At 45.4% G+C, this 57,671-nt stretch carries 38 protein-coding genes, 3 pseudogenes and 1 other annotated feature (1 of these 42 running past the window's edge); of the genes and pseudogenes, 14 read left to right on the top strand and 27 right to left on the bottom strand.

What is annotated here, in order from left to right; all coding sequences use genetic code 11:
• Positions 1-359, top strand: the final stretch of a protein-coding gene (gene iclR / locus LGZ99_RS09370; RefSeq protein WP_021324849.1) for a glyoxylate bypass operon transcriptional repressor IclR. Its footprint begins 472 nt before the window's first position; only the last 359 of its 831 coding nucleotides appear in the window; its start codon lies off the left edge, out of view; its stop codon occupies positions 357-359.
• A gap of 253 nt (positions 360-612) precedes the next feature.
• On the opposite strand, the gene LGZ99_RS09365 is transcribed toward iclR, so the two are convergent.
• The 3 genes and pseudogenes from LGZ99_RS09365 to LGZ99_RS09355 form a co-directional block, all read right to left on the bottom strand.
• Positions 613-1,173: a hypothetical protein gene (locus tag LGZ99_RS09365; RefSeq protein WP_021324850.1), complete on the bottom strand. Its 561-nt coding sequence runs from the start codon at positions 1,171-1,173 to the stop codon at positions 613-615.
• A gap of 288 nt (positions 1,174-1,461) precedes the next feature.
• A pseudogene (locus LGZ99_RS09360) lies at positions 1,462-1,616 on the bottom strand (IS5/IS1182 family transposase); the annotation flags it as partial.
• A 429-nt stretch (positions 1,617-2,045) separates the two neighbouring features.
• The gene (locus LGZ99_RS09355; RefSeq protein ID WP_021324851.1) at positions 2,046-2,576 is read right to left on the bottom strand and encodes a single-stranded DNA-binding protein; all 531 of its coding nucleotides are present in this window, start codon (positions 2,574-2,576) and stop codon (positions 2,046-2,048) included.
• A 240-nt stretch (positions 2,577-2,816) separates the two neighbouring features.
• Between LGZ99_RS09355 and uvrA the strand changes: the two genes are divergently transcribed.
• Positions 2,817-5,651 (top strand): excinuclease ABC subunit UvrA, encoded by a 2,835-nt coding sequence (gene uvrA, locus LGZ99_RS09350; protein WP_262979060.1) that lies wholly within the window; start codon positions 2,817-2,819, stop codon positions 5,649-5,651.
• A gap of 62 nt (positions 5,652-5,713) precedes the next feature.
• Here uvrA and LGZ99_RS09345 read toward each other — a convergent pair whose 3' ends face one another.
• Together LGZ99_RS09345 and LGZ99_RS09340 are read right to left on the bottom strand one after the other, a co-directional pair.
• Entirely contained in the window at positions 5,714-6,652 is a 939-nt protein-coding gene (locus LGZ99_RS09345) for a pseudouridine-5'-phosphate glycosidase (RefSeq protein WP_262979059.1), read from the bottom strand.
• On the bottom strand, positions 6,649-7,740 hold the full coding sequence (locus LGZ99_RS09340) for a PfkB family carbohydrate kinase (RefSeq protein ID WP_262979058.1): 1,092 nt from the start codon (positions 7,738-7,740) through the stop codon (positions 6,649-6,651). Before LGZ99_RS09340 ends, LGZ99_RS09345 begins: the two co-directional genes overlap by 4 nt.
• A 563-nt stretch (positions 7,741-8,303) precedes the next feature.
• Between LGZ99_RS09340 and LGZ99_RS09335 the strand changes: the two genes are divergently transcribed.
• Together LGZ99_RS09335 and LGZ99_RS09330 are read left to right on the top strand one after the other, a co-directional pair.
• Positions 8,304-8,480, top strand: coding sequence for a type II toxin-antitoxin system HicA family toxin (locus LGZ99_RS09335; RefSeq protein ID WP_023044500.1), 177 nt, complete (start codon positions 8,304-8,306; stop codon positions 8,478-8,480).
• Positions 8,481-8,531: 51 nt separating this feature from the next.
• On the top strand, positions 8,532-8,939 hold the full coding sequence (locus LGZ99_RS09330; protein WP_262979057.1) for a type II toxin-antitoxin system HicB family antitoxin: 408 nt from the start codon (positions 8,532-8,534) through the stop codon (positions 8,937-8,939).
• A 146-nt stretch (positions 8,940-9,085) separates the two neighbouring features.
• Here the strand turns inward: LGZ99_RS09330 and LGZ99_RS09325 are convergent.
• The 4 genes and pseudogenes from LGZ99_RS09325 to dnaB all read right to left on the bottom strand — a co-directional run.
• Positions 9,086-9,160 (bottom strand): annotated as a pseudogene (locus tag LGZ99_RS09325) (colicin E3/pyocin S6 family cytotoxin); the annotation flags it as partial.
• A 597-nt stretch (positions 9,161-9,757) separates the two neighbouring features.
• Complete coding sequence (locus tag LGZ99_RS09320; RefSeq protein WP_262979056.1) at positions 9,758-10,954, bottom strand: amino acid aminotransferase; 1,197 nt, start codon at positions 10,952-10,954, stop codon at positions 9,758-9,760.
• A gap of 53 nt (positions 10,955-11,007) precedes the next feature.
• Entirely contained in the window at positions 11,008-12,087 is a 1,080-nt protein-coding gene (gene alr, locus LGZ99_RS09315) for an alanine racemase (protein ID WP_036838953.1), read from the bottom strand.
• A 38-nt stretch (positions 12,088-12,125) separates the two neighbouring features.
• Positions 12,126-13,535 (bottom strand): replicative DNA helicase, encoded by a 1,410-nt coding sequence (gene dnaB / locus LGZ99_RS09310; protein ID WP_262979055.1) that lies wholly within the window; start codon positions 13,533-13,535, stop codon positions 12,126-12,128.
• A 170-nt stretch (positions 13,536-13,705) separates the two neighbouring features.
• Between dnaB and LGZ99_RS09305 the strand changes: the two genes are divergently transcribed.
• Complete coding sequence (locus LGZ99_RS09305; RefSeq protein ID WP_036838959.1) at positions 13,706-14,689, top strand: quinone oxidoreductase; 984 nt, start codon at positions 13,706-13,708, stop codon at positions 14,687-14,689.
• Positions 14,690-14,707: 18 nt separating this feature from the next.
• Here LGZ99_RS09305 and dusA read toward each other — a convergent pair whose 3' ends face one another.
• The 5 genes from dusA to tal form a co-directional block, all read right to left on the bottom strand.
• Positions 14,708-15,745 carry a tRNA dihydrouridine(20/20a) synthase DusA gene (gene dusA, locus LGZ99_RS09300; protein ID WP_036838962.1) on the bottom strand — a complete coding sequence of 346 codons (1,038 nt, stop codon included), beginning with the start codon at positions 15,743-15,745 and terminating at the stop codon, positions 14,708-14,710.
• 335 nt (positions 15,746-16,080) lie between these two features.
• The gene (gene def, locus LGZ99_RS09295; protein WP_023044504.1) at positions 16,081-16,587 is read right to left on the bottom strand and encodes a peptide deformylase; all 507 of its coding nucleotides are present in this window, start codon (positions 16,585-16,587) and stop codon (positions 16,081-16,083) included.
• A 687-nt stretch (positions 16,588-17,274) separates the two neighbouring features.
• Entirely contained in the window at positions 17,275-17,838 is a 564-nt protein-coding gene (locus LGZ99_RS09290) for a chorismate mutase (protein WP_021324864.1), read from the bottom strand.
• A 138-nt stretch (positions 17,839-17,976) separates the two neighbouring features.
• Positions 17,977-18,552: a molybdopterin adenylyltransferase gene (gene mog / locus LGZ99_RS09285; RefSeq protein WP_023044505.1), complete on the bottom strand. Its 576-nt coding sequence runs from the start codon at positions 18,550-18,552 to the stop codon at positions 17,977-17,979.
• 90 nt (positions 18,553-18,642) lie between these two features.
• Positions 18,643-19,596 carry a transaldolase gene (gene tal / locus LGZ99_RS09280; RefSeq protein WP_021324866.1) on the bottom strand — a complete coding sequence of 318 codons (954 nt, stop codon included), beginning with the start codon at positions 19,594-19,596 and terminating at the stop codon, positions 18,643-18,645.
• Positions 19,597-19,974: 378 nt separating this feature from the next.
• On the opposite strand from tal, the gene yaaA reads away from it, so the two are divergent.
• Positions 19,975-20,751: a peroxide stress protein YaaA gene (yaaA, locus tag LGZ99_RS09275; protein ID WP_036838965.1), complete on the top strand. Its 777-nt coding sequence runs from the start codon at positions 19,975-19,977 to the stop codon at positions 20,749-20,751.
• Positions 20,752-20,806: 55 nt separating this feature from the next.
• Here yaaA and thrC read toward each other — a convergent pair whose 3' ends face one another.
• From thrC to thrA, 3 genes are read right to left on the bottom strand one after another with little or no spacing between them, the layout of a single operon-like run.
• On the bottom strand, positions 20,807-22,099 hold the full coding sequence (gene thrC, locus LGZ99_RS09270; protein WP_036838967.1) for a threonine synthase: 1,293 nt from the start codon (positions 22,097-22,099) through the stop codon (positions 20,807-20,809).
• An 8-nt stretch (positions 22,100-22,107) separates the two neighbouring features.
• On the bottom strand, positions 22,108-23,037 hold the full coding sequence (thrB, locus tag LGZ99_RS09265) for a homoserine kinase (RefSeq protein WP_023044508.1): 930 nt from the start codon (positions 23,035-23,037) through the stop codon (positions 22,108-22,110).
• A gap of 2 nt (positions 23,038-23,039) precedes the next feature.
• Complete coding sequence (gene thrA, locus LGZ99_RS09260) at positions 23,040-25,499, bottom strand: bifunctional aspartate kinase/homoserine dehydrogenase I (protein WP_031280728.1); 2,460 nt, start codon at positions 25,497-25,499, stop codon at positions 23,040-23,042.
• A 25-nt stretch (positions 25,500-25,524) separates the two neighbouring features.
• Positions 25,525-25,645, bottom strand: a sequence feature (Thr leader region).
• A 664-nt stretch (positions 25,646-26,309) separates the two neighbouring features.
• Here thrA and arcA point away from each other — a divergent pair.
• Positions 26,310-27,026 (top strand): two-component system response regulator ArcA, encoded by a 717-nt coding sequence (gene arcA / locus LGZ99_RS09255; protein ID WP_021324871.1) that lies wholly within the window; start codon positions 26,310-26,312, stop codon positions 27,024-27,026.
• Positions 27,027-27,174: 148 nt separating this feature from the next.
• Here the strand turns inward: arcA and creA are convergent, their stop codons facing one another.
• Positions 27,175-27,660, bottom strand: a complete 486-nt coding sequence (gene creA, locus LGZ99_RS09250) for a protein CreA (protein ID WP_021324872.1) — start codon at positions 27,658-27,660, stop codon at positions 27,175-27,177.
• 381 nt (positions 27,661-28,041) lie between these two features.
• Between creA and robA the strand changes: the two genes are divergently transcribed.
• Positions 28,042-28,917: an MDR efflux pump AcrAB transcriptional activator RobA gene (gene robA / locus LGZ99_RS09245; RefSeq protein WP_021324873.1), complete on the top strand. Its 876-nt coding sequence runs from the start codon at positions 28,042-28,044 to the stop codon at positions 28,915-28,917.
• On the opposite strand, the gene gpmB is transcribed toward robA, so the two are convergent.
• On the bottom strand, positions 28,914-29,561 hold the full coding sequence (gene gpmB, locus LGZ99_RS09240) for a 2,3-diphosphoglycerate-dependent phosphoglycerate mutase GpmB (protein ID WP_021324874.1): 648 nt from the start codon (positions 29,559-29,561) through the stop codon (positions 28,914-28,916). The genes robA and gpmB overlap by 4 nt on opposite strands.
• A gap of 54 nt (positions 29,562-29,615) precedes the next feature.
• Here gpmB and yjjX point away from each other — a divergent pair, with 54 nt between their 5' ends.
• Positions 29,616-30,146 carry an inosine/xanthosine triphosphatase gene (gene yjjX, locus LGZ99_RS09235; RefSeq protein WP_021326493.1) on the top strand — a complete coding sequence of 177 codons (531 nt, stop codon included), beginning with the start codon at positions 29,616-29,618 and terminating at the stop codon, positions 30,144-30,146.
• Positions 30,147-30,181: 35 nt separating this feature from the next.
• Here the strand turns inward: yjjX and trpR are convergent, their stop codons facing one another.
• Positions 30,182-30,502 carry a trp operon repressor gene (gene trpR / locus LGZ99_RS09230; RefSeq protein WP_023044510.1) on the bottom strand — a complete coding sequence of 107 codons (321 nt, stop codon included), beginning with the start codon at positions 30,500-30,502 and terminating at the stop codon, positions 30,182-30,184.
• A 59-nt stretch (positions 30,503-30,561) separates the two neighbouring features.
• Entirely contained in the window at positions 30,562-32,478 is a 1,917-nt protein-coding gene (gene sltY / locus LGZ99_RS09225; RefSeq protein WP_036838969.1) for a murein transglycosylase, read from the bottom strand.
• A gap of 379 nt (positions 32,479-32,857) precedes the next feature.
• Here sltY and ettA point away from each other — a divergent pair, with 379 nt between their 5' ends.
• On the top strand, positions 32,858-34,525 hold the full coding sequence (gene ettA / locus LGZ99_RS09220) for an energy-dependent translational throttle protein EttA (protein WP_036834060.1): 1,668 nt from the start codon (positions 32,858-32,860) through the stop codon (positions 34,523-34,525).
• A 38-nt stretch (positions 34,526-34,563) separates the two neighbouring features.
• Here ettA and LGZ99_RS09215 read toward each other — a convergent pair whose 3' ends face one another.
• The 4 genes from LGZ99_RS09215 to serB form a co-directional block, all read right to left on the bottom strand.
• Positions 34,564-35,343: an ABC transporter ATP-binding protein gene (locus LGZ99_RS09215; RefSeq protein ID WP_235184753.1), complete on the bottom strand. Its 780-nt coding sequence runs from the start codon at positions 35,341-35,343 to the stop codon at positions 34,564-34,566.
• Between the two features lie 633 nt (positions 35,344-35,976).
• Positions 35,977-37,224: a multifunctional transcriptional regulator/nicotinamide-nucleotide adenylyltransferase/ribosylnicotinamide kinase NadR gene (nadR, locus tag LGZ99_RS09210; protein WP_023045882.1), complete on the bottom strand. Its 1,248-nt coding sequence runs from the start codon at positions 37,222-37,224 to the stop codon at positions 35,977-35,979.
• Between the two features lie 12 nt (positions 37,225-37,236).
• The gene (radA, locus tag LGZ99_RS09205) at positions 37,237-38,619 is read right to left on the bottom strand and encodes a DNA repair protein RadA (RefSeq protein WP_021326498.1); all 1,383 of its coding nucleotides are present in this window, start codon (positions 38,617-38,619) and stop codon (positions 37,237-37,239) included.
• A 25-nt stretch (positions 38,620-38,644) separates the two neighbouring features.
• Entirely contained in the window at positions 38,645-39,622 is a 978-nt protein-coding gene (gene serB / locus LGZ99_RS09200) for a phosphoserine phosphatase (protein WP_021326499.1), read from the bottom strand.
• Between the two features lie 116 nt (positions 39,623-39,738).
• Here serB and LGZ99_RS09195 point away from each other — a divergent pair, with 116 nt between their 5' ends.
• From LGZ99_RS09195 to LGZ99_RS09175, 4 genes and pseudogenes are all read left to right on the top strand, one after another.
• A complete protein-coding gene (locus LGZ99_RS09195; protein ID WP_021326500.1) occupies positions 39,739-40,383 on the top strand; it encodes a YtjB family periplasmic protein in 645 nt (214 codons plus the stop codon).
• A 436-nt stretch (positions 40,384-40,819) separates the two neighbouring features.
• Positions 40,820-42,483 (top strand): annotated as a pseudogene (locus LGZ99_RS09190) (ShlB/FhaC/HecB family hemolysin secretion/activation protein).
• A gap of 60 nt (positions 42,484-42,543) precedes the next feature.
• Positions 42,544-56,373: a hemagglutinin repeat-containing protein gene (locus LGZ99_RS24675; RefSeq protein ID WP_315903482.1), complete on the top strand. Its 13,830-nt coding sequence runs from the start codon at positions 42,544-42,546 to the stop codon at positions 56,371-56,373.
• Between the two features lie 8 nt (positions 56,374-56,381).
• The gene (locus tag LGZ99_RS09175; RefSeq protein ID WP_011144929.1) at positions 56,382-56,801 is read left to right on the top strand and encodes an SMI1/KNR4 family protein; all 420 of its coding nucleotides are present in this window, start codon (positions 56,382-56,384) and stop codon (positions 56,799-56,801) included.
• 45 nt (positions 56,802-56,846) lie between these two features.
• Here LGZ99_RS09175 and LGZ99_RS09170 read toward each other — a convergent pair whose 3' ends face one another.
• Positions 56,847-57,089, bottom strand: a complete 243-nt coding sequence (locus LGZ99_RS09170; protein ID WP_228903077.1) for a SymE family type I addiction module toxin — start codon at positions 57,087-57,089, stop codon at positions 56,847-56,849.
• Positions 57,090-57,163: 74 nt separating this feature from the next.
• The gene (locus LGZ99_RS09165) at positions 57,164-57,562 is read right to left on the bottom strand and encodes a helix-turn-helix domain-containing protein (protein ID WP_036838980.1); all 399 of its coding nucleotides are present in this window, start codon (positions 57,560-57,562) and stop codon (positions 57,164-57,166) included.
• Between the last annotated feature and the right edge of the window lie 109 nt (positions 57,563-57,671).

Below are 57,671 nucleotides of genomic sequence, written 5' to 3'. Positions count from 1 at the left end.
TGCATGCTTCCGGGGCAGGAAAAGCATTCCTTTCAACACTATCAGATAACCAACTGGTTCAGTTACTGCATAAAAAGGGGCTTCATGCTTACACGCAACATACCAAGACAACCCCTTCAGGTTTAAAAGAAAATCTGGAACAAGCACGCAAACAAGGGTATTCATTCGATGATGAAGAACATGCTTTGGGTTTGCGCTGTATTGCCGCTTGTATTTATGATGAGCATCACGAAGCTTTCGCTGCTATTTCTATTTCCGGCCCTGTATCTCGGATCACCGATGATCGCGTCACTGAACTTGGCGCTTTGGTTATCCGTGCAGCAAAAGAGATCAGTAAAGAATATGGTGGAATTCGTTAACTCTTTTTCCTGATAATCATCACTTTCACAGGGCATTGGTTTTGTTGTGCCCTGTCTTTTCAGGTCAATAAATTCAACTTAATTTATAATATTCCTGAAAATATTATCGCTAATATAACAGAATAATAAAGAAATGATTTAGCAAAGCTGGAAACAGTATTACAGAGAAATTATGTCAAGAATCCGAAAATAATAACATTTCCGGATTCTTATATATAAAATATTTGGTTAATAGAGCATTAACCGATTAAAATCATGCTTTTGATAAATTCCAAGTACCTGTTCCATTACCCCGGTTAGAAAGAAGTGAGGTATATACCTTATATAATGAACCAGGAGCATTGGCAGTAAAACAAGTATCGAGGAATCCCCCATGTACGTTATTATAACCATTAAGAAAACGGATTACATCGCCTTCACGAATTTTACCGTCATACCCGCTTGTTGTATCTGAAAAAACATACCAAGTCAGTGTATCGACTGGACGTGCTACTTTATCTGCTGTGTAAACATTATAGAGTTCAGGCGACGGTGCATGACCATTAGTGCCAAGATATCCCCCATTATTCAGGTAAAGATTCATGAGAAACACAGCATCACCACTATAAACCTCTGTTCCTATGTTCTTTCCGCTCGCAGATAAGACTTGCCATGTACCTGTACCCGGACCACGTGCCGGCGAAGTAGCCGTGAGTACGTTATATTTTGCTCCTGGCACATTTGCATAACCATTAGTATCCAAATAGCCACCATTTCCATTATTATAGTTATTTTTGATATAAATTTTATCACCATATAAAATTACGCTAGCCATTATTAGCTCCTTAAATGTTTTTATGAAGTTATATATGCATTGTATGAAAATTTTAATCTATTTAATTAAGAGTCAAAAATATTCATTATTTTTCTAGTCATTATTCATGATAAAAAAATATGTTATCGAGACTCAATAAAATTATAGAACGCCAAAAAATAAACAGTTCTATTTTTATTTATTAAATCAATTACCCAATATATGGTTTTAATTTACATTCCAATTATGCATTTTTAATGAAAAATATATGGTGGGTTCACATAATAAGTGCAAACTTAGATAATATCGTCATAAAATGCTTAACCAAAGAGCGAGACAGCGGATCTGAACGGCAGCAAGAAATGAGGCACTATTTTTGGCATAACGGGTCGCTATACCACGCCAGTGTTTAAGATGGAAAAAGCATTTTCGACTCAGTGCCTGAGCCGATAGAGGTCCCGGTCACATGGTTAAGTAATCCATTCGTGTACCATTCACCCTTCTCTTGCCAGATTACTGGCAGAAACCAACCAGCTATCCATTGATGAATTGGATTTATTGCTGGTTCGCCACAGCTTAGATGACAGGTAGGAACGGGCTTACTATGTGTGTATGCGCTGAGAGAAGAGGCCAGCCTCAATACACGGGTTATAGTGGTCTACTACAGATTCAACCAATTAGGCTTAATCATATGGGGCTTGCAATGGCTGGCGCAAAGTAGGTTATTTCCCCGCAACCAGCCTTTTCCTGACATGCTACACTCCCTTCCTCTTTCAAGGTTTAAATCCATTACTGGATAAGGATAAGTCAGGCTTGCAATAGGTACTTCAACAGCCTATGGTTATCACAAAGCAACATGATAAGTGATTGTTTTAAAAAGAAAAACTTTGCATTTAAAACGGAATGTCATCATCAAAATCCATCGGTGGCTCATTGCCTTGTGGAGCAACGGACTGAGCCGGACGAGAAGGCGCACCGCCGCCGCTGAACTGCTGAGATTGTTGTGGTTGTGATTGTGGCTGCTGTGGTTGTCCCCAGCTACCCCCTTGCGATTGGTTATCCTGGAAGCCGCTCGCACGCCCACCCAGCATTTGCATGGTACCACCCATGTTTACTACCACTTCAGTGGTGTAACGATCCTGGCCGTTCTGATCCTGCCATTTACGGGTTTGCAGAGCGCCTTCAATATAAACCTGTGAACCTTTACGCAGGTATTCACCCGCGACTTCCGCCAGTTTGCCGAATAAAACAACCCGGTGCCATTCTGTCTTCTCTTTCATCTCACCGGTTTGTTTATCGCGCCAGCTTTCAGAAGTCGCCAGAGTAATGTTGGTAACTGCGCCACCGTTTGGCATATAGCGGACTTCTGGGTCCTGCCCCAGGTTGCCGATTAAAATAACTTTGTTTACGCCTCTGCTGGCCATTGGGAATACTCCTGATGAAGATGAAATGAATTTCTACAATTATAAGCAATGCAGTTTAACATGCGACGCTAAAAATGAAACGCAGCCACATTAGAACGGACTTTGCGAAGCTTACCGTACTTTATACTGTACTTATTACATTATTTCACTTAAATACTGTATATCTAATCAGTCAACTCTGTGTAATAATAACGCACTTATTATTAGTTATGCACGTACGAATAATCTGGGAAATGGTTCATGGATAACATCGAAGTTCGGGGCGCACGCACCCATAATCTCAAAAATATCAATCTGATAATTCCCCGAGACAAGCTGATAGTTATCACGGGTTTGTCCGGCTCAGGTAAGTCTTCTCTAGCATTCGATACTCTGTATGCAGAAGGGCAGCGTCGCTATGTTGAATCGCTTTCAGCTTATGCGCGCCAGTTTCTGTCACTGATGGAGAAACCAGATGTTGATCATATCGAAGGGCTATCTCCGGCTATTTCCATTGAACAAAAATCCACTTCCCATAACCCACGTTCAACCGTGGGAACAATTACTGAAATTCATGATTATCTGCGTTTGCTGTTTGCCCGTGTAGGTGAACCACGTTGTCCTGATCACGATGTTCCGCTCGCAGCACAGACTGTCAGCCAGATGGTAGATAATGTTCTGGCACTGCCGGAAGGGAATCGCCTGATGTTGTTGGCACCAATTGTCAAAGAGCGCAAAGGGGAACACACTAAGCTACTGGATAATCTGGCAGCTCAAGGGTATATCCGCGCACGCATTGATGGTGAAGTCTGTGATCTGTCCGATCCCCCCAAACTGGAATTACAGAAGAAACATACCATTGAGGTGGTCATTGATCGCTTTAAAGTTCGCACCGATCTGGCCCAACGTCTGGCTGAATCTTTTGAAACAGCGCTGGAGCTTTCAGGTGGCACAGCCATTGTCGCCGATCTGGATGACAATAAAGCTGAAGAACTGATTTTCTCCGCTAACTTTGCATGTCCTGCATGTGGCTATAGCATGAGTGAGCTGGAACCTCGCCTGTTCTCTTTTAACAACCCAGCTGGTGCCTGCCCAACTTGTGATGGTTTAGGCATTCAGCAATTTTTTGATCCTGACAGAGTCATCCAGAATAGTGATATCTCTCTGGCTGGGGGGGCAATTCGGGGCTGGGATCGCCGTAATTTCTACTATTTCCAGATGCTGTGTTCATTGGCAAACCATTATAAATTTGATATTGAAGCACCTTTCAATTCCCTGAGTGCCAGTATTCAGAAAGTGGTGCTATACGGTTCCGGTAAACAATCCATTGAATTTAAATACACCAATGACCGTGGCGATACCACGGTGCGCAACCACCCGTTTGAGGGGGTACTGCATAATATGGAACGCCGCTATAAAGAGACAGAATCTGCTGCCGTTCGTGAGGAACTGGCGAAATATATCAGCAACCGCTCATGTATTTCCTGTCACGGAACCCGTTTACGCAAAGAAGCCCGTTATGTATTTATTGAGAATACAACTTTACCGGAAATCTCGGATTTCAGTATCGGCCATGCAATGGATTTCTTCCAAAATATCAAGCTCAGTGGACAGCGCGCACAAATTGCCGAAAAAGTATTGAAAGAGATCCGTGACCGCTTGAAATTTTTGGTTAATGTTGGCCTGAATTATTTAACGCTCTCCCGTTCTGCCGAAACCCTGTCCGGTGGCGAAGCTCAGCGTATCCGTCTTGCCAGCCAGATTGGTGCAGGTTTGGTGGGAGTAATGTATGTACTTGATGAACCGTCTATTGGGTTACATCAGCGGGATAATGAACGTCTGCTGGAAACGTTGATCCACTTGCGAAAGCTGGGGAATACTGTGATTGTGGTTGAGCATGATGAGGATGCAATCCGCGCTGCCGACCATATTATTGATATCGGCCCCGGTGCTGGTGTGCATGGTGGCGAAATCGTCGCGGAAGGTACAGTTAAAGATATCATGATTAGCAAAGATTCACTGACAGGTAAATTCCTGAGTGGTGAACGGCAAATTGCAATCCCAGAGCAGCGTATTCCGGCTGATCCGAAAAAAATACTGAAGCTGATTGGCGCGAAAGGTAATAACCTGAAAAATGTGACGTTCAGCCTACCGGTCGGATTATTTACTTGTATTACCGGGGTCTCCGGCTCCGGTAAATCGACGCTAATAAATGATACCCTGTTCCCCATTGCACAACGCCAATTGAATGGCGCGACCAATATCAATCCTGCGCCTTATATTGATATTCAAGGACTGGAGCATTGCGATAAAGTCATTGATATTGACCAGAGTCCGATTGGCCGAACTCCCCGCTCTAACCCCGCAACTTACACCGGTGTATTCACGCCAGTCCGTGAGTTGTTTGCAGGCGTACCTGAATCCCGCGCCCGTGGTTATACACCCGGACGATTCAGCTTTAACGTTAAAGGTGGACGTTGTGAAGCTTGTCAGGGTGATGGCGTTATTAAGGTAGAAATGCACTTTCTGCCTGATATTTATGTCCCTTGCGATCAGTGTAAAGGTAAGCGTTATAACCGCGAAACACTGGAAGTAAAATATAAAGGCAAAAATATCAATGAAGTCCTGAATATGACGATCGAAGAAGCCCGTGAATTCTTTGATGCAGTTCCTGCTCTGGCCCGTAAATTGCAAACACTGATAGATGTCGGTCTTTCTTATATCCGTCTGGGGCAATCAGCAACGACGTTGTCAGGTGGTGAAGCACAACGGGTAAAACTGGCGCGTGAGCTATCTAAACGTGGAACTGGACAGACGTTATATATTCTTGATGAACCAACAACCGGTCTGCATTTTGCTGATATTCAGCAATTATTGGCGGTTTTGCATCAGTTACGCGATCAAGGAAATACCATTGTGGTTATTGAGCATAATCTTGATGTGATTAAAACCGCTGACTGGATCGTGGATCTTGGTCCTGAAGGAGGAAGCGGTGGCGGTGAAATTCTGATTTCTGGTACGCCAGAAGAGGTATCCGAATGTGAGAAATCACATACTGCGCGTTTCCTGAAACCGATATTGAAGAAAAAAGCCTAATTCACAAATAGGGGCTCAGTTGAGCCCCATTGTTTTCTGCCAGTAACTTTTCCAAACTCACTTCACCTACGGTTTTCCCAATAACAACAAGCAATTTTCGCCGCCAGTTCAGCGTTATTAAGTATCAACTGAATATTGGCAGACAGACTATCGCCTCCGGTCAACTCAACCACTCGAGCCAATAAAAACGGCGTACATTCCTTTCCACTCACTCCCTGCTCAATGGATTCGCGTACCGCCTGTTCAATAGCGGCATTGATCTCCGCTTCCGGCATGGCATACTGCTCAGGGATCGGGTTGGCAATTACTAATCCCCCCTGTAATCCGGTATCCCATTTTATCTCCATTGCCTGGGCTATCTGTTCTGGAGAATCCAGGCGAATATTGACAGAAAATGGACTGGTACGGCAGAAAAATGCCGGTAAAGAGTGGGTCTGATAGCCAATTAATGGTACACCGTGAGTTTCAAGGTATTCTGTTGTCAGACCAAGGTCCAGAATGGATTTAGCACCCGCACAGACTACCGCAACACTGGTTTTTGCCAACTCCTGCAAGTCGGCTGAAATGTCAAAAGTATGTTCTGCTCCACGATGCACACCACCAATGCCACCGGTAGCGAAAATTTTAATCCCCACCATTTCTGCAATAATCATGGTAGAGGCAACGGTGGTCGCACCGTTTTTTCCGGCAGCTACCACAAATGGTAAATCACGACGACTGACTTTAGTAACCTTGTAGCCTTCACTGCCCAAAAGTTCTATTTCTTCATGGGACAAACCGGCTTTCATGCGCCCATTGATAACGGCTATCGTTGCAGGAATAGCGCCATTTTCCCTGATTTTCTGCTCAACTTGTAGCGCAATTTCTACATTTTTCGGATAAGGCATCCCTTGAGCAATAATCGTAGATTCCAGCGCTACGACGGGTTGGCTATCTGCTAAAGCTTCTGCAACTTCCGGGAAAACATCCAGATATTCATTTCCAATAGCGTGATTTTTCATGATTGTAATTCCAATAGTTTTTGGACACTGCCATTTGACAGGTTTGGATTATTGGTAAATTCACAAGATAATGTAAGGGCAGAACACCCTTGAGCAAAACGAACACTCTCTGCCAGCGTCATATCTTCCAGCCAACAGTTCACCAGCCCGGCCATCATCGCATCGCCAGCGCCTGTTACATTAACAACCTTGACACGGATAGGATGTGACCAACCTGCCATCCCATCACTTTCACTAAAGTAAACACCTTCTACGCCCATACTAAGCACTAAACGTTGCACACCTTGATTGTGAAACCACCGTGCCACATCGGGAACATCAGTAGGTTGGGTGATTTTCATACCACTCAATGTTTCCGCCTCCAGGCAGTTAGGTTTTAAGGTGTGAATATGGGAAAGCCAGTTTTTAATTTTAGGCGCTTTAAATGCAGATACGGTATCTACAAACACGGGTACTGTTCCGGCGTTAGTGAACAACCAGGTCAATGCTTCTTCGGATAAATTGCAGTCAACTACCAGTACTCCGGCGTGTTGAATAAGATCAGAATGGCTTACCAACAACGATGGAGTCAGTTTTTCCAGAATATGCATATCGTTGATGGCAACCAACATCTCACCATCATCATCTAATAAAGAGATATACGTCGAGGTATTCTCACCATAAAGCTTATAACAGTGATCGACGTTAACACCCGCGCGTTTGGCCTGATCTAATAAAGTACTGCCATAGAAATCATCACCAACAACAGAAATAAGATGACATTCTTTACTCAATAGCGCGATATTTTGGGCAATGTTTCTGCCTACACCACCAGGTGTGCATTTCACTTTTCCTGGGTTAGAATCTTCATAAATTAATTTAGCAGATGCATAACCACAAACGTCCATATTAATAGAGCCAATAGTTACCACATAATTATGATCAGATAAAATATAACCTTTCCCCTTTATATATCCCTTATTCATTAAATTCATAATATGACCAGCGACACCAGAGCGACTTATACCTAAAATATCGGCAATCGCTTGCTGAGGGATCAATGGATCTCGTCTCAGAAGGTGCAATATTTTTTTTTCCCGGTTCGTCATTTTTGGGCACTTGTTTGTTTTTAAACATACGTTTGTTTTATGTGCGAAATGTAAAACAGTAAAGAGGGATTTTTTAGTTTTATGATGAAGTTGGGAGAACGATCGTAAGAATGGATTGCCGAGTTTTAACCCTGTTTTATGTGATCGCCATCAAGTTAAACCCCGCTGAAAAAAATTTATCCCAGTACATTGATAATAAATCAGCCTCTCACTCTGGAAATAGATTTAATAAAACAAAGTAATAAGCAAAATCTTATCTAAACCTAACAAATGTTTGGGTATACCTTAAAATAGTCAGGATCATTTTTTACCATTTGAAACACGTTTCATGAAAATTTGATTTGTTTCACATTAAAAAACATATTCCATAGCCGGAATTGTCCGCGAACAAGCTATACACTCTGCGACTAGAACAATTCCCACGTTAAACTTCATCCTATTAAAGAAAAAATAAAAATACTTATAACTCTATTATACCTATAAACAAAAATGTTTATAAAACCCTTGCGTCTATAACCAAAAATGTTTATATTTGTTTTCAAGTTAAACAAACGGAGGAGGCAGTGAAGCAAAGCGAGTTTCGCCGGTGGCTTAAAGCTCAAGGAGCAGAATTTAAAGATGGGACTAATCATCTGAAAGTTTTCTTGAATGGTAAGCAAACCACGATGCCAAGGCACCCTAGCAAAGAAATTCCAGAACCACTAAGGAAAGCAATATTAAAACAGCTAGGCATCAAATAACAAACCGGCCCTAAGGGGCTGGTTACTCGCATAACTTCACTGAGTAAAAATATGCGATACCCAGTAAAATTCGAACATGACGAAACAGGTTGGGCTGTGATGTTCCCAGATATCCCTGAAGCCTTAACAGGTGGAGATACTAGAGAAGAAGCGTTAGCTATGGCGCGGGATGCTCTGGTTACTGCATTTGATTTCTACTTTGAAGACCGGCGCAAAATACCAGCACCGTCGCTTGAAGGAGAAGCTTTTGTCGAAGTACCGGCTAGTATAGCGGCTAAAGTTTTGCTGTTGAATACGATGCTTCAAACAAGAACAAGCAATGCGGAGCTTGCACGGTTACTAGGCACCCGACCGCAAGAAATCCAACGTATAGTGTCATTAAGTCATAGTACTAAAATTGACACTATAGAGAATGCGTTAAATGCCTTAGGCAAGCATCTGGAGCTTATTGCCATTTAAACATCACGATAGAATAACCTTAAACCTCGCCGCAGCGAGGTTTAAGTGAATAACTAAATTACGGCCTCATTACCATTTATCTCGGTAGTCAAAAGATACCTGATAGTCATACTTGGCTAAACTTCCAATTCCCCTTCTTGATAATCTCATTCATAAGTTTTACGGCCTTTTTTATCAGCCCATCGTTTTCTTAAACCTCCACCACCTTGTCGTGGAGTTTTATCTTTAGCTTTTCCTGATAAATTTTATCAAGCGGTTTGAATACTTGTTCTGCTTCATAAAGCCGCCGCTCCGCTGCTTCAACAGGATGTGCTTTCTCCCACTTTTCTTGTTGCTGCTTCGCCTCTGCCGCCTATTTTTTAGCTTCCGCCGTACTCAATACTGTCGTCACCGAAACTTGGCTAGAGCCTCTCCATCTCCTCCTTTACTGCCTACGCTCTCTATTGTCTGCATATCACGGTCATGGCTCTTTCTATCTCCCTCATTCTCCTCTTTCATCAAATAAAAAGCACACATAATTACTGTATGTAAATACAGTAAATTAGAACAAAAACAGATTTATCTCAAGTAATAATGATTATTATTATTTATATAATAATAAACACCATTTAAGATTAGTGAACCTCGTTACTAGTTTGACTAATAATTGCAGGTCAAAAAAATACTACAATAAAAACATTAAAAATCAATAAATTAAGTGAATTCAAAGAAAAGAAAAAGCGCACCATACATAGTGCGCTTCTAAAGAGGGATGTACTGCTATTTTACGAACCTGCCAATCATTATCATCAATAACAGATCATTTATATTAAAATTTATTACTTATTTACCGTCGCAAATGTTTCAGCAATACGTTCAACGTTGTGGTAATTAACCCCAGCCATACAGACACGGCCATTACCGACCAAGTAAACAGCAAACTCTTTGCGCAGGCGATCCACTTGCTGCTGACTAAAACCGGTATAACTGAACATGCCACGCTGTTTCAGCAAGTGATCAAAATTTTTCTCTGGCAATGCGGTTTTCAGGACATCCACCAGCACCGTGCGCATTTCCAGAATACGCATGCGCATATGTTCAACTTCTCCCAACCACTGTGCCTTTAAAGCCGGATCAGTCAGTACCTTAGCCACAACTTGTGCACCAAAATTCGGTGGACTGGAATAAATACGGCGTACACCAGCCTTCAACTGTCCAAACACCCGATCTTTGATCTGGGCATCATCACAAACAACAGACAAGCCACCAACGCGTTCACCATACATAGAAAATATCTTGGAGAAGGAGTTGCTTACCAGGAAAGGCAAACCGGCTGTCGCCATAGCGCGAATGGCATAAGCATCTGCTTCCATGCCATCTGCAAGCCCCTGATACGCAATATCAAGAAATGGCAAAAGTTCCCTTTCTTCAACAATCTGAACAACCTGATCCCATTGATCATCTGTCAGATCCGATCCCGTTGGGTTATGGCAACAAGGATTCATCAAAACTATGCTTTTTGCCGGCAATTTTTTGAATGTTTCCAGCATTTCACTGAATTTTACCCCTTTGGTCTGTTCATCAAAATAAGGGTAATAGTTCACCTTCACACCTGCGCCAGTAAAAATAGCCGCGTGGTTTTCCCAGGTTGGATCACTGCACCACACTTCTGAATCAGGAAAATACCGATGCAGAAAATCAGCACCAACTTTCAGACCGCCAGAACCACCTAACGCTTGAATTGTTGCCACCCGCTGTTGTTGCAACATGGGGTGATCTTTACCAAATAGCAGTTCCTGAACAGCAAGACGATATGATTGCAGCCCTTCCATTGGCAGATAAAGAGAGGCAGTTTGTGACATCGCACGAAGTTGCTCTTCGGCGGTAGCCACAGCCTGCAATTGCGGAGTTACACCTTGCTCATCGTAATACAGCCCAATGCTCAGATTAATTTTTTCCGCACGAGGATCTTTTTTAAATTCTTCAGCCAGCGAAAGAATAGGATCACCGGCATAAGCATCAACATTCTGGAACATCAGGCTATACTCCTTGTCAATCAGTTATTCAACAAACAATATAGCCTATAGCATCATTCGTCCAGATATTCCATTGCAACTCGGGAAGTGAGTTTAGTCATTAGCTCGTAAGTAATGATACCCGTGCATTCAGCAACCCGTTCCACTGGCAGTACATCCCCCCAGAGAACCACTTCATCACCGACTTTATCTGTAGCATCCGGCCCCAAATCAATAGATATCATATCCATTGAAACACGGCCAACAATCGGCACTTCACGCCCATTAACAAGTATTGGCGTTCCTGAGGGAGCACTGCGCGGATAGCCATCGCCATAACCAATAGCCACAACACCAAGCCAGGTATCCCGCTCACTGACCCAAGTTCCACCATAACCGACTGACTCACTGGCTTTGTGTTTACGAACCGCAATCAAACTCGATTTTAATGTCATCGCTGGGATCAGGTTAAAATCCGCCGCCGTTTTATCTGGCAATGGCGATACTCCATACATCATAATCCCAGGGCGCACCCAGTTCTGATGGGCTTCCGGCCACAACAGGATCCCCCCCGACGCATCAATAGACTTTTCTCCCGGTTTGTTAGCACAGAAAGCTTGAAAACAAGCTATCTGCTGGCGGGTTGTGTCTACGGTGGGTTCATCAGCCCTGCTGAAATGGCTGACAATATTGACGGGCTGCCGCACATTTTGGCAACGACTTAACCGTTCATAGAAAGTTTCCGCATCTTCTGGCCGAACACCGAGACGGTGCATTCCGCTATCCAGTTTCATCCACACTTTTATCGGATGAGATAATTCAGCCTGCTCAAGTGCTTCCAATTGCTCAACGCTGTGCACCACCGTCTCAATATGGTTGGCTACCAGTACAGGCAGGTCAGCCGCATCAAAGAATCCTTCTAATAACAGAATCGGTTTGACGATACCACCATGGCGTAACGTCAATGCTTCACCAATTCGCGCTACACCGAAACAATCGGCGTCTTCCAGCGTATGTGCTGTTTCCAGTAAACCGTGGCCATAAGCGTTTGCTTTCACAACTGCAATAAGATTGCTTTCAGGGGCGAGAGCCCTTACCCGTTGCAGGTTATGTCGCAGAGCGCGGCGGTCAATAACTGCGGTTGCCGCTTTCATTTTATTCCTTTATTGATTAATTCTCTGGTGGTTAATACTTATTCGTCGTCATAACTCGGTCCGGCATAGTTATCAAACCGCGACCACTGACCATTAAATGTCAGGCGAATTGTACCGATTGGACCGTTACGCTGCTTACCAAGAATGATTTCAGCCACACCTTTCATGTCGCTGCTCTCATGGTAAACTTCGTCACGATAGATAAACATAATCAGGTCGGCATCCTGCTCAATAGAGCCGGATTCACGTAAATCAGAGTTAACCGGGCGTTTATCTGCCCGTTGTTCAAGGCTACGGTTGAGCTGAGAAAGTGCAACTACCGGTACCTGAAGTTCTTTAGCCAACGCTTTGAGTGAACGGGAAATTTCTGCAATTTCCAAAGTACGGTTATCAGATAAAGACGGAACCCGCATTAATTGCAGGTAGTCGATCATAATGAGGCTCAACCCGCCATTTTCCCGGAAAACACGCCGGGCACGGGAACGCACTTCGGTTGGTGTCAGGCCGGAAGAGTCATCAATATACATATTGCGTTTTTCCAGCAATATCCCCATCGTACTGGAGATCCGCGCCCAATCCTCATCATCAAGTTGACCTGTACGGATACGGGTTTGATCCACCCGTGAAAGGGATGCCAACATACGCATCATGATCTGGTTGCCAGGCATCTCAAGACTGAAGATCAGAACAGGTTTGTCCTGCATCATGGCGGCGTTTTCACACAGGTTCATGGCGAAAGTGGTTTTACCCATAGAAGGACGAGCGGCTACGATGATCAGATCTGATTTTTGTAACCCTGCGGTTTTCTTATCCAGATCCTGGTAACCGGTAGAAACACCGGTTACGCCATCATGAGGACGCTGATAGAGTTGCTCAATACGCTCGACGGTTTCCTCAAGGATCCGTTCTATTCCTTTCGGCCCTTCATCTTTACTGGCACGGTTTTCTGCGATCTGGAATACCCGCGATTCAGCAAGATCCAATAACTCTTCACTGCTCCTTCCCTGAGGATCGTAACCCGCATCTGCAATTTCATTTGCTACGGCGATCATATCGCGGACAACAGCACGTTCGCGGACAATATCCGCATAAGCATTAATGTTAGCCGCACTTGGCGTATTTTTGGATAATTCGGCCAGATAAGCAAAGCCGCCTACATTGCTCAGATCTCCACTCTGCTCAAGAGATTCAGATAACGTAATCAGGTCGATGGGGTTGCCCATCTCCAGCAACCGCTGCATTTCAGAAAAAATACGTCGGTGTGGGCGGCTGAAAAAATCATTGCTGGTGACTCGTTCGGAAACATTATCCCAACGCTCGTTATCCAGCATTAAACCACCTAACACGGATTGCTCCGCTTCCAAAGAGTGTGGCGGAAGCTTCAGCCCTTCCATTTGGCGATCTTTTGGTTCAGCCATTTTGTTGTGAGTTGATTTTTTTCCCGCCATGAATCCCGCAATAATCTACTGATAAACCTGTAACGACGCATGAGTATACGCTATGAAGTGCCTTGAGTAATTACATATAGTTTGTAATTATTCCTGACACATTAAAGCCCGTTTACAATCAGTTCAACTACTACGTGAAAACATTCTCCCTACATTTACGAGGTTGAGTCATGGCAAAGCATATCGAATTTTCCGCAACTGGCGGCCCTGAAGTCCTGAAATATTGTGAATTCACACCCGCAGCACTTGCTAAAGATGAAGTACAAATAGAAAACAGAGCTATTGGAATCAATTATATTGATACTTATATCCGTAGCGGGCTATATCCACCGGCGTACCTGCCAAGCGGCCTGGGTACGGAGGCCGCAGGCGTAGTTAGCAAAGTGGGTTCTGCCGTAACCTCCATAAAAGTGGGTGACCGTGTGGTCTATGCGCAATCAACTTTGGGCGCTTACAGTGAAGTGCATAATGTCCCGGAAAGTAAAGTCGCTGTTCTGCCGGATGCCATCTCCTTCGAGCAAGCAGCCGCTTCTTTTTTGAAAGGGTTAACGGTTTACTATCTTCTGCGCCGTACCTACAAGATTCAACCAGACGAACCCTTTTTGTTTCATGCCGCCGCTGGTGGCGTTGGACTGATTGCTTGCCAATGGGCAAAAGCCTTGGGTGCAAAACTTATCGGAACTGTTGGCTCCGATGAGAAAGTTCAACGCGCTAAAGATGCTGGTGCATGGCAAGTTATTAACTATAACCGTGAAAATATTGTTGAGCGAGTTTATGAAATAACCAACGGTGAAAAAGTGGGTGTAGTTTATGACTCCGTAGGTAAATCCACCTGGCTAAACTCACTGGATTGCCTGAAACGCCACGGTTTGATGGTTAGTTTTGGTAATGCATCTGGGCCAGTTACGGGTGTCGATTTGGGGATTTTAAATCAGAAAGGCTCACTGTTTGTTACCCGCCCTTCTATCGCCGGCTATATTTCGACCCGCGAAGAGTTAGATGAGGCCAGCAAAGAGCTATTCGCTCTGATTACCAGCGGCAAAATTAATGTAGATGTCCCAGAAACCCAGAAATTCCCACTAAGTGAAGTGATAAGAGCGCACCAAACGTTGGAAAGTCGAGCTACTCAAGGATCAAGTTTACTGATCCCTTAACGGTAAAACGAGCGGATATTACATCCGCTCAGTTACCATTGCTAACGCCTGTTCCACAACGGAAATATCTGCCCCCAGTTTATGAGCATTTTCACTCAGATGACGACGCCACTGACGCGCGCCCGGAATCCCCTGAAAAATGCCTAAAATATGGCGGGTGATATGACCCAGATATGTTCCTTTTGAAAGCTCTTGCTCTATATAAGGATAGAGCGCTCTGATGGCTTCAATTGAATTGACCACCGGAATCGAAGAATCAAATAATTCATGATCAACATGTGCCAGAATAGACGGATTCTGGTACGCTTCACGCCCGACCATAACACCATCCACATGTTGCAGATGCTGTTTTGCTTCTTCCAGCGATTTAATACCACCATTGATAGCAATTGTTAGTTGAGGAAAATCTTTTTTCAGTTGATAAACCCGCGGGTAATCCAATGGTGGAATCTCACGGTTTTCTTTTGGGCTTAAACCAGAAAGCCAGGCTTTGCGTGCATGAATGGTAAATATATTGCAGCCACTGTGTTGCACAACCGTATCAATAAAATCGCACAGGAATTCGTAACTATCCTGTTCATCAATACCAATACGGGTTTTAACCGTGATCGGCACACTGACCACATCCTGCATTGCTTTAACACAATCTGCTACCAGTTCGGCATCTCCCATCAGACAAGCGCCAAAACGACCATTTTGCACCCGGTCCGAAGGGCAACCTACATTCAGGTTAATTTCATCATAGCCACGTTCCTGAGCGATTTGGGCACAATGCGCTAACGCTTGTGGATCACTTCCACCCAGTTGTAATGCTATTGGGCTTTCTTCTTTGTTGTATGCCAGATAATCGCCTTTACCATGAATAATTGCCCCGGTTGTCACCATTTCTGTATACAACAGCGTTTGCTTAGTTAATAGACGATGAAAATAACGGCAATGACGATCTGTCCAATCGAGCATTGGGGCAACGGAGAAGCGGCCTTGCCATAATCTATGCGGAGATTCTTGTATTCCTATGTTTTCTATGTATTTTTCAGTTTCTTTATTTTCGTGCATTTTAAGACATTTTAGGTTATTTTCGATTTACCGGTGCACTATCCAGTACACTTATACAATGGTGTACTGACGCATGAGAGATGAAGAACGGCCTATTATAACATAGTGAAACGTCCTCGCGCCGATGGCGTTATTAGGTATCGTTGTACAGTAAGAATACAGGACGGTGGTAAGCGTATATATTTTTTTGTTTCTACGGCTGTAGTACCTAATCTACGGGGTTGTGTTTGAAATAAGCTAACCATTCAAGGGGCTTTACCACAACTGCCGGAACGTCATCCACATGACATCGACGTTTCAGTTCTGCCCCTTGACTATTTTGGATTTAAATTTGGTTAAGATGCTCTGTTATTGTGATATTTTTTAATTTTTTTCAACGCCATTTGCCTTTTCAATGGTGATAAGTAATCAATAAAAATCTTGCCATGGAGATGATCAATTTCATGTTGCATCACAATAGCCAGGAAATCTTCACTTTCCACCGTGATTGCCTCACCATGCCGGTTTAATGCTTCAACTTTTACTTTTTCAAATCTTTCCACATCAGCGTAATATCCTGGGACAGACAAACATCCTTCTTGCCCTATGACACTGCGTTCTTTCTCAACGATCTTTGGGTTGACCAGAATCAAGGGCTGATCTCGATTCGCTGAAATGTCAATGATCACCACCGCTTCTTTTCGTCCAACTTGCGGTGCGGCCAAACCGATTCCATTATCCGTGTTGTACATGGTATCAAGCATGTCATCGATAAGACCTTGGATCTCTTCAATATTTGCAACTTCAACACACTTTTGCCTCAGTCGTTCATCTGGAATAGTCAATATTTTTAATGTTGCCATGACAAATGATTCTCTCTATTCAGGCAGCCTGTCGTTGCTTTCAATCGGCTTTAAACCGCACTATAGCGTTACTGCTCAAGCTGCTTTGTTCTTAGATTTATATAGTTAGTACACTTCTCACTCTGAATTCAGTGGTAACTATGCCTTAAGCGATATGTTTTCTATGATAGAAATTAACCGATATCATATCATCCAGTACACCTTGAAGCTGTTAAATAGCACTAATGGCATATCACTTGAATAAAGCCGCCGAAATGATGTAAGACCAATAAAGTTATCTAAAATCCTATTATTAATCAAAGAAGTAGTAATAAACGCTATTGCGATTTTATTTTCAATTACCGTTTCATAAAACCGGTTTTTATGAAAAAGTGTTTCAAAATCAATGATGCACATTGAAGCACCATACGATAACGCTACCCACAATTCAAAAACAAATGCATCAAGTTATCTGTAAGTCAATCTTCGTTCGCCATCTTTAATTGCAATTAAGTCAGGAAATTTATTAACAGAGTCAAAGAACTATTCAATATATCCGTAATAAGATCCATAGAAAAAATAAACGATTAGCTAATAGATATTAACTATATGAGAATTATTAACTTATTGTTATAAATAAGATTTCGAAATAGTAGATCACTTGAAGGGAACTCAGTCCGATTTTTACTAAAGAGTAAGGTGCAACTATTATTTCAATTTCACTTTTTCAAGCGCAGCAAAAATTTGCTGTTTATCCGAATCCTTTAAGTTATGTTGCTGAATATTTGCCATAAACATTTCCTTGTCAGAAGCATCTATCTTTTCTCCGTCTTTTAGCAGAATAGCAATCTGTTGGAGAATTTCAGTACTTAACCCGCTAATTTTAATACGAACATCATCTAACGGTTTTGGCTGCCAGCCATTTTCAGGAATTGACAACCAATCGGCCCGATAACGATATTGAATCGCCTTCGCGGCGTCCATCTGGATTATAATAAATGGCCTGACTGACTCTCCGCTTAATCCAAAAGACTCGGCTTCACTTATTGATTTGGCAAGCACCTTATCTTCCTGAGCCATAACCTCAACAGGTAAATGGTTTTCAGCCTTATATCCTGCCACATCTTTCATGTAAGAAAGACGCTGATTAATTAACTGGGCTACCGTCGTCTTTGTTTCCGTTGCTAGTGTTATCATTGGAAACATTGCACTCATAACCAATGCAAAACCAAAAATAAAACCAATTATCTTTGCTTTTTTTGACCGTTTCATTTTTTCACCTCGGAATTTATTCCAAACAACTAATCAACATGTTAAATGAATTATAGACTTATAATGTTGAAGTTGCCTTTCGATAAGTGTCAGATAAAAGCTCGATTTTTTTGATTCCTTCCACAGTTAGTTCATTGTTCAGCGACGAGCACTTTTCGGCCTAAAAGCAGCAACTACTTTATCATCGGTTTCGACATATGGGCCATCTAGTAATTGGATACAATATGGCACACTGGCAAAAATGCCGGATACCAGAACATTGCCATTTTCGTCTTTCAAACCTTCCAGCGTTTCTGCTATTGCTTTTGGTTGCCCTGGTAAGTTCAAAATAAGAGCCTGTTTGCGGATAACGCCAACCTGGCGGGATAGGATTGCTGTTGGAACAAATTTCAGGCTGATCTGACGCATCTGTTCGCCATAGCCTGGCATTTCACGATCTGCAACAGCCAATGTTGCATCAGGAGTCACATCACGGCGTGCGGGGCCGGTTCCACCGGTAGTCAAAACCAGATGACAGCCGATTTCATCTACCAGCTCGCACAGGGTTTGTTCAATGATAATCTGCTCATCAGGGATTAGACGAGTTTCTATACTGAAAGGTGTTGTAATAGCACTTTTTAACCACTTTTCCAGTGCCGGAATCCCTTTGTCCTGATAAACACCGCTTGATGCACGATCAGAGACGGATACCAGGCCAATGCGCAATTCATTCATACAAACCTCAATAATACATAATTAACTAACAGCAAAAAGGCGGCTAATTATGCCGCCTTTAAAACAAAAAGAATAGTTTATAACCTGTAATTACAGCAGATCAGCGATCATCTTCTCAAGTTTGCCCTGATCTACAGCAAATTTACGGATACCATCCGCCAGTTTTTCTGTAGCCATTGCATCCTGATGATGTCCCCAATAGAACTGAGCTTCATTCAGTGGCGCCGGGCGCGCTTTAATTTCACCGCTATAACCCAGCTTGCATTCAACCTCACCCTGAGTTTCAGACAGCTCTTTCAGCAGCGCTGGTGCAATAGTTAAACGGTCACAACCCGCTAATTCCAGGATCTCACCGGAATTACGGAAACTTGCACCCATTACAACAGTGTCATAGCCATGTTCTTTATAATATTGATAGATTTCCGTCACAGAAACTACGCCCGGATCTTCGTGCGGAGCGTACTCTTTCTGATCGCTGTTCGCTTTATACCAGTCGAGGATACGGCCAACGAATGGCGAAATCAGATAAACACCCGCTTCTGCGCAAGCTCGAGCCTGAGCGAAAGAGAACAGCAGAGTCAAGTTACAGTTAATACCTTCTTTTTCTAACTGTTCAGCTGCACGGATACCCTGCCAGGTTGAAGCAAGTTTGATCAGAATACGATCATTGCTGATACCCGCCTCGTTATACAGCTTAATCAGGCGTTTAGCTTTAGCGACACTGCTTTCGGTGTCATAAGACAGACGAGCATCCACTTCTGTAGAGATACGGCCAGGGATCAGTTGCAGAATTTCCAGACCAATATTCACAGCCAGTTTATCGCTGGCATCCACAATCTGCTGCTCACGGGAATCACTTTGTTCACGCGCCCACGCAATGGCTTCATCAATGAGTTTGCGGTATTCAGGGATCTGTGCAGCGTTAAGGATCAGAGATGGGTTAGTTGTAGCATCTTGTGGCTGATAAAGTTTCATCGCCGCAATATCCCCGGTATCTGCTACTACTGTTGTCAGTTTACGCAGGGAGGTTAATTTATCGGTCATTTTGTCATATCTCATCGTTATGCGTGAAATTGAGGCATTGTTACTGAGCCATCCATTGATAATAACACGCTAAGACCTTGCTGCAAGGCGGTAAAAACGATCATTCACAGTCACTTACTCGCAACCGTTTTCGATCCTGTATCTGTCGTCACGACCGTTACTTTAATCATTTTACAACTCAACTGATTGTGACTTGCTCCCACCGCTAAGTCACCAGTGACTCTGGTGGGGGTTTCTTAAAGTTCGCTTCACTCTCAAGGAAAATTTAGGGGGAGAACTCCGCAGAACACTGCCAGGCAGTTTTCGCTATCGTTGTTATTGTTCTTTTCACCTGAGTTTTTGTTAAAGTAACTCAATCTGAACAACCGGGATGACGTTATGCTTATTACTATTTCACCTGCCAAAACCCTTGATTATGAAAGCCTGCTTGCCACGGAAAAATACAGCCAGCCAGAATTACTCGACCAGTCAAAGCAGTTAATCAGTATTTGTCGAGAACTGACGCCTGCTCAAATTGCCAGCCTGATGGGTATCAGCGATAAACTCGCCGGTCTGAATGCCGCCCGTTTTGGCGAATGGCATGCTGATTTCACACCAGAAAATGCACGTCAGGCTATTCTGGCATTTAAAGGTGATGTTTATACCGGTATGCAGGCTGAGATTTTTTCCGATAGGGAGTTTGATTTTGCTCAGGCTCATCTGCGGATCCTGTCTGGTCTTTACGGTGTGCTTCGTCCTTTGGATCTGATGCAACCTTACCGGTTGGAAATGGGGATCAAACTGGAAAATAAACGCGGTAAAGATCTCTATTCTTTCTGGGGAGATCTGATCACTGAAAAGATCAATGAAGCCCTAGAGCAGCAAGGCGATAATATATTGGTTAATCTGGCTTCCGATGAATACTTCAAATCCGTTAATACGAAAAAATTAGCCGGTAAAATTATCAAACCCGTATTCCTTGATGAGAAAAACGGTAAATATAAAATCATCAGCTTTTATGCGAAAAAAGCCCGTGGGCTGATGAGCCGGTTTATTATTCAAAATCAGCTAACCCAAGCTGACCATCTGGTGGAGTTTAATCTGGATGGCTACGCATTCGATGAGTCGTTATCCAAAGGGAACGAGCTGGTATTTAAACGCCCAGAGCAACATTAAAACTTTTATTATTGATATAAACGCCGCACGATCTGTGCGGCGTTTATTTTCTTAATTACTCTGGTGCTCTTTCCATCAGGAAAGCACGTAATTCAGCAAAATTTGCGGGTAAATAATGGGACAACAACGCTAAATCAGCCCGTTCTGCCAGCGCTTCAGGCAATGGTAATTCCTCACCCAGAATTTGCTCCACACTCTCTTTAAATTTAGCCGGATGAGCCGTACCGAGAAACAGCCCGTATTCATCTTTTTGCAACTGATTACGCAGAACACGGTAAGCAACTGCCGCATGAGGTTCAGAGATATAACCCAATTTAGCCAGCGCCTTAATCGTCTCTTTAGTCACTTCATCACTGACTACACCATGGCTCAATTCACTTAACGGCCAGGATCTACGACAAAACAGCTCTTCAATACGCGGCCAGTTGTTTGGCTGACTAACATCCATTGCATTGGAAAGCGTGGCAACTGTCTGATGAGGCGCCCATTTTCCATCGGTCAGATAACGTGGAACCGTATCGTTAACATTCGTCGCAGCAATAAAGCGTTTTACCGGCAGCCCCATTGATTTCGCCAATAAACCTGCGGTCAAATCACCAAAATTCCCACTTGGTACAGAGATAACCAGTTGTTCACGTTTATCTTCTGGTAATTGAGCAACTGCCTCAAAGTAATAGCAAATTTGCGCCAACAAGCGGCTGATGTTAATTGAGTTAGCTGAATTGAGATACAGAGCTTGTTTTAACTCATTATCATCAAACGCCTGCTTAACCAGTGCCTGGCAATCATCGAAATCACCATCAATCGCTACCGTATGAATATTACCGCCCAATGTACAGAACAGTTTTTCCTGTAGCGGGCTGATTTTTCCCTGCGGATACAGGATCACCACCTGTACATTGTTCAACCCATAAAAGGCGTGTGCTACCGCTGCACCAGTATCGCCGGAAGTCGCGGTCAAGATAGTCACAGGCTGCTCACCAGCAACCTGTGCCAGCATTTGCGCCATAAAACGACCACCAAAATCTTTAAATGCCAGAGTCGGGCCGTGGAACAATTCCAGTGTTGCAACATCATCTTCCACTTTTGCCACCGGCGCCGGGAAAGTAAAAGCGCTCTTAACCCGTGCCGCCAGTTGTTCTGGCGGAATCTCATCACCAATAAACGCCGAAAGAATATGGCTGCTGCGGGTAACAAAATCCAGTTTCAGTAGTTGAGCAATTTCTTCACGGTTAAATTCTGGTAAATCTTGCGGAAAGAAAAGCCCTTGTTGTTTGCCTAACCCCTGCTTTACCGCCTGTGCAAAACTCACCTGCTCGTTGTTGTCTTTTAAGTTATACAGTTTCATCCGTTCCGTTACCCTATCTGTCGTGCGCCTGCGAGATCCAGACGGCAAATGTGTACAAAACCTTCATCATTCTGAACATAATGCTGTTGCAGCCACTGAGCCATTTTCTCTGCGGTAGTCATATCATTACAAATGGAAAATAACGTCGGGCCAGAACCAGAAATACCACAGGTCAATGCACCTATCGCTTTTGCTGCCTCACGAGCCTTGGCAAAACCCGGGAGCAGTTGCGTCCGATACGGTTCAGCAACCACATCTTTCATCAATCTGGCTGCCAATTCTGGCTGCCGTGTATGGCAGGCATGAATAAAACCGGCCAGAAAACGTCCGTGGTCGATAACATCCTGTTTAGAATATTTTGCCGGTAAAATGGCTCTGGCTTCCGCAGTGGAAACTTTGATCCCCGGATAGGCCATCACCCATAGCCACTCATCAAATGACGGCACCGACTGACAGATAATGTCCTCCTGTTCCATAATCAATTGCAAACCACCGAGGTAGCATGGAGCGACATTATCATAGTGAATGCTGCCGGAAATGCGCCCTTCCAGTTGCCCCATCATTTCCAGTAATTGGTGTTCACTGAATGGACGCCCCGTAAATTCGTTCAGCGCCATTAAACCCGCCACAACAGAACAAGCACTGGAGCCAAGACCAGAACCAATTGGCATATTCTTTTCCAGCGTCATCTCCACGGGTAATTGTTTACCTAAATGCTGGCAGAACAGCTGCCAGCACTGATAAACGATATTGTATTCCGGCTCCGCAGGTAACTTTCCGACAAACCGCCCTTCATTACGCAAACTAAAACTCTCCGCGGCCCGGACAGTAACACAGTCACCTAACAAAGTACCATCAACCGGAGAGACCGCTGCTCCCAGCACATCAAACCCAACACTGACGTTCCCGATGGATGCGGGCGCATAGACTTTAACCACAATTAAACTCCCTGTTTCCAGGATAAAGTACGCAGCATATCTGCAAAAACACCTGCGGCAGTGACATCATTACCTGCCCCGTAACCCCGCAGCACCAACGGTATTGGTTGGTAGTAGCGTGTGTAGAATGCCAGCGCATTTTCGCCATTTTTGACTTTATAAAGCGGATCATTGCCATCTACTGCGGAGATTTTCACCCTGCACCGGCCATGTTCAATCATGCCAACATAGCGCAACACTTTTCCTTGTTCCTTCGCTTCTGCCACCCGCTGGCTGAAAACTTGATCAAGAAGGGGCAAATGCTCAAGAAAAGTATCCACACTACCGCTACTATCAAAAGAGACTGGCAGCACAGGCTCCACATCAATATCCGCCAGTTCAAGTTCATAACCTGATTCACGGGCGAGGATCAACAGCTTACGGGCAACATCCATACCGGAGAGATCATCACGCGGATCCGGTTCGGTATAGCCTTTCTCTTTCGCCAGTAAAGTCGCCTGCGATAACGACATTCCTTCATCCAACATACCAAAAATGAAAGAGAGAGAACCGGAAAGAATACCATTGAACTGCACCAGTTCATCACCCGCGTTAAGCAGATTTTGCAAGTTCTCAATAACTGGCAGACCCGCACCCACATTGGTGTCATACAGAAATTTACGTTTAGATTTCTCTGCTGCCTTACGGATCTGACGATAATAAGCCATTGACGAAGTATTGGCTTTCTTATTCGGCGTTACCACGTTGAAACCATCACTCAGGAAACTGGCATATTGGTCAGCAATTTGCTGACTGGAGGTACAATCTACTATTACCGGATTAAGCAAATGGTACTCTTTCTCCAGGCGTATCAGACGGCTTAGACTGAATGGCTCTTTGGCCTCTGATAAACACTGCTGCCAGTTATCAAGACAAATACCTCTCATTTCCGTCAGCATGGCTCGTGAATTGGCGATACCACATACCCGTAAATCAATGTGCTTTTGCTTCAGCCAGGTTTGCTGACGACGGATCTGCTCAAGCAAAACGCTGCCAACACCACCGACACCAACAACAAAGAGCTCGATCACCTGATCGGTATTAAATAACATCTGATGGCATAGACGAACCGCTGTCGTTGCCATTTCATTGTCGATAACCGCGGAGATAGAACGTTCAGAAGATCCCTGTGCGATAGCGACAATATTGATATTACCGCGAGCCAGTGCGGAGAAGAAACGGGCAGAGATGCCACGCAAGGTACGCATACCATCACCCACAACAGAGATAATGGAAAGATTTTCCATTACATCCAGAGGATCAAGAACACCATCTTTCAGTTCGAGATAGAATTCTTCACTCAACGCCTGACGAGCACGTTCCAATTCACGTTGAGGGACACAGAAGCTGATGCTGTATTCTGAAGATGACTGAGTAATCAATACAACAGAGATCCCTTTGCGGGACATGACAGCAAATACCCTTGCGGCCATACCAACCATCCCCTTCATACCAGGGCCTGATACGTTGATCATTGCCATATTGCCCAGGTTGGTAATTCCTTTTACCGGCGTACTTTCATCTTGCTGACCGTCACCAATAAGTGTTCCCGGCGCGTCTGGATTAGCTGTATTTTTAATCAAACAAGGGATTTGGAATTGAGCAATCGGGGCGATAGTCCGCGGATGAAGCACTTTAGCACCGAAATAAGAGAGTTCCATCGCTTCCTGATAGGACATGCCTTTTAATAGCCGTGCATCCGGTACAACTCTGGGATCACAGGTATAAACGCCATCTACATCCGTCCAGATTTCGCAGCATTCAGCCCGCAAACAAGCAGCCAAGACAGCAGCAGAATAGTCAGAACCATTTCGCCCCAGGACAACCAACTCCCCTTTATCATTGCCGGCAGTAAATCCAGCCATCAGGACAATATGGTCATCAGGAATATTCAGAGAAGAAATGCGCTTGGTAGACTCATTAATGTCTACCGTAGATTCAAGGTAATGACCTTGTGCCAACAGATTTTTTACCGGATCAATTACCGTGACTTTGTGACCACGTGTCTGCAATACAGACTCCATGATTGCGATAGAGAGTTTTTCACCACGGCAAATCAGGGAAGCGTTAATGCTGTCCGGGCATTGACCCAGTAATGCAATACCATGCAGAACCTGTTTCAATTGAGCAAATTCTTGCTCCACCACCATTTTTAACCGCTCATAATCGAAACCAGGTTGTGCTTGCGCTAACCCCTGTAATAAATCAGCAAAGATCTGCTCTGCATCGTGCATATGGGTAATAACATCTTGCCCAGCCGCAGTTTTTTCGATCATCGCCACTAAATGGTTGGTAATTTTTGCCGGGGCAGAAAGCACTAACGCAACCCCTCCCTGAGAATGTTTTTTCTCTGCAATATCGGCGACGCTCTGCACACGCTGGCAATTAGCGACCGAAGTTCCTCCAAATTTAAGCACTCGCATTAACATTTTTCTCCTGATTTTGCGCCAAAAAAAAGCCCGCATCTGATTTGGATGCGGGCTTTTCTCTCTATCTTAATATATGCGTCAGCCCGCCCCGTAACGTGTAGTTCCGGTGGTGATAATAATTGTCGTTTTCAGGCTGATAGTTTGCATAGGTTCCTGTCTGTCATTTAATTGGTTCGACCCTATACTGGTTAAATGAATTCGTTCACAAAGTCAAACATTTTATCTAAATAATCTTATTTTTTTGGTATTTTTCCCATTGGAATAATTCATTTCATAGTCATCGATACCAACAAATATATCTTACTGAACGTAATATTTTAGTTGTTAAATCTATTTTTAACAAAATTAACAATATGTTTTGTCTTTTAATAAAAATCAATTATTTTTGTTCGCCGGCAAGCTTATTGTAGATTGTTTTTTACACAACAACGCTCAGTGCGTTAACAGGAATTTGTCATTTGCCTGACATAGTACAAGGTATAAAATAACAAATATAAATAATATTAACGTGCTACAATCAATTTTGATGTACGTCAATAAAAGGTAGTTTTTTTAGATGGTAAATGCATTGCAAGCTGTTATATTGCTGTTAATAGACTAACATAACACTGTTTAGCTAGTTTTTTCGGGTATATGCCCACAAAGGAAAAACAACTTTTACTTTCAGTGTAAAACATATCAATAAATGTTATTACTGACTTAAGCTATAATTTCAGTGATGACAAACAATAACCAGTAAATATCCTGAGATAAGAGTAGTTTGAGTCATTCTGATTTTATTTTAAGCGATTCTAGGTAGCAACCATGCAAACCCCGCACATTTTGATTGTTGAAGACGAAATTGTCACTCGCAATACCCTGAAAAGCATTTTCGAAGCTGAAGGGTATATTGTTTATGAAGCCACCGATGGTTCAGAAATGCACCATATTCTGTCAGACAGTGACATCAACCTGGTGATTATGGATATTAATCTTCCAGGCAAAAATGGCTTGTTACTTGCCCGCGAATTACGTGAGCAAGCGAATGTTGCTTTAATGTTCCTGACCGGCCGTGATAATGAGGTAGACAAGATCCTTGGGTTGGAAATTGGTGCGGATGATTACATCACCAAACCCTTTAACCCACGAGAATTAACTATTCGGGCCCGCAACCTGCTTTCCCGTACCATGAATCTGAGTACTGTCACCGAGGAGCGACGCCAGGTTGAGAGCTACAAATTCAATGGCTGGGAATTGGATATCAATAGCCGTTCTCTGATCAGCCCGGCTGGTGAGCAATACAAATTGCCACGCAGTGAGTTCCGCGCCATGCTTCATTTCTGTGAAAATCCGGGTAAGATCCAGACTCGCGCAGAATTATTGAAAAAGATGACAGGCCGTGAACTGAAACCTCATGACCGTACTGTTGATGTGACTATCCGGCGTATCCGTAAACATTTCGAATCTAACCCAGATACGATGGAAATTATTGCCACCATTCATGGCGAAGGTTATCGTTTCTGCGGTGATTTAGAAGTGTAGTGTGAATCATCGATATATCTATACCCAATAGATTTCAAGTTGCAGCGCGGCGGCAAGTGAACGCAGCCAACAAAGCAGCAACTTGAAAGATGAAGGGTATAAAATAAATAACAGGATGGGATATCCATGAGGAACCCCATCCTGCCTCTCAGTTTTCCGCAACTTTCCACGGCATAATGGGTACAGCACTGATCGCATTCTTTGGTGAACCATCAATCATTTTGTCAGAATAAGTCAGATAGACTAATGCATTACGGTTTGCATCGTAAAAACGAACAACCTGAAGTTTTTTAAACACCAGTGAAGTGCGTTTCTGGAAAACAATCTGACCCTTCTTACCGCCCTTTTTAATTTTGTCTGTCAGTTCAATGGATCCGACTTGTTGGCAGGAAATAGCCGCATCAGCGGTATCTTCTGCAAGCCCCAATCCCCCTTTTATTCCACCTGTTTTTGCTCTGCTCAGGTAACAAGTCACATTTTTAACATCTGGATCATCAAACGCTTCCACCACAATTTTGTGATCTGGCCCGATAAATTTAAAAACAGTGTCTACCGAGCCAATTTCTTCAGCCTGAGTAGCCAAAGGTACGAACAACAATGTAGTTGCTACTAATATCTTTATGATTTTTAACATATATAATCTCATACCTTAATTAATTAAGCCTAAAATTCCACCACGCTAATACCAAACAGGGTGGTAATAACACCAACAATAATAGTTACTCATTAATATAATTTCATAAAGTAATGAGTGAAATAATAATACGAATAAGTATCCTATTGTAAATAGAAGACTTGTCTTACACTTAGTGTTTATATCCAGTAGAGTTATTGTTGAATGCTACTCTTGTCAATAAATTATGAACACGAACAGCACGCAGAAACCAGAACGTACACAATACATGTGAATGATTCGTTTCACTTAACTTGCGGGCCTGTTCAAATAGCAAACAAAATAGCCTAATGGTATAGGCTCTTATATTATTCTTTCTGGTCTTAATGACTAAGGATATGTATGGATCAAACCAGCATCATTCGTGATTTATTACGTTGGCTAGATAATCATCTGGATCAACCGTTATCACTCAACAATGTTGCAGCCAAAGCAGGTTATTCTAAATGGCACCTGCAACGTATGTTTAAAGATGTTACCGGCCAGGCTATTGGCTCCTATATCCGTGCCAGAAGGTTATCGCGGGCAGCTGTTGCTTTGCGTTTAACCAGCCGCCCTATTCTGGATATTGCTTTACAATACCGGTTTGACTCCCAACAAACTTTCACTCGTGCATTTAAAAAACAATTCAATAAAACTCCGGCACTTTATCGGCTCAGTGAGGAATGGTGCGCAGCCGGCATTTGCCCCCCCATATTACTGGATAAGCGGCATATTCCCGAAGCAATATATATCACGCTGGAGGAACAGCCACTGGTTGGTATAGAACAGACCTGTTCCTATACGCTGGAACAGTGGTCCAGTTCTTGTACTGAAATGCGCCATAATTTCTGGACATACTATCTGCAAAATGCAGAAGTGTTACCGCCTGTGCTTTATGGCCTTCACCACGCTATTCTCAATCCAGAAAAAGAAGATGAGCAGACAGTGTTCTACACGACAGCGGTAGAACCCAAATATGCGCAGTTTGATGTAGCAGGTAGCCAACCTGTTACATTGCCAGCTGGAGAGTATGTCTCATTTAGTTACTATGGCACCAAAGATGGCTTACAGGATTTCCTGTTCACCGTCTATGGTATTTGCTTGCCAATGCTAAATCTGACACGCAGGAAAGGATACGATATCGAACGCTATTATCTCACCAATACCAATGAACGAGAAAAGGAAGCAGCGAATCATATCATCGAATTTCAGTATCTCATTCCTATCCAGCACTAACGCTGTAATTCATCCAATGCGGGCATATCAAGATGTGTGATATCGCCTGCCGTTTCCACGATCCAGCCTGATGCCAGCCACGGGCTGTGCTGATAATCCACTCTGGACAGGGAGCAATTACGCAAACGAAGACGACGTTCAGCATGTGCGGGTAATCCCAATATCGTGCTAACTAAGCATCCCAAAGCAATTCCATGACTGACCAGCAACGGCCGGCTACCACCAGGCAGATGACGGCAAGTCTCCAATGCGGCTCTCATACGCACAGAGAGCTCTTCCATAGATTCGCCTTCGGGGATGCGCCCGCCGGGTGTACCATCAAGGACTTTCTTACGCCACTTTTCTTCCTCTGAAGTCAGTGAGTCAATATTTCTGCGCTCAAGCACTCCCATGTGCAATTCACGCAAACGTGGCTCCAAAATCACTTCACAACCACAAACCTCCGCAATGATTTCCGCGGTGCGACGTGTGCGCCCGAGGTCACTGGTAATAATATGGGTAATCTTTTCAGATTTTACTCTTTGCGCCACTAATCTGGCCTGATGTTCGCCTGTTTCGGTTAAAGGGCTGTCAGATTGTCCCTGAATACGACGTGCCGCATTCCATTCGGACTCCCCATGACGAACAAGATATACCTGTAACATTTTCATTTTCCGTTATACTGCGTAAATATTAGTTCAAAGGATAACTTATCTATTATGTATCACGTTATTGCTGCAACCACCAACCCCGCCAAAATTAAAGCCATCAGTCTCGCATTTGATGACGTTTTTGGACCAGGTGCTTACCGGATCGAAGATATCAATGTAGACAGCAGTGTCCCACAACAACCCATAGGTAACACAGAAACCCGTACCGGTGCCCGTCAGCGTGTGATGGCCGCCAGGCAGGTCCGCCCCGAAGCAGACTTTTGGGTAGGTGTGGAAGCAGGTATTGAAGATGATATGACATTTGCCTGGATGGTAGTGGAATATCAGCAAATTCGCGGAGAATCCCGCTCTGCCAGCCTGATGTTGCCAGAGAAAATTCTTGATGGTATCCGCGAGGGGCGTGAATTAGGCCACGAAATGGCTTACCTCACCGGTGTTGATAACATCAAACAGAAAGGCGGTGCTATTGGCTTTTTCACTGATGGCATCCTGACTCGTACCAGTGTGTACCATCAAGCCTTGATACTCGCTTTAGTGCCTGTCCATCATGAAATTTATAAAGAACTGAATGCCCGTTAAACAGGCATTCACTTTAGGCCGCAGTCGGCGGCCTGTTATTTCAGCAATTGCTCTTCTAACCACGCCTTCACATCGTTTGAAGCAGACTTTAAGCTATTAGAACCACGAGTGATAGTCGCAATTCCAACCCCAAGTTCATTTTTCAGCTCACGTTGGCTCATTTGCCCACTCATTAATTCTTTGATAATCCGTACTCTTGTAGCCAGTGCTGCCCGCTCATCAGGCGTCAATAATAATTGCAAAACCGGATGTTGCAGATCTTGCGCAAAAGCCTGTTGGAGTAACGTCACAAAGCATTGCCAATCTTCATTATCTTGTGGCGTAAGTGCCGGGTCTGTCAGATGATTTGGAGTCATAATTAATCAGTTGTCATACTATTTAACTAGTACGGCAGCATAGCATAGTTTGCTATAAATCAATATCGCCTTTGCCATTCTGCGTTAGTCAACACCTTTGATGACTTACCGATAAAGTTACTGTAGAAAACATCATAAGCCAAAACATTTTTGACATAACTGCGCGTTTCGGCAAATGGAATGCTTTCAATAAAGGCTATCGCGTCCAACCGCCCACCACTGTCAGATAACCAACGATCCACACGGGCCGGACCTGCATTATAAGCAGCGCTGGCAAGTATTCGGTTATGACCAAAACGCTGGTAAACCGATTCGAGATAAGCCGTACCAATTTCAATATTCGTCAGTGGATTCATCAACTGGCTACTGTTTACATACCCCTGAATATCATTTTGCTTAACCGTATCCGCCGCCGTTCCCGGCATCACCTGCATCAAACCCATGGCACCGACTGGAGAACTGGCTTGCGGATTCCAGGCGCTTTCCTGACGGGCTATCGCCATCGCATAACTTTGAGAAATTCCCTTACCTGACGTGAAACGACTGAACTCTTGCTGCCATGCTAGCGGAAAACGCTCTTCAAGATGGTCCCACATTTTCCCGGTTATTGTCGCCTGCACACTAAGAGCCGCCCATTTTTGGTTAAAAGCATAACGTGCCAACTGTTGTTGTTTTGATCTATTCTGGCTAGCAACCAAATAACTCCACTCTATGCGGGCAAGATTATCCATTTGCCAATATATCAGTTCCCTTACTCTCTGCACTTCGGACATCGAAGCAATCGTTGCATCTGGCTTTTCTGCGGTATTAATCGTCAGTGGATAACGGATATTCAGTCTTTGCGCCGCAACCATTGGGTAGAAACCGCGACCTTCTGTCAACTTACGCAGTATCGCCTCACCTTCACTTTTATTACCCTGCGCCAATAAAATATTAGCCCGCCAATAACGCCATTCCTCTTTGTTCTGGTTCGCTAACGGTAGCAATTTGATCCACTGAGCCAGACCAGGTTCATCGGCATGACCCAGCGCCAGACGAACACGACGCTCAAGCAGTGAAACAGATTGGCTATCGCGGATCACATCATCGCGCCACTTCTCTTGCTCATCGTTCACATCACCCATTAACTGCCAGGCAACAATATCGTTTAACCGCTGGCGCTCGCTGTCATTCATCTTTTGTGCTCTGGCAATTGATGGAATGATCACTCTTGCCTGATCCGGATCTTGACGGGCAAGGAGTGAGAAAACCGTTAAAGTAGCGACACGGGTAAAATCAGTCGGCCCGGTATTATCAGCAAAAACAGATACAGTAGCAGGATCATCCTGCAACTTAATCAGGCCATCACTGATACTTTTGTATCCCGGCGGCAATCGTTTAGCGAGGTAACTGACCAACGAAGTGTTCCCCGCTTTTAATGCAAGACTAATACGCTGTAATATCAGTTCCGCTGATAAGTAGCCAGCTTGCTGCCAGACATCAAATAATTTATCGCAACTGGCAGGTAAAGAGCGACCATTCAACCAAATGTCTTTCGCTCCCTGCCAGGCAACCTGCTCTTCACCTGTCGCCCATTTGGCAAAATAGTAATTACAACGGCTTGTAATCGATTTCGGTGCTGTAGGGCTAAATGCCAGCAGCCTACGCCAGTCTTCACGATGTGCAAGTTCATTGATAAAACGGGATGATAAAGAGCGTGCTGGTGGCAGATTAGGGTTACTATCAATAAAGCCACGGATCTGTTCTGGTGTCACCAGCGCCAAATCCTGAGTCAGTTCCCGGTATTTAAGATAAGGATAAAGCGGGTAGTCTTTCAATGTTGGCATCAATCTCGCCACCTCAGCCATATCACTGGCATCCCACGCTTGCTTAATTTGCTGATATCGCTGTCGCTGATCATCCAGAGAATCAGCGTTTGCTGCAACAGACACAAAAACCAACCCTGTAACCATCGCAAAGTGTTGCCATTTAGCCATTACCACACGCTCCTCCCGGAGATCAAATTGAATAGGTTAATATTACAAATGTATACACATCATAATAATATAATCACCGCCACTTACCACATTAATTCACTCCATGATGAAATATTTAACCGTATATACTAAACAGGTAAGTTTTTTATCCAAAAAATTGATCCATCCTAACAAACTCTCCCCAGAGCCATCCTATTCCGGCAATTGGGTTATAGAGTTTATTAACTTAAATCGGGTAAACTGTGATAAATCGTGTTCAGATGAACATAAATAACCTAACTGGATATAATCAGATACCAACACGCCCTGTTCATGCGATTGACTTCGCAAAACAGGCATTATCATTATCACAATCAGAGATAGCGAGGCTTATAGCAACGTGGCTCAATATGTTTACTCCATGCATCGGGTCGGCAAAATTGTCCCCCCGAAGCGTCATATTCTAAAAAATATCTCCCTGAGTTTCTTTCCGGGAGCCAAAATTGGTGTTCTTGGCCTTAACGGCGCGGGTAAATCAACCTTACTCCGGATCATGGCCGGTATTGATAAAGATATCGAAGGCGAAGCCCGCCCACAGCCGGGAATTAAAATTGGCTATCTACCACAGGAGCCAAAATTAAACCTTGAGCACACTGTCCGCGAAGCAGTAGAGGAAGCAGTTAGCGAAGTGAAACACGCGCTAACCCGTCTGGATGAAGTCTACGCAGCCTATGCTGATCCTGATGCCGATTTTGACAAACTGGCTAAAGAGCAAGGTGAGCTGGAAGCGATTATCCAGTCCCACGATGGTCATAATCTTGACAACCAGCTTGAGCGTGCAGCTGACGCACTGCGTCTGCCGCCGTGGGATGCAAAAATTGAGCATTTGTCCGGGGGGGAACGCCGTCGTGTAGCAATCTGCCGTTTACTGCTGGAAAAACCAGATATGCTGCTGCTGGATGAACCGACAAACCACCTTGACGCCGAATCCGTCGCCTGGCTGGAGCGCTTCCTGCACAATTATGAAGGTACTGTTGTTGCAATTACGCATGACCGTTACTTCCTTGATAACGTTGCCGGCTGGATTCTGGAACTTGACCGTGGTGAAGGTATTCCATGGGAAGGTAACTACTCTTCATGGCTGGAGCAGAAAGACGCCCGCCTGGCTCAGGAGGCATCAACAGAAGCCGCCCGCCGTAAATCTATTGAGAAAGAGCTGGAATGGGTTCGCCAAAATCCAAAAGGCCGTCAGGCAAAAGGCAAAGCACGTCTGGCCAGATTTGAAGAATTAAACAACGTTGAATACCAGAAACGCAACGAAACCAGTGAACTGTTTATCCCACCTGGGCCACGCCTGGGCGACAAAGTTCTGGAAGTGGAAAATCTGACCAAATCCTATGGCGACCGGATGCTTATCGACAATCTGAGCCTCTCTCTGCCAAAAGGGGCAATTGTCGGGATTATCGGACCTAACGGCGCAGGTAAATCCACCCTATTCCGTATGCTTGCTAACCAGGAACAACCTGATTCCGGTACTATCACATTAGGTGAAACCGTCAAGCTGGCTTCTGTAGATCAGTTCCGTGACAATATGGATGATAAAAAAACCGTCTGGGAAGAGATTTCTGGCGGTCAGGATATCATGCGTATCGGCAATTTCGAACTGCCAAGCCGTGCTTACGCTGGCCGTTTCAACTTCAAAGGTGTTGATCAGGGTAAACGTGTCGGTGAATTGTCTGGGGGTGAAAGAGGCCGGCTACATTTGGCTAAACTGCTGCAAGTTGGCGGTAACATGCTGCTGCTCGACGAACCAACCAACGACCTGGACATTGAAACCTTGCGTGCACTGGAAAACGCCCTATTGGAGTTCCCAGGTTGTGCAATGGTTATTTCCCATGATCGTTGGTTCCTTGACCGTATCGCAACCCACATCATTGATTATCAGGATGAGGGTAAAGTGACTTTCTTTGAAGGTAACTTTAGTGAATACGAAGACTATAAAAAACGGACTCTTGGAGCCGAAGCGCTAGAACCGCATCGCATTAAATATAAGAGAATCAGCAAATAATCATATTGGAAATGGCCTGATAACAGGCCATTTTCCTCTCAACTATTTGCATATAAACTCGTAGTTTTATTCATTATGCTATGTGTTAGATAAGTATCATGGATAATCTTTCCTTCTTTCAAAGTAATAATACGATCTGCATGCCTAATAAGCCTATTATCTTGTGAAGCCACAACAACTGTTCCTCTTTGGTTATGAGCAATAAAACTTAAGATATCAATGGCTACCTGGCAGTCATAATTATCAAGATGACTGGTTGGCTCGTCAGCAAACAAATACCGGGGACTTTTCACAATAGCTCTGGCTATTGCTACCCGTTGTTTTTCATTATCACGTAATTCATTGGGATATATATCTTTCTTGTGTTTCAGACCAACAATATTGAGTGCCTTAGTTGCCCTGGTCATGGCTTCCTGATGGGAGGCTGTGATTCCACAGGACAGAGATAATAACAAATTATCCAGGACCGTAAGTTCATTAGATAAATTAATTATTTGAAAGATAAAGCCACAATTTATCAAATGGAATCTATCTAACTCGCTGTTATTCAGCCTACCCAATTCTTTGTCAGCAATTAATATTTTTCCTCTATCGAGACGCAATAACCCGGAAATCGTTGCCAGGAAAGTGCTTTTTCCCGAACTGAGATCCCCAGTAACCAAAGTAAATTCACCTGGAAAAATAGAAAGAGTGATGTCTGAAATCATTTTCTGGTTAGCTTTACTGTTAGAAAAACCATATGAAATATCAATGGCTTCAATCGTAGCAATTTGATTCAAATTCATTATCTCAGCATAATAGTGTAAGAAATCTGGCATTATCAGTAACGCTTGCAGCCAGAGCAATCCGTAAAAATACAGATATTCATCATTATAAGATTACACAAACGAGGGGAAATCATATAAGAAATATCTCAACTAAAAGTATATCAATATTTCTACCAGTGACTATTTCAAATGGCTATCTGTATGCTAAAATTAAAATTTTACTAAACAAGATCGGCCCATTCCTATCAACCAATCATTAACAATAGGCCTTTATTTCGTTAGTTTAAATACAAAAATAACATCAGACAAATAATTTTTTATATATAAAAACACCTTAATATCATAACAATATGTTAAAATTAATATTTAATCCCCATATAACAACAACGCATAAAACATAAAATCTTTAATAAAAAACCAACCTTATCTTATTCAAGAATAAATCACCAATATAAAAACTTTTATTTAGAAATCAACATGGAAGTATTTAATTATTAATTTTGCTTTTATTCAAGGAATAAATAATCAATAGAAGTATCAAAAATATTAATGGCTATTATATATTTTATTACTTGTAAGTAATAAAAACATCTAACCACAATTCATATTGTGGTTAGATATACATTGAATATATTTATTAATTTATCATATAAAATATTATATATGAATCTAATTATAAACGATTCAACTAACGTGTTGCTTAGGATTAACCGCTAAAAGTTGCTGAATTAGCTCTATACAGTGCAGAAAACGTTGATCATAGTCTGGTGAATTTACATTTACATATTCAATATTGTTGTCTTTCAGCATATCTTCCAACAATTGCTGGAACGCTTTACGATCCTGCTCGCTGCCAAGGCTACGCAAACCATCAGAAACCCAAGGTGTATTGTTTTCCAATAAAATGACCAAATCAAATCGGTATTCATCAATCAATGCCTGAACAAACGGGTGCTCACGTCCTTCATACCGCTTACAGAATGCTTGGGTAGTCACGAAATCAGTATCGACAAATGCAACTTTATTCGCATATTTTACTGCGAAATCAATATACTGAGCCTGCCCCAACGCAATTTTGTCATAGTCTGAATATTGTAGCGCCATCTCATCACCGCCCAGATGAGAAAAAACATAATCACGACCATATTCCCAGGCACTGGTAGTATTAAAAATATTTGCCAATTTATTAACCAATGTGGATTTACCACTGGATTCCCCACCGAGAATCGCTACAGTACGCACAAAGAAAGGCTTTACTTCCGTAGGGATATATTCCCAATGACGGAATGGATCCTGACGGATATGCCGGCCACTGATCTTCATAAATGAGCGCTGTGGATCGATAAGAATAGTCTCAATTCCCAATTGCTCTTTATAACGGGGAGCATCCTGAGCTTCACTAGAATAAATATAACTTGGATTAATCCCTTTTTTTGACATAAAGGTTTTCATGCCTTTACTCCACACATCCCAACCATGTGGATATGGCTCAATTCCCTGTTCATCAAAAGAGTGAATATGAATGTTTTTCTGATACTTAAATGTCTGAAGTAACCAGCGTAGACGATCACTGACCGTCGGTTGTTGCGACATGGAGCTGCTCATAAACAACTCCCTGTCTCTGGGCTCATCATGGCAAAGAATGATATGCAACTCATCTACCTGACTACAAGCCCGTTGAATTAGATAGATATGCCCGGTATGCAATGGATAGAACTTACCGAATATCACCCCGACCGTTTTATTCTGCACAGGATATTGCACCCCTAAATAGTTATGGAGAGATGCCAGTTTTTGCGCGCTGGGACTTTTGATTTTGTCATTAATTAACTGGCTGAGATAACCTTTGGTCATACCGCTTGCATCAGCAACTTGTTGCAACGTACAACCCGTTTGTTTAATCGCTTCTTTAAGGTAGTCAAATTGACCCATATCTCCCCCTGTTTAATCAAGATCTTCCATAACAGATAACGCATCTGACAGCTTTTTCACACCAAAAACTTTCATCCCCGGCAGCTCTTTTTTCGGCATATTGGCATAAGGCACTATCGCCCGTTTGAAACCATGTTTAGCCGCTTCTGATATCCTTTCCTGCCCACTGGGTACAGGACGGATTTCACCGGCCAACCCCACCTCACCAAATACAACCAAATCATGCGGTAAAGGTCTATCGCGAAAACTGGAGACTAAAGAGAGAAGTAAAGCGAGATCCGCGCTGGTTTCCGCGACCTTAACCCCACCAACCACGTTGACAAACACATCCTGATCGGACATTTGCAAGCCACCGTGACGATGAAGAACCGCTAACAAAATAGCCAATCGGTTTTGCTCCAAACCCACAGCCACCCGCCGTGGATTGGTCATCATCGAATGATCCACCAGCGCTTGAATCTCCACCAGCAGAGGACGGGTTCCCTCCCACACCACCATGACGGAGCTACCCGCAGTGATTTCATCACCACGGCTAAGGAAAATCGCTGATGGGTTACTGACTTCGCGCAATCCCTGCTCTGTCATAGCGAACACCCCAAGCTCATTGACAGCACCAAAACGGTTTTTATGACTGCGTAAAGTACGAAAGCGGGAATCAGCTTCACCGTCAAGCATCACTGAACAGTCAATACAGTGTTCCAACACTTTCGGCCCCGCCAGCGAGCCATCCTTGGTTACATGGCCTACCATAACAATGGCAACACCGCGGGTTTTGGCAAACCGGGTAAGATAAGCGGCGGTTTCCCTGACCTGAGCGACACTCCCCGGAGAAGATTGAATATCCGCCATATGCATCACCTGGATGGAATCAATCACCATCAGTTTTGGCTGCTCCTGCTCCGCAATCAGACAAATCTGTTCAATACTTGTTTCTGACAGCATATTCAGATTATCAACCGGCAACCCCAACCGGTGCGCACGCATCGCAACCTGCTGTAATGACTCCTCTCCGGTGACATATAAGGTTTTCATCTGTGCAGACAATTGACACATCGTCTGCAACAATAAGGTACTTTTCCCTGCGCCGGGGTTCCCGCCAATCAGAATCGCGCTACCGGGTACAACACCACCGCCAAGAACTCGATCGAACTCTTTAAATCCAGTGGAAAAACGGGGAAGCTCTTCCAGACTAATCTCTGATAATTTCTGAACCCTGCTGACACCAGCATCTCCCGCATAACCACTGAACCTATCATTACGAGAGGAAGATGCTGCGGCTAAACGCACCTCAGTAATGGTATTCCAGGCATGACATGCACTACATTGCCCCTGCCAGCGCGGATAATCCGCCCCACACTCATTACAGACAAACGCCCGTTTTGCTGCTTTTGCCACTCTGTACTCCCTAAAACAACTTTAATTAACGTTCTTCGTGTTTAAGACCGCCACTTAACACACACAGTACTCCCATTAGATCAGCATGACGAATTGTCACTTTCGACTGTGCATAAACTTTCGGTTTAGCATGATAAGCAATACCCAGACCCGCTTTGCGAATCATTTTCAGATCATTGGCGCCATCACCAATAGCGACGGTTTGTTCTAACGGGATATCCAATTTTTTCGCCAGCTTCATCAATGTGGCAGCCTTATATTTAGCATCAACAATTGGTCCGATAACCTTACCTGTTAACTTGCTGTTTTTGACTTCTAATTGGTTTGCTACCGCAGCAACTAAACGTAAATTCTGGCGTAAATGGTCGGCAAAATAGGTAAACCCCCCCGATGCGATTGCGACATGCCAATCAAAAGATTGTAACTTACGCACCAAACTGGTCAGCCCCGGCATAAGCGGCAAATCTTGCGCAACCTGTCGCAAAATATCAACATCAGCCCCCGCAAGTTGAGCAACCCGCTCCCGCAGACTATCAGAAAAATCCAGTTCTCCTTGCATTGCCCGCTCGGTAATTTCGGCTACTTTGTCACCTACGCCGGCCAAGCGGGCAATTTCATCAATACATTCAATTTGAATTGCCGTTGAATCCATATCCATCACCAGTAAACCTGGTGAGCGCAACCGTGGGATCTGCCCCAAAGGAACTACATCCAGCCGGCATTCATCAGCCAGCCTCTTAATACGCGAAGTCAAACTTCCGGCAATACGTACCACCTGATAATCATCAATACGCCATGAAGAGACGATGACAATAGCAGCGCCAAGCCGGTGCTGAAAATTACTGATACGTTGTTTATCTAGGCCACGGCCATATATCAACCAGCCACTGTCACCAGCCCGGTAATCCAATGGCATAACCTCCTCCCCACTTAACGAAAGTGGTAATCCCGGCCACTTATGGACCTCTTCCGGCAAATAGCGATAAGCCAGGTTATTAGACATTAATCCCTACTCCTGTAATCCCACATGACTCTGGCAGCAAAAAATTGCATTTCAAACTATCCTCCCTATATTGCATCTGGCAACATTGAGTTGACCAACGCCTGGAAGAAATAACTATGACCAAAGCTAAATTAAAATTCCGACTGCATAAAACAGCTATTATATTGATTTGTATTGCTTTATTAGTATTTCTAATGCAGGGCGTTTCTTATTTTAGCCGTTCTCACCAACAGGCCCAGATGGATCAATTTGAGGAATTGGCGAAAACCTTGGCAAAACAAGTCGCATTCAGCTTATCCGATTATATGGAGAGTGGCAGCAAAGATCTTAATAATGAACAGATACTGGCTAATTTGCACTACCTGACTAAAAACAGCCGCATACTTGACGCCAGTGTTTATCTTAACAATGGGACACAAGTTGCTCATAGCGGAGAAAATGTATCGGTGCGGGATCGCTTATCTTTGGATGGTAAAAAAGCCGGCAGCTATTTTAACCATCAGATAGTCGTTCCCATTCCAGGAAAAGAAGAACCAAAAGGTTTTCTGCGCTTGACACTGGACACACACAAATTAGCGACAGAGTCCAAACAGGTGGACAACACCACCAACCTGCTCAGGATCATGATCTTACTGGCTTTAGCTATTGGTTTTATTCTTGCGCATAACCTGTTGCAATTAACACCCAGCCGCTGGCAACAGTCGCCTTATTTGTTGACGGCCAACAGCAAATCAAACGAGAAAAACGAGCAAGAAGAATAATAAGTTAAAATATCTGACTACCATTGCTCAACCAGTAATAGCTTATTTTTCGGCGTATTTGCCGAAAAATAAGCACCCTGCAATGATAATAAAAATAAAATCCCTCACTACTTAATACCCAAAGATATAATTTCTTAAGTTATTTTAACTATAATTACATAATAATACCCATAGTGACATATATCACATATTTATCAATAAATAACATTAAATTAGAAATACACATATTATTCACATAATTCATTGATTAACAACGCATCCCGCATTCTTCCTTACTTTTCAATAAAATACAAGTTATTGTTTTAATTAAAAATAAAATAAATCAACACACCAAGCTCATATAAATTAAGTAAACTTTACATGTTGATTATCAAGAGAAATTAATTATTAATGGCACCCCAAAAATTACATGACGCATGCGGGATGCTAAAGAATAATGAAAAAAAAGGTTATTGTTTTTACTAGCTTTCTTATTGTTTCTACTAGTGCTAAAGCTACCGAAATATCAGATCAACAACTTATTCATCAACAGGAACGTCAGAAAGCCCTGGAGGCCCAGTTAGCACCGCCACCTAAGGATATTCGTCTGTCTATACCTGAAAAAACAGTGCCATCTGAATTTCCGGTCGATACGCCCTGTTTTCCCATTACACGAGTCGTGCTTGAAGGAACGGAAAACTTCCCACACTGGTTACCCCTGATGCGTCTAGCCCAACAGGGCGAAAATCACTGTCTGGGCACTCAGGGAATTAATATGTTGATGACCCAGATACAAAATCGGCTAATCAGTCATGGCTATGTCACCAGTAGAGTCTTGGCACCTAATCAAGATCTTAATTCCAAAACATTAAAATTGGTGGTGATACCGGGAAAAATCCGGCATATCCGCTATACCGCCGAAAGCGAAAGTTATATCCAACGGGTAACCACATTTCCCCCCCGTGAAGGAAAGCTGCTTGATTTACGGGATATCGAACAGGGATTGGAAAACCTACAGCGTTTTTCTACTGTGCAAGCCAATATGGAAATTGTGCCGGGTGAACAGCCAGGAGAAAGCGATATTGTGCTGGACTGGCGTCAGTCACGGCATTGGCAGTTAGCCACCTATATGGATGATTCAGGCTCTAAAAGCACCGGGCGCTACCAAGGTGGATTAACTTTATATCTGCATAATCCACTGGCGTTGAGTGACCTGTTTTATATCTCCGGTGGACGCGATATTCACTCCCCTTCCGGTCGTGGCAACAAAAACTACACCATCCACTACTCACTGCCTGTAGGGTATTGGATGGCGGGCATTACCGCCAGTAATTATGATTATAACCAAACAGTAGCAGGGCCATATCACGATTCTAAGTATAGTGGCGAAAGCAAAAACCTGAATTTCCAGCTAAGCCGGGTCTTGCATCGTAACGCTAGCCAAAAAACTTCCTTTAATGGGGAAATTTATCGTCGCACATCCAAGAGTTTCATTGATGACTTTGAAATAGACGTACAGCGACGGGAAACCGCCGGTTGGAAATTGGGGCTATCTCATCGTCACTACATCGGCAGTGCAACACTGGATGCCGGGGTGACTTACCAGCAGGGAACACGCTGGTTTGGTGCTCAACCAGCCCAAGAAGAGATCCTTGGTGAGGCAACCGCTCTGCTTAAAACAACCCAGTTTTCTGCCGCGCTTTCCGCGCCATTTACCTTATTTTCTCAGTCATTTTCCTACAAAACCCAATACATGCGTCAAATCAGCGCCAGACAGTTGACACCACAGGATCAATTTTCGATTGGCAATCCTGGACTGTACGCGGATTTGACGGGGAACGGACACTGAATGCGGATCGTGGTTGGTACAGCCGTAACGAGCTGGAATGGCAAACACCACTGAATGGTCAATCCCTGTATATGGGAATGGATTATGGCGAAATTGGCGGACCGGGGAACGAAAAACGGCTGGGAAAACGCCTGGCTGGTAGCGTCCTGGGCTGGCGAGGCAACCTGAAAGGCGTGAGTTATGACCTGTTTGCCGGTATCCCCCTATCCAAACCGGATGGCTTCAAAACCTCACCAGTCACAACCGGATTCAATTTGTACTGGCAGTACTAATTCAGAATAACAATGCTGCCAGAGCGTAGCAGATATAAAGCGTGTTAGCGGAGAAAAACAATGAACAAGCATCTGTATCGCATTATCTTTAACAAGGCTCGGAACATGCTGATGGTCGTGGCCGATATTGCTACCTCCGGGCAAGGTAGTACGGTACGCCGCCGTAGCCGTCGGCAATCATCAAAATGCCTTTGTCGGCTAACCGCGTTAAGGCTAAGTTTGTTGTTGGCAACTGGCTGCATATCTCTGACCGCACAAGCAGACATTGTGGCCGACCGACAAGCGCCGGGTAATCAGCAACCGACTATCCTTAACAGCGCAAACGGCACGCCACAAATCAATATTCAGACCCCTAGCGCTGCGGGTGTTTCGCGCAATACCTACAGTCAATTTGATATAGATAAACAAGGCGTCATTCTTAATAACAGTCACAATGCTGTCCAAACTCAACTGGGCGGTATGGTGGCAGGAAACCCATGGCTCGCTAAAGCAGAAGCCAAAATTATTCTTAATGAAGTCAACAGCATTAACCCGAGCCTGCTCAATGGTTGGATTGAAGTCGCCGGACAAAAAGCAGAAATTATTATTGCCAACCCAGCAGGTATCACTTGCAACGGCTGCGGATTTATCAACGCCCATCGCACAACACTCACCACTGGGCAGGCAATGATGGAACAAGGCCGACTAAAAGGCTTTGATATCAGTCGGGGGGAAGTGCGCATTGAAGGGCTGGGCATGGACAGCTCACAACAGAATTACACGGAAATTATTGCCCGCTCGGTGGCAATCAACGGCAAGCTACATGCTCAGGATCTGAAAGTCACTACCGGGCGTAATATCGTTGACGCAGCACACAAGAACATTGAGAAAAAATCCGCTGACGACAACGATCGCCCGAAGTTTACGCTGGACGTAGCGGCACTGGGTGGAATGTATGCCAATAAAATCACGCTGGTAGGAACAGAGGCTGGTGTGGGCGTACGTAACGCTGGTCACATTGGGGCATCAGCCGGCGAAGTACGCCTTACAACTGATGGGCAAATTGAGAACAGAGGCACAATTGCGGCTCGAGGCAATACCACAATAACAGCGAGCACAATACAAAGTAACAAAGGTAGTATTCTGGCTGCCGGTATTGATGATAAAGGGAAGGCCACGCAGCCCGGTTCGCTGACACTGAGCGCTAAACAGCAAATTCAAGCCAATGGACAAAATCTGGCAACTAATGCCTTAGAAGTACAGAGTAAAAAGATTGATCTCAGCGGCAGCCAAACCTCTGCCGACAACATTCAACTCACTGCCAGTCAAAACGAGATTAGCACCTCCAACGCCACCGTCACCACTGACCGCTTTACGGCTAAAACACCAGGCCAGTTTAACAATGATGGCGGTAAATTGGTGGCACGGGAAATTAACTTAACCACACCAGATTTATCTAACAATCAGGGGAAAATTAATCAGACTGGCAAAAGCCACCTGGTACTCAACACCCAAAAATTAAGCAACCGCGGCGGCACCCTTTTCAATGAAGGGAAACAACTGACGATCACAACAGCAAAGCTGGACAACCATCGGGGAAAAATCGCCAATAATGGTCATAACCTGAATCTGACCCTACATGAAGCGGACAACACCCTGGGAACAATTCAACTGTCTGGTGAAGGTAAACTATCACTTAACACACAACAGTGGATAGGCGATGGAGGCAATCTGCTCTCCAACGGTGAATTAGATATACAAGCCCACAACCTGCAACTGAACAAAAAAGCAGTCACTACCGCCAACAAAATTACCATGAAAGCAGACACATTGAGCCACCAGAGTGGATTAATGCAACAGAAGGGCAAAGACAAAATGTCCCTCACTGCCAATACCTTGAATAACAACAATGGCAAGATTGAAGGTAACGGCAACCTGACAATTAACGCCACTACAGTGAATAACAGCAAAGGCAAAATAATCGCTGCCGAAGAAAGCTCCTTAGATCTGACTGTCAACGACGCTCTGGATAACCGGGATGGTAGACTGAAGGCAGGTAAAAATATCCAATTAACATCAACACAGCTTGATAACAGCCAGGGTACAATTATTGCAACTGGCGGTAGCACAGAGCTAATCATCGGCAAAAACATTAAAAACGCCGACGGACGAATCGAAGCTAAAACACAACTCACCACAAAAAGTCAGGAGTTGAATAACCATCAGGGACGATTACTGGCTCAGCAGATAAACAGCCAGACAAAAGGACATAAATTCATCAATACTGCTGGGAAGGTTATTGCCCGAGAAAAACTGCGCCTAAACAGTGGTGAACTGGATAACACAGCAGGTCTGCTGCAATCCGGCAGTGACATGATAGTGAATACGCACGGACAAAAGCTGACTAACGCCAACAGCGACAACGAAAAAGGCATATTAAGCAAAGGTGAGCTGGAACTCCGTACAGGCGATATCAACAACACAGCCGGCATCATTTCTGCTAAAGGAAAAACCACCCTTACCGCCGGTAACGTTGACAACACAGACGGCAAACTGTTATCGCAGCAGATGGCAGAGCTGACCACACAGGCATTGGATAATACCCGTGGACAAATACAATCAGAGTCCACTCTGTTACTGGATACCCAAAACCAAGCCCTGACGAATACTGACAGCGGCAAAACCGGCGGTATCATTGCCAAAGATTCATTACGGATTTCCAGCGGTACACTAAATAATGATGCTGGCCTTATTCAAGGTCATGGCATCAACATTGACACCCACCAGCAAGCACTGAGTAACCAAAGCGGCAACACCGGTGGCGTTATCAGCGAGGGAACGCTGACCTTAACCACAGGTGAAATTGACAACCAAGATGGCTCGATTATTGGTACAGGAACAACAACCGTCACTGGTGGTGAATTGCACAACCAACGCGGGAAACTTGCCAGCAAAACTGGCTCCCTGACCTTAACCGTAAACAAAACCGACAACAACGGGGGATTAATGCAATCCGCTGGCGACCTGACATTGGATACGCAAGGTAGGCTACTAACCAACACCAACAGCGGTAAAGACCGGGGCATAATCAGCACAGGCAACATGAAACTGACCACCCAAGGCGTCAACAATAATGCGGGCCTGATCCATGCGGGCAAAAACCTGATCCTTGATGGGCAGAAAGGAACTATAACCAACCGTAACAGCCAACCTGATCAGGGCATACTAAGCTCAGAGAACTTAACTCTGACCGCAGATGCTATCGATAATCATCAAGGAACCGTGACAGCCAATCAACAACTCACAGTAACATCAGGAATCGTTGATAATACAGGTGGCCTGCTAAAATCCGGCTCCACCCTTTCACTCAACACCCAAGGCCAAAAGCTGACTAACGCCCAGAGCGGGGATAAACGAGGTATTCGCAGCGGCAATGACCTGACGCTAGTAACTGGTGAAATAGATAACACTGCTGGTGTGATAGATTCACAAGGCGAAACCACACTGACCAGCCATAATCTCAACAATACCGACGGCAAAATCCTCTCGCAGGGAAAGGCGGATCTGACAACACAAGCGGTCAACAACCAACGCGGACAGATACAATCCGCAGCCAGTCTGGATCTGGATACCCAACAGCAGGAACTGGTCAACACTGACAGCGGTGAAAACGGCGGGATAATAGCGCAAGATGCCTTGGAACTGACTACCGGTAAACTGATCAATGACCGCGGCTCTATCCGTGGTGATCAAACCCACATTAACACCCATCAGCAAGCGCTAAACAACTTAGCTGGCACCATAGCCAGTAAGAAAAATCTAAAACTCGATAGCGGGGAGTTAGACAGTACCGGTGGCAGGATAGAATCTGTCGGTGATATGACGCTGGACACGCATGGAGAAAAACTGACCACGGCAAAAAGCGGCGATACGGGTGGCGTTATCAGTAAAGGCACACTCACCTTGACCACAGACGAAATCGACAACCATGATGGCGTCATCATTGGTAAAGGAACAACGACAGTCACCGGTGGTGAACTTAACAACCGGGGCGGGACACTTGCCAGCGAAACCGGCGCACTGAAATTAACAGTAGGCAAAACTGACAACAACGGCGGTTTACTGCAATCTGCCGATGATCTAACGCTGGATACGCGAGGCGAACTACTGACCAACACCAACAGTGGTAAAAGCGGTGGCATAATCAGTACAGGCAATATGAAGCTGACCGCTCAAGGCATCAATAATGAAACTGGCCGGATCCATGCAGATAAAAACCTGATCCTGAATGGGCTACAGGGCAAAATAACCAACCGCAAAAGCCAGCCTGAACAGGGGATTTCAAGCCTGGGAACCCTGACTATGACCGCAGGCGCCATTGATAACCAACAGGGAAGAGTAATCGCTGATAAGCAGCTCAAAGTGACATCAACAGGAACCGTTGATAATACAAGCGGTAAAATGTTCAGCCAGCATCAACAACTGACACTGAATACCGGCGAACTGAATAACACTGGTGGTCTGCTGCGATCCAAAACAACTCTTTCACTCAACACCCACGGTCAGAAACTGATTAACACTCAAAGCGGAGATAAACACGGCATACTCAGCGGCGGTGACCTGACCCTGAAAGCAGGTGAAGTGGATAACACGGCTGGCGTGATAGATTCACAAGGCACAGCTACACTAACCAGCCAAAACCTTAACAATACCGACGGTAAAATCCTCTCGCAGGGCAAAGCAAACCTGACAACACAGACAGTCAACAACCAACATGGACTAGTGCAATCTGCAACTGATCTGGAACTGGATACACAACAGCATGAGCTGACTAATACTGACAGCGGTAAATTAGGTGGGGTTATCGCCCGGAACATCCTAAAGCTGACCACTGGTAAACTCACTAATGACCGCGGATTTATCCGTGGCGACGAAACCTACATTGACACTCAAAAACAAGCATTAAACAACCTGGGTGGCATCATATTCAGTAAGAAAAACCTGCAACTCGACAGTGGTGAACTCGACAGTACTGGAGGAACGATAGAATCTGATGGCGACATAACGCTGGATACACATGGAAAAAAGCTGACCACCGCACAAAGCGGGAAAAACAATGGCGTTATCAGTAAAGGCACACTTACCCTGACCACAGGTGAAATCGACAACCGTGATGGTTCCATTATTGGTACAGGAACAACAACAGTCACTGGCGGTGAACTGAAAAATCAGGGCGGAACACTCGTCAGCAAAACCGGTGCACTGACATTAACAGTAAACGAAACTAGCAACAGCGGTGGCTTGCTGCAATCTGCCGGTAACCTGACACTGGATACGCAAGGCGGACTGCTGACTAACATCAATAGCGGCAAAAACGGCGGCATAATCAGCACAGGCAATATGAAGCTGACCGCTCAAGGCATCAATAATGAAGCGGGCCGGATCCATGCAGATAAAAACCTGATCCTGGATGGGCTACAGGGCAAAATAACCAACCGCAAAAGCCATCCTGAACAGGGGATCTCAAGCCAGGGAACCCTGACGATAACCGCAGGTACCATCGATAACCATCAGGGGATCGTGGCAACCAATCAACAACTCAAAGTGACATCATCAGGAATAGTTGATAACACCGGCGGTACAATGGTCAGTCAACATCAACAACTGACATTGAACACCGGAGAACTGAATAACACCGGTGGCTTGTTGAAATCCGGTACTACTCTTTCACTTGACACCCACGGCCAGAAGCTGACTAACGCGCAAAGCGGGGATAACCATGGCATACGCAGCGGTAGTGACCTGACTTTAGGAGCCGGTAAAATCGACAACACCGCTGGCGTGATCGGCTCGCAAGGCGAGATCACACTGATCAGCCAGAACCTCAACAATACCGACGGTAAAATCCTCTCGCAGGGCAAAGCCTCCCTAACAACAAAAGCAGTTAACAACCAACGCGGACTAGTACAATCCGCAGCCAGCTTAGAATTGGATACCCAACAGCAGGAACTGACCAACACTGACAGCGGTGAACTCAACGGTATCATGGCACGAGATACCATGAAGCTGACCACCGGTAAACTGACCAATGATCGCGGATTTATCCGTGGCGATGAAACCCACATTGACACGCAGAAACAATCACTCCACAACAAGGCTGGCACCATCGTCAGTAAGAAAAACCTGCAACTCGACAGCGGGGAACTCGACAGTACCGGCGGAAAGATAGAATCTGCCGGTGATATGACGCTGGACACGCATGGAGAAAAACTGACTACAGCAAAAAGCGGCGACAACGGTGGTGTTATCAGTAAAGGGACGATGACCCTAACCACAGGTGAAATCGACAATCATGATGGCGTCATTATTGGCACGGGAAAGACAACCATTACCGGCGGTAAACTGAAAAACCAACGCGGGACGCTTGCCAGCAAAACCGATGCACTGGAATTATCAGTGAATGAAACTGACAACAGCGGCGGCCTGTTACATTCCGCAGGTAAACTGACACTCAATACGAACGGTCACACCCTGACTAATGAGAACAGTGACGATCAGAGCGGCATTCGCAGTCAGGATGACATGTTAATTACCAGCGGTGATTTACATAATCAAGCCGGTATTATTGCCAGCCATAAAATCGCCACACTGAACACCGCAGCGGTAAATAACACCCAAGGTACCCTGACTGGCACCCAACAAATTGAACTGACTACCCAAGCATTCAATAACTTGAAAGGAATTGTCCGGACTGATGGCAAACTGAGCCTGAACACCCAAGGTCAACGTCTGGATAATAACGGCGACAAAGACAAGTCAAGCGAATTCTCTGCCCGCGGAGATTTGAGACTGGATATCGGAGAATTAAATAACGACACCGGTTTTATTGCCGCTGACGGCAAAACCGACATCACCGGCACAACATTGACCAATAACAATGGCCGTATTGCCGGTAACGGTGGATTGGAGATTCACAGCCAAACACTCACCAACCACAATGGCACATTACAGTCGGCGGAAACCGTCAATATTGACACGAACAAGCAGCTACTGGATAACCAGCACGGCCGTATCATTGGTGATAACGGAACAACAGTGACCAGCGGCAAACTGGACAACCGCCACGGACATATTCAGGGTGGAAAACTGGTTATCGACACGGGGCAGGCCGATACTGATAATCAGGACGGCAAATTGTTGTCAACAGACACCATGGACCTTGATACCCAACAGCTCGACAACCGTCACGGACAGATCAAAGCCGTGGGTGACGCGGCAATTAACGCACAGAAACAAACGAACAACACCGGCGGTTTTATCCATGGTAACCAACAACTGGCATTAAACACGGCAAAACTCATTAACCGGGAGACTAATCACCCTGACCAAGGTACCGAAGCCCAAAACCTGATAATTAAAGCTCAACAGGTGGATAACACCCAAGGCGCATTACGGGGAGCCAATAGCCTGCAAACCATCGTCAGCCAGACACTGAATAACACGCAAGGGCTGATTTCTGGTGGAAAACGACTCACCATTGAAGACGAAGATCAGAAACTGACGGTTAACAACCAAAAAGGCACTCTAATTGCGAGTGAAAAAACCAGCATCAAAGCTGACACTCTGAGTGGTGACGGACAGGTATTATCGCAGGGCGACATGGAGATAAAGTTAAAACAGGACTTCCACAACACCGGCAACACCGCCGCCAACGGCAAGCTGTCTCTGGAAACCACAGGCAACATTATCAATGACAGCACAATTAAAGCCGAACAAGCGTACCTGGCAGCGAAAAACCTCACCAACACCCAAGCTGCGGAAATCAGTGCTGGGAAAACCCGCGTCAACATCCGCGACACACTGACCAACACGGGACTCATTGACGGCGAACTCACCCATCTGACGGCCAAAATACTGAACAACACCGGTACCGGACGTATTTACGGTGACCGGATAGCCTTCCAAACAGGCACGCTCAATAACACCGCACAGGATGGCAAGGCTGCGGCCATTGCTGCCCGGGACCGAATGGATATCGCCACCGGTATCCTCAACAACAGTAACCATGCACAAATTTACAGCGTGGGCGATATGAATATCGGCGGACAACTGGATGAGAACCTGACCGCCACCAGTCAAGCTGGCCGACTCAGCAACCATGCGGCAACCATCGAGGCCGGGCGTAACCTGGGAATTAATGCGGCTATTATCCGCAATACCAACGACCGCTTGGTCACCCAAGTGGTAGAAACGGAGAAATCCCAACGTCATGAAGCTGTGTTGAGCGGCCACACCACCCGCTATGACTGGTCTGAAGTGGATATTTCCTACAAAAACAGACACGGCGTACACACCGCTGTGATGCCGGACGGTAGCGACGATAATAAATTTTACGAGTACCAATATACCCGTACCGTCACAGAAACCCAGATAAAAGAGAGCGACCCAGGTAAAATTCTGGCTGGGGGCAACATCACCCTAAATAGTACAATGCTAACCAACAACGACAGTCAAATCGTGGCTGGCGCAATACTGGGGGGAAATATTGACGAACTGCACAATAACTCAACCAAGGGTGAACGTATCACCGCAGATGAAGGCAACCAAATCCGTTGGTACCCCAAAAAGAAAAAACGCCGACTAAAAAGGAGCAAAAGATCCCAGGGAAAAAGCTGGAGCGATTATCGCCCGGCACCGATAACCGAAACCATTGACCTGAAAGCACTGGCTTGGCAGGGCAACACCCGCCCTGACGCTACGGGCATAACGATCAGTGACCGGCAAACAGGCAGTGTTCAGAGTGCACCAGCCGGGATTAATCTGGTCTCAAGGATGGCAGGCGCAGGTGATGTCACACTCACAAATGCGACTATCAACGCCATCACACTCAGCATCCCAACGCAGACTGACGACCGATCATTGCAGGCTAACGACCGGGGAACTACCGTGTCTATCCCAACGGAGACAGTCACGCTACCGAACAGGGACATACTGGTTGATCGCCCGTTATTTTCCCCTACGGGCCAACAAACTGAGCTGATATTGCCATCCGGCACAGTGGCACTGCCGAACAGAGATGCCCTGACTGAACACCCAACGCTTTCACCTACCAGTCAACAGACTGAGCGGGTGCGACCACCGGACACCATCACATTGCCGGATAGCGGCACACTGGCTGAACGCCCACTCGTATTACCGACCGGCCAACAATTTGAACTGGCATTGCCGCCTGACACCGTCAAAGGACAGACAGTCGAACCGCTTATCCGCATAGTCGCTCCGGAGACCCGCCTGCCGGATAACAGCCTGTACATCGTGCAACCGGGTAGTGACAGCCACTATTTGGTAGAAACCGACCCCAAATTCACCCAGTATAAAAAATGGCTGGGCACAGATTATATGCAACAACAGCTCACCAATGATCCGGCACTGGCCCACAAACGCCTGGGAGACGGGTTCTACGAACAACGTCTGGTACGTGACCAAATCACCCAGTTGACCGGACACCGTTATCTGGCCGGTCACAACAATGATGAAGCCCAGTTCAAGGCGCTGATGGAAGCCGGGGTCGCCTTCGGCAAACAGCAACAACTGACCCCGGGTATCGCACTGAGTCCAGCGCAGATGGCCCTGCTCACCTCGGACATTATCTGGCTGACCAACCGGACGGTGACCCTGTCGAATGGCTCCACCCAGACCGTGACCGTACCGCAAGTCTACGCCCGGGTGCATAAAGGCGACCTGACCGGAGATGGCGCTCTGCTCTCTGGTCACAACGTCATACTCAATAGCCGGGGTGATATCACCAACAGCGGTACCATCAGCGGACGCGAAGTGACCCAACTGACCGCTAACAATCTGACCAACAGCGGCTTTATTCAGAGCGGCAAGGTTGACTTAACCGCCCGGCAGGATATCACCAACCGGGGTGGCAGCATTCAGGGACAAGATAGAGTTTCCGCGCTGGCAGGCCGGGATATCACCAGCACCTCTACCTTGCGCGATGACAATGTTAACCGCTGGTTGGACCGCCCCGCGGGAATTTATGTCCAGAATGACAACAGTACCTTGTCGCTGAAAGCCATCAACAACGTCCAACTCACTGCCAGTGAAGTAAAAAACGCTGGTAAAGACAGTCAGACAGAGATAACGGCAGGTCGTGACCTGACACTGGACACCCTGCGCACCCGCCGCACCGAAAACGGTGACTGGGGGAAAGACAACTACCGCCATTTGACGCAAGAGCACGATATCGGTAGCCAGATAACCACCGCCGGTAACTTGGCACTACGAGCCGGCAATAACCTCAATGCTACCGCCGCTAACGTAAATGCCGGTCAGCAACTGACGGCTCAGGCCGGGAACAACCTCACACTGAACGCCGGTACCGCTTCATCAGACTTGGTCGAACATAGCAAACAGACCAGCAAAGGCTTGCTCTCCAAATCGTCAGTCGAAACCCACGACGAAATCCATGAGCGCCGGGCAGTAAGCACCACCCTGAGCGGGGACAGCGTCACCGTACAGGCCGGCAAGGACCTGAACATCATCGGCAGTAACGTGGCTGGCACCCAGGATGTCAATCTGGCCGCTGGCAATCAGCTCACTGTCACCACCGCGGATGAAGCCCGTCACGAGACGCACCTGCGGAAGGAGAAAAAATCCGGCCTGATGGGGACCGGCGGTATCGGCTTTACCGTCGGCAAAGCCAGCCAAAAATCCACCACTGACATCGACAGCAATCTCAGCAAAGGCAGCACCGTCGGCAGCAGCCAGGGCAATGTCACGCTCAACGCGGGAGAACGGCTCAACGTTCACGGCAGTGATGTGGTGGCGGGCCAGGATATGACCCTCACCGGTCAGGATGTCACTATCACCAGCGCGGAAAACAGCCATACCGCTATCTCCAAAACAGAACAGAAACAAAGCGGTCTGACCGTGGCCCTGTCCGGGACAGCCGGCAGTGCTGTGAATACCGCCGTTCAGACCGTTAAGGCGGCCAGCAGTGAAAGTGACAGCCGGCTCAAAGCCTTACAGGGCACCAAAGCCGCCCTCAACGGGGTCCAGGCGGTTCAGGCCGCCCGACTGGCCGATGCCAAAGGTGGTGACAACAAAACTAACAACAACCTGGTGGGTATCAACCTCTCCTACGGCAGTCAGTCCTCCCGTTCAGAGCAGAAACAGCACCAGACCACCCAACAAGGCAGCAGCCTGACCACCGGGGATAACCTCAATATCACCGCCACCGGCAACGACACTCCTGACCAGAATGGCGATATCCGTGTTCAGGGCGGTCGGTTGCAGGCAGGCAAAGACTTGCAACTCAATGCCAACCGGGATATTCAGCTGACCTCCAGCCAGAATACCGAACAGACCACTGGCAGCAACAGCAGTAGCGGCGGCTCACTCGGTGTGGGCTTCACCGCCGGACCGGGTGGCACCGGCCTGAATGTCTCCGCCAGCGTCAACTACGGCAAAGGCCGTGAAAGTGGTGACGGCGTCAGCCATAACGAAACCACCCTGGATGCCGGACAGAACGTTACCCTCAACGCAGGCCGGGATGCCACTCTCAAAGGCGCACAGGTCAGTGGCGAGCAGATTACCGCGGATGTGAAACGCAACCTGACGCTCACCAGCGAACAGGACAGCAACCGCTACGATATGAAGCAGCAGAACGTCAGTGCCGGCGCCAGTGTCACGGTCGGCCCTCAGACTGATGGGACACTGAGTCTCAATGTCGGCCGCGACAAAATCCACAGCAACTTCGATTCCGTGCAGGAACAGACCGGGCTGTTTGCCGGCAAAGGCGGCTATGAGGTGAAGGTGGGCGAACATACCCAACTTGACGGCGCTGTGATTGCCAGTACCGCAGACAAAGCCAAAAACACCCTTGATACCGGTACCCTAAGCTTCGGGGATATTCAAAACAAAGCGGATTTCAAAACCGAACACCGGAGCGCCGGATTCAGCACCGGCGGACCGGTAGGGAGCTCATTGCTGAGTAATCTGGCCTCCAATACCCTGGGGGGAGCGAATAAAGAAGGCCATGCTCAAAGCACCACTCATGCGGCAGTCAGTGACGGCACGATTGCTATCAGGGATAAGGACCACCAACAGCAGGATATCACCACCCTGAGCCGCGACACGGATAATGCCGGCAATGCATTAAGCCCTATCTTTGATAAAGAGAAAGAGCAGAAACGACTGAGACAGGCACAACTGATTCGGGAAATCAGCGCACAGGTGATTGATATTGCCGGTACTGAAGGGTCTATTATCGCCACCAAAGCCGCCAACGCGAAAATGGCGAATATCAGCGAGCAGGACAAAGCAGACGCCAGAGCGAAACTGGCGAAAACCAGCACTCTCCCTCCAACTGAGGATGACATCAAAAACCAAATCTACAACACGGCTTACAATCAGGCATTAAATGATTCTGGCTTTGGTACCGGTGGTAAATACCAGACCGCCTTACAGGCCGCAACGGCAGCCATTCAGGGACTGGCAGGCGGGAATATTGGTCAGGTACTGGCCGGTGGCGCCTCACCGTATCTGGCCGGGGTGATTAAGGATATGACCACTGACCGGCAAACGGGTCAAGTAGATGTTGCCACCAATACGCTGGCCCATGCGATTCTGGGAGCGGTGGTTGCGGAAGCTAGTGGTAACAATGCATTGGCGGGTGCCGCCGGTGCCGCTTCCGGTGAACTGGCCGCTCAGGCACTGATGAAGCATTTTCATGGTGAAGATGTTAAAGTCAGTGACTTAAGTGAAGAGGAGAAGCAGACTATCAGCACCCTCTCCACTCTCGCCGCCGGACTGGCAGGCGGAATTGCAGGAGACTCTACCGGCAGCACGGTCGCTGGTGCCCAGGCCGGGAAGAATGCGATTGAGAATAATGCGCTGGCCTCCCGAAATCTGGGCGATTGCCGCACGCTGTCACCGGAAGCGTGCGGCAAGGCCAAAGAACTGAGCCAGCGGATTCTGGATAAAGGTCTGCCGTCGGTTGAAGACATGCGCGGTAAACTGGCATCGTGTCAGGATGACAGTTGCCGTAAAGGGGTTTGGACAGAGTACCGGCAGGCCAGTGATGCAACTATCAACAGCCTGAAACAAATGGCGTTGAATGGTGAGTTGAGCCGCGAAGAGCTGGCCTTTATCAACCATGAGTTGGGTAAAGAACTGGCGGTATCGGGATACCGTGCCAATGACAAGCTAGGCCGTTCAGAGCAGAGCAGCTGGTTAAATGGCGGCAGCGGACCACTTTCTGGGTTCTTTAACACAGAACTGCGCCAAAAAGAGCTGGAAAAATCGGGCTTGTCCAAAGCGGATGCGGCGCAATATGTGAAGGAAGAGCAGCGTAACCTGATGTTGTTGGAGACTGCGGTCGGGGCTATTGGGGGAGCAGCCAGTAATAAGATACAGGCGAAGCCATCATCTGTATCATCAAAAAGTAATGTTAATAAAAGCGTTCCGGCGGAAGCTACTCAAGTACAGCCTAACCAAACGGCTAATAAATCAAGTACAACAACACAGACAGATGTCGCAAAATACTTTGGCCAGGACAGAAAATATTGGTCGGCTGAACCAGTTCCCTTTAAAGGAAATAAGGTTTATCAACGAAATGACTTGTTTGATCCAAGCCGTATTGATCCTAAATCAGGTAAGACAAACGTAGAACTTATGAGAGCTGGTAGAGCACCTATCGGTAATGATGGGAAACCTGTCAATTTACATCATATGTTACAAAAGCAGGATGGACCTATAGCTGAGGTAACGCAGAGTTTTCATAAGGATAATCATAAGGTCATACATATAAATGATAATAGTATCCCCTCAGGTATTAACCGCTCGGAGTTTAATAAGTGGCGTTCTGATTATTGGAAACAACGAGCTAACGATTTTAAATAGGGTTACGTATGAATACTAAACTTAATGATGTTATTGAAGAAATCGAACGCTTATCAGATGGTCAAAGAAATGATGTTGATTTGCCAGATGATGAATTAATTTCTCAGTATGAAAAAGAAATTGGTTTCGAATTTTCAAATGATTATAAAGAGGTTTTAAAAAAAATAAGTAATATATTCTACGGAACTATAGATTTGTTATCTGTTACCCGTGATAAAAAATATTATGGAGAACTGTCACAAGCGTTAAGCGATGCAAGAGAGCAAGGGCTACCTGAAAATTTGCTCCCGATCTGTGAAGATAATGGCAGTTATTATTGTATTGATTATGATGGAAAAATTAAGTATTGGACGCTTGATGGTTATAACGAGGAAAGTTGGCCTGATCTTGCTAGCTGGATAAAGCAAGTATGGATAGAAGGTAATTAGTCATGCTAAAGCTCCCAGCGCTTGGCTGGGAGCTTTTTTGAGCCATCAGCTGTTCTTAACGAGCCGAATAATCAACTGTCCGTGCTCAATACTGACCTGCACCGGTTGCCCGGTGGCAAAGCCCGCTTCTTCCAGCCAGTTACCTTTAAGATGCAAACTGGGGTGCTGGCTGTAATAGCGGGTCATGCCAGTGTGGCGGTCGGCGTGACATCGGCTGATATAGCCGACTTTATAGCGGCGTTGCGCTTTCGAACTGCCTGAATTTACATTACAATCGCGTTCAGCCATAAATCAACTCCTACATAGTTGGTTGTGTGGTCAGCGGCTATCATGAGGTGCGAACTCATGGTAGCCGCGTCATCTCAGCGCTTGGCGCTCTTCATAACAACTTTTTCCATCATTGACTTGGTAACAAAACTGTCAATCACCATAATCAACGCCTTTTGCTCCTCATCGGATAACGAATCAGCCTGTTGCCAGAGTTCATGCAATATGTGGTTACGTATCTTCACATCTTTGCTGGTCTCGCGGCGGCCAACCAGTTCATCGAGAGAAACCTGTAAAACATCAGCCAGCTTAATCAGGGACTCCAGTTGAGGGACGATGTGTCCCCGCTCCCAGCGGTTATACACTCTGGGCAGTACCTCAATCATCTCGGCAAGCCGTGATTGGGTTAATCCCCGAGCTTCTCTGAGCATCTTAAGCCGTTCAGAAAATACGGACATATCAATACCTGTTTGCAAAACACAAATGTCCGCCATTGTACCCCTTCCTTTTTAGCTGGCTGTTGTAAAATCTCTTTAATGCGATTATTATATATCGCAAACATGTCTATTGACAAGGTTCAAAAGGAAAGACTTATGACCCGCA

The sequence above is a fragment of the Photorhabdus temperata genome, assembly GCF_025384845.1.
Lineage (GTDB): Bacteria > Pseudomonadota > Gammaproteobacteria > Enterobacterales > Enterobacteriaceae > Photorhabdus > Photorhabdus temperata.
The sequence above is the reverse complement of the archived record's forward strand: the minus strand, read 5'-3'. Positions and strand labels throughout refer to the sequence as shown.

Bases quoted from the DNA above. Each gene is read 5' to 3' on its own strand.
- tal (WP_021324866.1), bottom strand. From the start codon at position 19,596: ATGACCGATAAATTAACCTCCCTGCGTAAACTGACAACAGTAGTAGCA.
- robA (WP_021324873.1), top strand. From the start codon at position 28,042: ATGGATCAAACCAGCATCATTCGTGATTTATTACGTTGGCTAGATAAT.
- dnaB (WP_262979055.1), bottom strand. From the start codon at position 13,535: ATGGCGGGAAAAAAATCAACTCACAACAAAATGGCTGAACCAAAAGAT.
- LGZ99_RS09340 (WP_262979058.1), bottom strand. From the start codon at position 7,740: ATGACGAACCGGGAAAAAAAAATATTGCACCTTCTGAGACGAGATCCA.
- LGZ99_RS09320 (WP_262979056.1), bottom strand. From the start codon at position 10,954: ATGTTCCAGAATGTTGATGCTTATGCCGGTGATCCTATTCTTTCGCTG.
- yjjX (WP_021326493.1), top strand. From the start codon at position 29,616: ATGTATCACGTTATTGCTGCAACCACCAACCCCGCCAAAATTAAAGCC.
- LGZ99_RS09345 (WP_262979059.1), bottom strand. From the start codon at position 6,652: ATGAAAAATCACGCTATTGGAAATGAATATCTGGATGTTTTCCCGGAA.
- LGZ99_RS09365 (WP_021324850.1), bottom strand. From the start codon at position 1,173: ATGGCTAGCGTAATTTTATATGGTGATAAAATTTATATCAAAAATAAC.
- yaaA (WP_036838965.1), top strand. From the start codon at position 19,975: ATGCTTATTACTATTTCACCTGCCAAAACCCTTGATTATGAAAGCCTG.
- thrA (WP_031280728.1), bottom strand. From the start codon at position 25,499: ATGCGAGTGCTTAAATTTGGAGGAACTTCGGTCGCTAATTGCCAGCGT.
- uvrA (WP_262979060.1), top strand. From the start codon at position 2,817: ATGGATAACATCGAAGTTCGGGGCGCACGCACCCATAATCTCAAAAAT.
- LGZ99_RS09165 (WP_036838980.1), bottom strand. From the start codon at position 57,562: ATGGCGGACATTTGTGTTTTGCAAACAGGTATTGATATGTCCGTATTT.
- trpR (WP_023044510.1), bottom strand. From the start codon at position 30,502: ATGACTCCAAATCATCTGACAGACCCGGCACTTACGCCACAAGATAAT.
- LGZ99_RS09355 (WP_021324851.1), bottom strand. From the start codon at position 2,576: ATGGCCAGCAGAGGCGTAAACAAAGTTATTTTAATCGGCAACCTGGGG.
- dusA (WP_036838962.1), bottom strand. From the start codon at position 15,745: ATGCACGAAAATAAAGAAACTGAAAAATACATAGAAAACATAGGAATA.
- gpmB (WP_021324874.1), bottom strand. From the start codon at position 29,561: ATGTTACAGGTATATCTTGTTCGTCATGGGGAGTCCGAATGGAATGCG.
- LGZ99_RS09305 (WP_036838959.1), top strand. From the start codon at position 13,706: ATGGCAAAGCATATCGAATTTTCCGCAACTGGCGGCCCTGAAGTCCTG.
- thrC (WP_036838967.1), bottom strand. From the start codon at position 22,099: ATGAAACTGTATAACTTAAAAGACAACAACGAGCAGGTGAGTTTTGCA.
- nadR (WP_023045882.1), bottom strand. From the start codon at position 37,224: ATGGGTCAATTTGACTACCTTAAAGAAGCGATTAAACAAACGGGTTGT.
- LGZ99_RS24675 (WP_315903482.1), top strand. From the start codon at position 42,544: ATGAACAAGCATCTGTATCGCATTATCTTTAACAAGGCTCGGAACATG.
- mog (WP_023044505.1), bottom strand. From the start codon at position 18,552: ATGAATGAATTGCGCATTGGCCTGGTATCCGTCTCTGATCGTGCATCA.
- arcA (WP_021324871.1), top strand. From the start codon at position 26,310: ATGCAAACCCCGCACATTTTGATTGTTGAAGACGAAATTGTCACTCGC.
- sltY (WP_036838969.1), bottom strand. From the start codon at position 32,478: ATGGCTAAATGGCAACACTTTGCGATGGTTACAGGGTTGGTTTTTGTG.
- LGZ99_RS09290 (WP_021324864.1), bottom strand. From the start codon at position 17,838: ATGAAACGGTCAAAAAAAGCAAAGATAATTGGTTTTATTTTTGGTTTT.
- serB (WP_021326499.1), bottom strand. From the start codon at position 39,622: ATGTCTAATAACCTGGCTTATCGCTATTTGCCGGAAGAGGTCCATAAG.
- creA (WP_021324872.1), bottom strand. From the start codon at position 27,660: ATGTTAAAAATCATAAAGATATTAGTAGCAACTACATTGTTGTTCGTA.
- def (WP_023044504.1), bottom strand. From the start codon at position 16,587: ATGGCAACATTAAAAATATTGACTATTCCAGATGAACGACTGAGGCAA.
- LGZ99_RS09175 (WP_011144929.1), top strand. From the start codon at position 56,382: ATGAATACTAAACTTAATGATGTTATTGAAGAAATCGAACGCTTATCA.
- LGZ99_RS09330 (WP_262979057.1), top strand. From the start codon at position 8,532: ATGCGATACCCAGTAAAATTCGAACATGACGAAACAGGTTGGGCTGTG.
- LGZ99_RS09170 (WP_228903077.1), bottom strand. From the start codon at position 57,089: ATGGCTGAACGCGATTGTAATGTAAATTCAGGCAGTTCGAAAGCGCAA.
- alr (WP_036838953.1), bottom strand. From the start codon at position 12,087: ATGAAAGCGGCAACCGCAGTTATTGACCGCCGCGCTCTGCGACATAAC.
- LGZ99_RS09215 (WP_235184753.1), bottom strand. From the start codon at position 35,343: ATGCCAGATTTCTTACACTATTATGCTGAGATAATGAATTTGAATCAA.
- LGZ99_RS09195 (WP_021326500.1), top strand. From the start codon at position 39,739: ATGACCAAAGCTAAATTAAAATTCCGACTGCATAAAACAGCTATTATA.